At 69.8% G+C, this 43,747-nt stretch carries 34 protein-coding genes (1 of these 34 running past the window's edge); 2 read left to right on the top strand and 32 right to left on the bottom strand.

Annotated features, from left to right (window positions below):
• The 13 genes from D1643_RS00255 to D1643_RS00315 all read right to left on the bottom strand — a co-directional run.
• Window positions 1-1,122, bottom strand: the 5' portion of a protein-coding gene (locus D1643_RS00255; protein ID WP_160707466.1) for a transcription antitermination factor NusB. The gene continues 849 nt to the left of window position 1, outside the view; 1,122 of the gene's 1,971 nt are visible here — the first part of the coding sequence; it begins with the start codon at window positions 1,120-1,122; its stop codon lies off the left edge, out of view.
• Window positions 1,115-2,071 carry a methionyl-tRNA formyltransferase gene (gene fmt, locus D1643_RS00260; RefSeq protein WP_160707468.1) on the bottom strand — a complete coding sequence of 319 codons (957 nt, stop codon included), beginning with the start codon at window positions 2,069-2,071 and terminating at the stop codon, window positions 1,115-1,117. Before fmt ends, D1643_RS00255 begins: the two co-directional genes overlap by 8 nt.
• A gap of 1 nt (window position 2,072) precedes the next feature.
• Window positions 2,073-2,612, bottom strand: coding sequence for a peptide deformylase (def, locus tag D1643_RS00265; RefSeq protein ID WP_160707470.1), 540 nt, complete (start codon window positions 2,610-2,612; stop codon window positions 2,073-2,075).
• 503 nt (window positions 2,613-3,115) lie between these two features.
• Window positions 3,116-4,996 carry a DNA primase gene (gene dnaG / locus D1643_RS00270; RefSeq protein ID WP_160707472.1) on the bottom strand — a complete coding sequence of 627 codons (1,881 nt, stop codon included), beginning with the start codon at window positions 4,994-4,996 and terminating at the stop codon, window positions 3,116-3,118.
• Window positions 4,997-5,445: 449 nt separating this feature from the next.
• Window positions 5,446-6,078, bottom strand: coding sequence for a 4Fe-4S dicluster domain-containing protein (locus D1643_RS00275; RefSeq protein ID WP_160707474.1), 633 nt, complete (start codon window positions 6,076-6,078; stop codon window positions 5,446-5,448).
• Window positions 6,075-8,459 carry a DMSO/selenate family reductase complex A subunit gene (locus tag D1643_RS00280; protein WP_160707476.1) on the bottom strand — a complete coding sequence of 795 codons (2,385 nt, stop codon included), beginning with the start codon at window positions 8,457-8,459 and terminating at the stop codon, window positions 6,075-6,077. Before D1643_RS00280 ends, D1643_RS00275 begins: the two co-directional genes overlap by 4 nt.
• Entirely contained in the window at window positions 8,456-9,352 is an 897-nt protein-coding gene (locus D1643_RS00285) for a MarR family winged helix-turn-helix transcriptional regulator (RefSeq protein ID WP_160707478.1), read from the bottom strand. Before D1643_RS00285 ends, D1643_RS00280 begins: the two co-directional genes overlap by 4 nt.
• A 105-nt stretch (window positions 9,353-9,457) precedes the next feature.
• Entirely contained in the window at window positions 9,458-10,081 is a 624-nt protein-coding gene (locus D1643_RS00290; protein ID WP_236643244.1) for a molecular chaperone, read from the bottom strand.
• Between the two features lie 9 nt (window positions 10,082-10,090).
• Window positions 10,091-11,263 carry an NrfD/PsrC family molybdoenzyme membrane anchor subunit gene (gene nrfD / locus D1643_RS00295; protein WP_160707480.1) on the bottom strand — a complete coding sequence of 391 codons (1,173 nt, stop codon included), beginning with the start codon at window positions 11,261-11,263 and terminating at the stop codon, window positions 10,091-10,093.
• 10 nt (window positions 11,264-11,273) lie between these two features.
• Window positions 11,274-11,891 (bottom strand): 4Fe-4S dicluster domain-containing protein, encoded by a 618-nt coding sequence (locus tag D1643_RS00300; protein WP_160707482.1) that lies wholly within the window; start codon window positions 11,889-11,891, stop codon window positions 11,274-11,276.
• 10 nt (window positions 11,892-11,901) lie between these two features.
• A complete protein-coding gene (locus D1643_RS00305; protein WP_160707484.1) occupies window positions 11,902-14,301 on the bottom strand; it encodes a molybdopterin-dependent oxidoreductase in 2,400 nt (799 codons plus the stop codon).
• A gap of 199 nt (window positions 14,302-14,500) precedes the next feature.
• Entirely contained in the window at window positions 14,501-14,695 is a 195-nt protein-coding gene (locus tag D1643_RS00310) for a preprotein translocase subunit SecE (RefSeq protein WP_160707486.1), read from the bottom strand.
• Entirely contained in the window at window positions 14,685-15,395 is a 711-nt protein-coding gene (locus D1643_RS00315; RefSeq protein ID WP_160707488.1) for a hypothetical protein, read from the bottom strand. Before D1643_RS00315 ends, D1643_RS00310 begins: the two co-directional genes overlap by 11 nt.
• A 119-nt stretch (window positions 15,396-15,514) precedes the next feature.
• On the opposite strand from D1643_RS00315, the gene D1643_RS00320 reads away from it, so the two are divergent.
• Complete coding sequence (locus D1643_RS00320) at window positions 15,515-16,753, top strand: deoxyguanosinetriphosphate triphosphohydrolase family protein (protein ID WP_160707490.1); 1,239 nt, start codon at window positions 15,515-15,517, stop codon at window positions 16,751-16,753.
• Window positions 16,754-16,819: 66 nt separating this feature from the next.
• On the opposite strand, the gene rnhA is transcribed toward D1643_RS00320, so the two are convergent.
• The 12 genes from rnhA to rimP all read right to left on the bottom strand — a co-directional run bounded on the left by rnhA (window position 16,820) and on the right by rimP (window position 30,065).
• Window positions 16,820-17,311, bottom strand: a complete 492-nt coding sequence (gene rnhA, locus D1643_RS00325; RefSeq protein WP_160707492.1) for a ribonuclease HI — start codon at window positions 17,309-17,311, stop codon at window positions 16,820-16,822.
• Window positions 17,312-17,374: 63 nt separating this feature from the next.
• Window positions 17,375-18,835: a helix-turn-helix transcriptional regulator gene (locus D1643_RS00330; RefSeq protein WP_160707494.1), complete on the bottom strand. Its 1,461-nt coding sequence runs from the start codon at window positions 18,833-18,835 to the stop codon at window positions 17,375-17,377.
• Window positions 18,836-19,025: 190 nt separating this feature from the next.
• Window positions 19,026-19,313, bottom strand: coding sequence for a twin-arginine translocase TatA/TatE family subunit (gene tatA / locus D1643_RS00335; RefSeq protein WP_160707496.1), 288 nt, complete (start codon window positions 19,311-19,313; stop codon window positions 19,026-19,028).
• Between the two features lie 274 nt (window positions 19,314-19,587).
• Window positions 19,588-21,708, bottom strand: a complete 2,121-nt coding sequence (locus tag D1643_RS00340) for a sodium-translocating pyrophosphatase (protein ID WP_160707498.1) — start codon at window positions 21,706-21,708, stop codon at window positions 19,588-19,590.
• Between the two features lie 188 nt (window positions 21,709-21,896).
• On the bottom strand, window positions 21,897-22,823 hold the full coding sequence (locus D1643_RS00345) for a riboflavin kinase (RefSeq protein ID WP_370520229.1): 927 nt from the start codon (window positions 22,821-22,823) through the stop codon (window positions 21,897-21,899).
• Window positions 22,807-23,820, bottom strand: a complete 1,014-nt coding sequence (truB, locus tag D1643_RS00350; RefSeq protein ID WP_160707500.1) for a tRNA pseudouridine(55) synthase TruB — start codon at window positions 23,818-23,820, stop codon at window positions 22,807-22,809. Before truB ends, D1643_RS00345 begins: the two co-directional genes overlap by 17 nt.
• A complete protein-coding gene (locus tag D1643_RS00355) occupies window positions 23,817-24,821 on the bottom strand; it encodes a DHH family phosphoesterase (protein ID WP_160707502.1) in 1,005 nt (334 codons plus the stop codon). The genes truB and D1643_RS00355 overlap by 4 nt, the downstream gene beginning before the upstream one ends.
• Before the next feature lie 4 nt (window positions 24,822-24,825).
• Window positions 24,826-25,209, bottom strand: coding sequence for a 30S ribosome-binding factor RbfA (gene rbfA / locus D1643_RS00360; RefSeq protein ID WP_160707504.1), 384 nt, complete (start codon window positions 25,207-25,209; stop codon window positions 24,826-24,828).
• A 99-nt stretch (window positions 25,210-25,308) separates the two neighbouring features.
• Complete coding sequence (gene infB / locus D1643_RS00365; RefSeq protein ID WP_160707506.1) at window positions 25,309-28,041, bottom strand: translation initiation factor IF-2; 2,733 nt, start codon at window positions 28,039-28,041, stop codon at window positions 25,309-25,311.
• A 3-nt stretch (window positions 28,042-28,044) separates the two neighbouring features.
• Window positions 28,045-28,341, bottom strand: a complete 297-nt coding sequence (gene rnpM / locus D1643_RS00370) for an RNase P modulator RnpM (protein ID WP_160707508.1) — start codon at window positions 28,339-28,341, stop codon at window positions 28,045-28,047.
• Between the two features lie 22 nt (window positions 28,342-28,363).
• Complete coding sequence (gene nusA, locus D1643_RS00375) at window positions 28,364-29,578, bottom strand: transcription termination factor NusA (RefSeq protein WP_160707510.1); 1,215 nt, start codon at window positions 29,576-29,578, stop codon at window positions 28,364-28,366.
• A 16-nt stretch (window positions 29,579-29,594) separates the two neighbouring features.
• Window positions 29,595-30,065 (bottom strand): ribosome maturation factor RimP, encoded by a 471-nt coding sequence (rimP, locus tag D1643_RS00380; RefSeq protein ID WP_160707512.1) that lies wholly within the window; start codon window positions 30,063-30,065, stop codon window positions 29,595-29,597.
• A 1,283-nt stretch (window positions 30,066-31,348) separates the two neighbouring features.
• Between rimP and D1643_RS12160 the strand changes: the two genes are divergently transcribed.
• Window positions 31,349-32,398 (top strand): VIT1/CCC1 transporter family protein, encoded by a 1,050-nt coding sequence (locus D1643_RS12160; RefSeq protein ID WP_370520230.1) that lies wholly within the window; start codon window positions 31,349-31,351, stop codon window positions 32,396-32,398.
• A 63-nt stretch (window positions 32,399-32,461) separates the two neighbouring features.
• Here the strand turns inward: D1643_RS12160 and D1643_RS00390 are convergent, their stop codons facing one another.
• The 7 genes from D1643_RS00390 to serC form a co-directional block, all read right to left on the bottom strand.
• Window positions 32,462-34,147, bottom strand: coding sequence for an AMP-binding protein (locus tag D1643_RS00390; RefSeq protein ID WP_160707516.1), 1,686 nt, complete (start codon window positions 34,145-34,147; stop codon window positions 32,462-32,464).
• 9 nt (window positions 34,148-34,156) lie between these two features.
• Window positions 34,157-34,735, bottom strand: a complete 579-nt coding sequence (locus tag D1643_RS00395; protein WP_160707518.1) for a helix-turn-helix domain-containing protein — start codon at window positions 34,733-34,735, stop codon at window positions 34,157-34,159.
• Window positions 34,736-35,086: 351 nt separating this feature from the next.
• Window positions 35,087-36,349, bottom strand: a complete 1,263-nt coding sequence (locus D1643_RS00400; RefSeq protein WP_160707520.1) for a dicarboxylate/amino acid:cation symporter — start codon at window positions 36,347-36,349, stop codon at window positions 35,087-35,089.
• Between the two features lie 82 nt (window positions 36,350-36,431).
• Window positions 36,432-37,952 (bottom strand): 2-isopropylmalate synthase, encoded by a 1,521-nt coding sequence (locus tag D1643_RS00405; protein ID WP_160707522.1) that lies wholly within the window; start codon window positions 37,950-37,952, stop codon window positions 36,432-36,434.
• Between the two features lie 113 nt (window positions 37,953-38,065).
• Window positions 38,066-39,646 carry a phosphoglycerate dehydrogenase gene (serA, locus tag D1643_RS00410; RefSeq protein WP_160707524.1) on the bottom strand — a complete coding sequence of 527 codons (1,581 nt, stop codon included), beginning with the start codon at window positions 39,644-39,646 and terminating at the stop codon, window positions 38,066-38,068.
• A gap of 610 nt (window positions 39,647-40,256) precedes the next feature.
• Window positions 40,257-41,948 (bottom strand): SulP family inorganic anion transporter, encoded by a 1,692-nt coding sequence (locus D1643_RS00415; protein WP_160707526.1) that lies wholly within the window; start codon window positions 41,946-41,948, stop codon window positions 40,257-40,259.
• 537 nt (window positions 41,949-42,485) lie between these two features.
• Window positions 42,486-43,568, bottom strand: a complete 1,083-nt coding sequence (gene serC / locus D1643_RS00420; RefSeq protein WP_160707528.1) for a 3-phosphoserine/phosphohydroxythreonine transaminase — start codon at window positions 43,566-43,568, stop codon at window positions 42,486-42,488.
• Window positions 43,569-43,747 lie beyond the last annotated feature (179 nt).

Raw genomic sequence — 43,747 nt, forward strand, 5'->3', positions numbered from 1 at the left:
GTTGGAGGCCGTCATGAGGTCATGGGCGCCCTGCGGCCCGAGATCCTTGATGAGACGCTCGGCAAGCCAGGCGGGGAATCCATGGAGCCGCGCATAAGCGCGCAGGTCGGTGCGCGGGTCGCCGAAGGGGAAGCTCTCCTTGGCGCGCACGACGCGGCGCAGCACGGCGTTGGCCAGGCCGCCGGCGCGCGGGGCGACGGACTTGACGAGCTCGACGCCCTGGTCGACCGCCGCATGAGGACTCTTCTGGAGGAAGATGATCTCGTAGGCCGAGAGCGCCAGCGCGTCGCGCACCGCAGGGCTCGCGTCGTCAGGCGAGTCCATGCAGCCGTCGATCACGTCGTCAAGCGTGCCGCGGGTGCTCGTCACCCCGAGCACGAGACGCGTGGCGAAGGCGCGCTCCTCGCGGGCGATCTTGGAGGTGTCGATGGTCGAGGCGATGACGTCTTGGGCGAAGGCGTGGCGCTCGCGCAGCTGGTGGATGGCCTCGAGCGCGAGTCCGCGCGCCTCGGTGGCGCGCCCACGCCGCGGCGGGGCCTGGCGGCGGTCGGCATCGCGAGGCCCGCGGCGTTCGCGGTCGCCCCCGGCGCGAGGCCCACGGTCGTCTCGCCGGGGACTGTCGCCCTCGGGGCGGGGAGCACGCTCGTCGGCGGCTTGCGGGCCGCGAGCAGGGGCATCCCGACGCTCGCGGCTGTCAGGCGCATGGCGGTCGCCCTCGGGGCGGGGGCCATGCGCCTGATCACGCCCGCGACCGAAGCCGGGCTTGCCCTGGGGGCGACCTCCGCGATCATCCCCAGGACGGCCCGACCGCTGGCCGTCGAAGCCGCGGGGGCCCTCGGAGCGCGAGCCGCGCCCGCGTTCACCCTGCCCGTCTTGAGAGCCGCGGCCCCGGTCGTCCCGGAACCGGCGGTCTCCCCCGCCTCGCCCTTCGTCGCGCCTCGGGCGGCGATCATCGCGCTGCCCACGGGAGCCCTGCGCCCGCTGGCCGCCACGCGCGTCTTGTCCGCCCTGGGAGCGCGGGCCCCGTCGCTCGCCCTGTTGTCCGCGGCGGTCGTCTCGGCCCTCTCGCGGGGATCGGTCGTCGCGTCGGCGCCCCTCGGGGGCGCGGCGGTCGTCATGCACAGGACCACGTTCCTTTCTCGTCCCGCAGCGCGGGGCAGCCAGCCGCGAACGCGCGGCCGTCCATGGGCTTCTTTCCATCGGGCTTGAGCCCGGTCACCTCGAGCGCGCCGTCAGCGCAGGCGAGCACGAGGCGCTTGGCCGCCACGAGGGCATCCCCCGGCGCGGCCTGCGCGGCAGGCTCCGCAGCGGGACTGCCTGCAGGCAGGGGCGCGCAGGACAGCACCGTCACGGGGCGGCCGGCGATGACGCAGCGGCTGGGATGGGCCTCGCCAGACGCGCGGACGCGCCGGGCGTTCTGCTCAACGGTCGCGTTCGGGTCGAGGTCGAGCTCGCCCTTCGCCACCTTCTCCGCGTAGGTGACGGCCGTCTCGTCCTGGGGCGTCCAGGGCAGTGCGCGGCCTGAGGCCAGCTCGTCGAGCGCCTCGACGAGCGCCTCGCCGCCCGCCTCGGCCAGCTCGGCGGTCAGCGTCGCGGCGTCCTTGCCCGCCACGGGCACGGCGCGGCAGATGCAGTAGGCGCCCGTGTCAAGGCCCTCCTCCATCTCCATGACGCACACGCCCGCCTCCTCGTCGCCGGCGAGGATGGCGCGTTCGATGGGCGCCGCGCCGCGCCAGCGCGGCAGGAGCGAGCCGTGCACGTTGAGGCAGCCGAATGGCGGCACGTCGAGGATCTCCTTGGGGAGGATGGCCCCATAGGCGGCCACGCACACCACGTCGGGCGCAAGCGCGGCCAGCTCGGCTGCAGCCTCCGGCGTGCGCAGGGTGCGCGGCGTGAGCACGGGGATGCCCCGCGCGGCGGCCTCCTCCTTCACCGGCGAGGGCACGAGGGCCTTGCCACGACCGCGCACGGCATCGGGGCGCGTGTAGACGGCCACCACCTCGTGCGCGGCGGCCACGCGCGCAAGCACCCGGGCGGCGAAGTCCGGCGTGCCCATGAAGACGACGCGCACCCTAGCCCACCTCGACGGAGGTGTCGCCCGGGCGCGCGCCGGCAGCACGGGCCTCCTCGTAGGCGGCGAGCGCCTCGATGCGAGTCACCGGGTCGCAGCTCTCGAAGAGCGTGCGGCCCTCCAGGTGGTCGATCTCGTGCTGGAGGCAGCGGCCGAGCAGGCCGTCGCCCTCGATCTCCCACAGCTCGCCGTCCAGGTCGTAGTAGCGCACGCGCGCCCATGGCTGGCGGGAGATGGGCACGGTGACGCCCGGACAGGACAGGCAGCCCTCGCCGCCCGTCTCCGGCTCGCCGCGCAGCTCGACGATCTCCGGGTTCACGAGCACGATGGGCTCCTGCTCGCCCTCGCCGTCCCAGTCGACGTCGATGACCACGAGCCGCTGGGCCACGCCCACCTGGGGCGCCGCGATGCCGCAGCCGTTGTTCTTGTACATGGCATGCGCCATCTGCTTGGCGAGACGCTTGAGCGACTTGTCGCCCACCTCGCAGGGCTCGCAGACCTGCGAGAGAATGGGGTCGGGCGAGGTGACAATCTTAAGCATGGAGCGTGTCTGCCTTTCTGACGTGCGGGGACGCGCCCTCTGGGCGCCGTTTTCGTTGTAGGCCATTGTGCGGCTCGCCCGCCTTGGTGTCCAGCGCGGGCGCGGAAACGCCACATTCCCCCGGCTTGCGGCGTCCCGCGCGGGGCAGGACGGCCCCCGAGGCAAGGCCGCTGCCACTTTTTCGCCGGAAAATGGCACGAATCGGCGGTTTGGTACGGTCGGCTCCTCCTCATACGCGGAATTTGTTAGCCCGAGAAAACCGTGACCTGGGAAAACCCCAGCAAAGCCTTGGCCCGATGGTGGCAAGCGCCCGTTTCGCGCGCGACCAACCGTACCAAACCGCCGATTCGTGCCATCAGGTCGGGAAAACCTGGCAGCGGCGAAGGACGGGGGGCGAAGCCGGCCTCCCTGACGCGCAAAGGGGCCAGCGGGCACTCAAGCTAGCCGCGAGCCGGGATACGGGCGAAGGCGGGAGCTGCGCGTCGGCGTGCGGCAAGGCGGCCCTAGGCCGGCGAGAGGGGCTTGTGGGCCAGGCGCCGCTGGTTGAGGTCGCCCTGCATGCCCACGACGCTCTGGAAGAGCGAGTCGTAGTCCTCGGGCGAGAACTGCGTCGGGTCGACGAGAAGGGCCTTCAGCGACGCGATGGCCTCCTCCGCGTCGCCGAGCGAGAGCTCCTCGGCCAGGTAGGCCGCCACCTCGCCCGCGTCCGCGCCCTCGGGGACGGCTGCGGCGGTGAGCGTGCCTGCGGCCCCCGGCACGGAGGCGGTGGCATTGGTGATGAGCGTGCCGGCCGTGGCGTGCGGGTCGCCCGCCAGGGTGTCGAGCAGCGATTGGGCGATGGCCCCGTGCGCCGCGCGGCGCCACTGGACCTGGGCGAGCGCGTCGGCATGCGTCAGCGCCAGGAGCGGGTGCTGCGCGAGCACCGAGAGGAACTCCCGCTCGAAGCGCAGGCGGCTGCGCTCGGCCTGGGTGAGGCGCCCCCGCGCAGGGGCCGGCTCCGGCAGGGGGGAGGCGCCGGGGACGGAGGCCTCCCCCGCCGGGGCCTCGCCGTCGCGACGAGCCGGCGGCGCCAGCGCGGCCAGGGCCTCGAGCACGTCCTCCTCGCGCGCGCGGCAGCGACCCGCTATCTGCACCGCATAGTCCTTGGCCAGAAGCGACTCCTTGATGGGCGCGAGCACCGAGAGCGCATCAGCCAGGGCGCGGGTGCGCCCCTCGGCCGTGGACAGGTCGTAGCGCGCCAGGCGGCGGTCGATGCCGTACTTGAGCAGCGGCTGGGCCCGCTTGATGAGCTCGCTGAGCGCCGCGGCGCCGCGGGCGGCCACGAACTCGGCCGGATCGAGGTTGTCGGGCAGCGTCACCGCGCAGAGCTCCACCTTCGAGCGGCCCGCCTCCGGCGTCATGGAGTCGTCGATGAACCCGAGCGCGCGGTCGGCGGCGCGCTGGCCCGCCTCGTCGCCGTCGAAGAGGTAGACGATGCGGTGCTGGGCGTGGCGCGAGAGCAGCCGGATATGGCGCAGGGTGAGCGCCGTGCCAAGCGTGGCCACGGCGTTGCCTATGCCGGCCTCGTGCAAGGCGATGACGTCGGTGTAGCCCTCCACCACGATGGCCGTGCCCGTGGAGGCCATGGCCGCCTTGGCGTGGTCGAGCCCGTAGAGCACCTGGGACTTGTGGAAGACGGGCGTCTCCTGGGAGTTGAGGTACTTCGGCTCGCCCTGGCCGATCACGCGCCCGCCGAAGGCGATGCACTCGCCCTGGGCGTCGTTGATGGGAAACATCACGCGGTCGTAGAAGCGGTCGCGCAGGCGCCCCTCGCGGCTGCGCGAGGCCACGTTGGCCTCCACCAGCTCATCGTCGCGGAAGCCGCGCGCCTTGAGGTGGCGCGTGAGGGCGCCCCGGCCGGGCGCGAAGCCGAGGTTCCACTCCTTGGGCACCTTGCCTCCCAGCCCGCGGCCGGCCAGGTACTCGCGGGCCTTGGCGGCCCCGGCGTCGGGGCTGCGCATGAGCTGGGTGTGGTAGAACTCGGCGGTGGCGGCGCAGATGTCCTTGATCCGCGCCTTCTTGGAAGCCGGCGCGGAGGGCCGCCCGCCCGTCTCCTGGATGTCGATGTGGGCGCGCTCGGCCAGCTTGCGCACGGCCTCGGGAAAGGAGAGGTCCTCGGTCTTCATGACGAAGGCGAACACGTCGCCGCCCTCGTTGCAGCCGAAGCAGTGCCACAGCTGCACCGACGGGTCGATCTTGAACGAGGGCGTCTTCTCCTGGTGCAGCGGACAGCAGCACCAGAAGTCGCGGCCCTTCTGCTTGACGGGCACGCGCTCGCCGATGACCGCCACGAGGTCGCTCGCCTCGCGCACGCGCTGGATGTCTTCGTCGCTGATGGAGCCCACGGTGCGCCGTGCCGCCTTCCTCTTGATGACGGGGCTGCCCTCATCACGTCGCCGGCAGCCCACCCGATTGGGCCAGTATAGCGCATGCCCGTCTGACCCCGGGCCTTAGGAGGCGGCGAATACGCGGACATATGGGCGGGAAAAGCCCCGGCGCTCTCACCGGTCAGGCGAGAGCGCCGGGGCCGCGCCTCTGCAGGGGAAATGCGCTAGCGGCTGCGGAAGGGCCGGCGCTTGCGTGCCGCAAGAACCAGCACGGCGAGCGAGCCCGCAGCGGCGCAGGAGGCCACCAGGACAATCGCGTTGTCGCCCGTCTGGGCGAGCGCGATCAGCTGCGGGATGAGGGCATCGTCGGAGCGGTCGTCACCCGATCCGTCCTCAGCGCCTGTGCCGTCGGCTCCGCCCTGCGAGCCATCGCCCCCGGCTACTCCGGCCCGCGTGCCGAGGCCCGCCTACACCTCGCGGGGGTTCATGAGCTCCTCGTCGAGCCCCACGCCGCGCACGGCCTCGCTCGGCTCGATCGCGTAGTTCGGCTGGGTGATGACCGGGTCGGGCATCGCGGCGATGCGCTCGACCACCCGCGGTCCTGCGGACAGATCGTCGTACAGGCCGAAGCCGAGCGCGTGCTGCGGGCAGGCCTCGACGCAGACAGGCGCACGGCCCTGCGCGATGCGCGCAGAGCAGCCGTCGCACTTCTCGACGCGCCCGCTCGCCTCATCGAAGCGCGGCGCATGGTAGGGGCAGGCGACCGCGCAGAGCTGGCATCCGGTGCAGGCCTCGTGGTCGATGGTCACGAACCCCCGCGCGTCCTTCAACACGGCGCCGGCCGTGCAGATGCGCAGGCACACGGGATTCGCGCAGTGGCTGCACGACAGCGAGACGTAGAACGCGGTCACGTCCTGCTCCCAGGCGCCCTCCTCGTTGAGGCGCCACGCGCCCGCCGCGTACTCGTGCACAGTGCGGAACATGATGCCCGGCCCCAGGTCATGGTAGTCCTTGCAGGCGATTACGCACGTACGGCATCCCGTGCACCTCTTCTGGTCGAACGAGAACCCGAACTGGCTTTCCGGCGCATTGATGCTCATCGGCCCTCCCCCTTCCCAGGCGCCGCGTCGTCGCGCGACGCCTGGAGCTTCGCGCGGCGCGCACGCTCGTCATCGCGCAGGAGGCGCAGGCGCACAAGGCACGAGTTGTGCGCGTTTCCGCAGGACCAGGCCGTGGGGATGTCAGAGGTCAGGGTGTTGGCGCACCCGCCCCAGTCGAGCTTGTCGCCTGCCATGTCCGCATCATGCCAGGCCCCCTGCGGCAGGCTCACGACCCCTGGCATGACGCGCGGCGTGACGCGCACGCGGCACACGAGGGCCCCCCGCTCGTTCTCGAGCACGACCTGGTCTTCGGAGGCCACGCCATAGCGCTGCGCGTCGATCGGGTTAATCGACAGGCGCCGCGGCACCGCCTCCTCGATCTCGCGGACGTTGGCGAAGCTCGAGTTGGCGCTCTGGCGGCCATGGTAGCTCACCAGCTGCAGCATCCCGCGCTCGCAGGCGGCCTCGGCGCCCTCGCGCGCGGGCAGGTAGGCGGGAATCGGGCTTAGGGGCGCTGAGATGCCGGCCTGCGCGCGCTCGCGCGCGAGCGCGGCGACGCGCGTCGAGTAGATCTCGATGAGCCCCGAGGGCGTTGGGAGCGGGTTCCTTGCGGGGTCGGCGCGAAAGTCCGCGAAGGCGACCTGCGAGCAGGCGTCGGCGCGGCGCAGCACGCCGCGCGCCCCCAGCTCCTCGTGCGCCCCTGCCTCACCTGCAAGCTCGCCCTGCTCCCAGCGGCGCTCGTCAACCTCGCAAGCCGTGGATCCCTCGGCGCAGAACGCCTCCTCCACGCCTAAGCGCCGAGCCAGCTCGCGCGCCACGTCCCAGGCGCCGCGTCGCTCGAAGGCGGGGTGGTCCCACGACTCGCAGTCGATGACCGCGCAGACGCCGTCGGAGTTGCCCGAGGCCACAAGCGCCGCCTGCTCGGACTGGGCAAGGTCGGGAAGGAGGATGTCGGCATAGCGCGCCGAGTCGGTCATCGCCACGTCGACGCCGAGGATGAACTCGCACAGCCCCTCGTCGGCGAGGATGCGATGCGTGCGGTTGATGTCCGCGTGCTGGTTGGTGAGGGCGTTGCCGCCGTGGTTGATGATGAGCTTGACCGGCGCCCGCAGGCGCTCGGCACCCCGCACCCCGGCGCTCTCCGCCGTCAGGGCCTCGCCCTGCTCGACGGCGCGCGACCAGGTAAACGCCGGTATCGAGACGCCCACGGGGTTGTCGCCCACGGACTCGTCGGGGATGGCGGGGCGCCGCAGCCGCTCGCGCGTGCCGCTGTTGGTGCCCGGCAGGCCGAGGTTGCCCGTGAGCATGGCGAGCAGGCACACGGCCCGCGCCGACTGCTCGCCGTGCTCCGTCCGCTGAGGCCCCCAGCCCTGCGTGACGAACGCGCGGCGGGCGCCCGCCAGCTCGCGCGCGAACGAGACGATGCGCGCCGAGGGGCAGCCGGTGATGCGCGCGGCCCAGGCGGGAGTCTTCTCGACGCCGTCGGGGCCGTCTCCCATGACGTAGGCTCGGTATCCCTCGGATTCAGGCACGCCCGCGGGCATCGTCTCGGCGTCATAGCCGATGCAGCAGGCGTGCACGAACGCCTCATCGACGAGGCCCTCGGTGATGAGGACGTGCGCCACCCCCGCGACGAAGGCCGCGTCCGTGCCGGGGCGCACGGGCAGCCACTCGTCGACGGCCCGGCTCATGAGGTCGGTATGGCAGGGGTCGACGGACACCACCTTGAGGGGCAGTCCCAGCGCCGCGCGCGCCTCGCGCATCTGCTCGAGGCGCCAGGCGCCGCTCGCGCCGCCCATCCGGGTGAGGGAGGGGTTGGCGCCGAACACGACGAGCAAATCGGCGTTGGCCACCTCGTCGAGCGTCGAGCCGCTGTAGTACCCGTCATCACCGTAGAGCGCCTCATGCGCCGCCTGGAGCTGGGCGCAGCTGTAGTCGCCGTATATGCCCAAATGGCCGCCATAGCAGTTCATCAGGCGCTCGAAGGGAGACCCCGACGCCGTCCAGCGAGCCGTGGCGTAGGGAACGAGCACCGCCTCGTTGCCCCAGCGCGCGACCACCCCGCGGATGCGCTCGGCCACCTCGTCGAGCGCCTCGTCCCAGCTTATCGGCTCGAAGCGCCCGAGGCCGCGTGGGCCGACGCGGCGCAGGGGGGCGTTCAGGCGCTCGGGGCTGTCGAGCCAGTAGCGCAGCGCTCGGCCGCGCAGGCAGGGACGCATCTGATCGCCCTCCTCGACCGCGCCGTCGCCTTCCGCCCATTGGATGCGGCCGTCGGCCACCTGCAGGCTCAGCACGCAGCGTGACCCGCAGTTGACCGAGCAGGTCTGGCGCGCCGGCGTCGTCGCAGGCCAATCGCCGGGCGCCCCCGCATGGCGCGTCATGAGGGGGATCCTGAGCAGGCGAGCAGCTCGTCCTCGGCGATGAGGAGGCGCTTGAGCATCTGGAGGACCTGCCGCTCGCCGAGGCGGCTCCCGCAGAGCGACACCAGGCTCGCGTAGATGTCCTCGCTCGCATCCTGCACGCACAGGACGCCCTTCGCCGTCAGCTGGAAGAGCACCCCGCGCGCATCGTGCTCGTCGGGCACGCGTACGAGCAGCCCCTGCTTCTCAAGCCGCACCGAGGCGGTGGAGACATAGGAGCGGCCCGTCCTCAGGAAGGCCACGACGTCTCGCGCGCGCAGCGTCTTGACCCCGAGACGGCGCTTGGGATAGAGCTCGAGGAGGAAGCGGAAGTCGGTGAGCGACAGCCCCGTCGCGTTCTTGGCCGCTGCGGCGGCCACCGCCGATATGATGGAGAACGAGGAGAGGTAGCAGCGCGGATCGAGCCTCTCGCCCACCGCGCAGGCGCCGCCCTCCGGGAGGCAGAAGCCGCCTGGAAGGGACAGCGGCGCGCGCAGGATGACGGCGAGCACGTCGCGCTCCTGGTCGGAAAGCGGCTCAAGGCAGCGCGACACGTAGTCGCCCACAAGGGCGAAGAGCCCCTCGGCGCAGGCGCGCCCGCTCGCGGTGAGGCAAAGCGCCCCGTCGGCACGCGCCTCGACGAGCACGCGCTCTGTGAGCGCCTCGGCGGCCGCGCGCACGTCGTCAGGCTTCATGACGAGCGCGTGGGCCACCTGGCAGACGCCGAGCGGGGAGACGCCGGGAAGCGAGAGCTGGAGCAGGACGCGCACGTGGGGCAGCGGCAGATCCTTGGGCAGCGTCCGCGTCAAGCCGCGGGAGGCCTTCGAGACCACGGCGCACCACAGCGTGACGATGTGAGCTTTCGAGGAATCCAACCGACCTTCCCTTCCGCGGGTCGGCGGCGCCCATCGGGCGCCGCCGTAGCATGCGGCCATTATAAGACAGGAAGGCGGGCAGGCGGGGCGCAACCCCTCGCCGCGTCAGCTGCGCGGGCGCTCCAAGAGCGCCACCAGGGCGAGCGCGACGTCAGCGAGCAGGGCGTAGTAGCCCGCCTGCGCGTCATGCACGCCCGAGCAGAAGCGCCGCGCCCAGGGCGAGAGGACGTCCTCGGCGAACGCGGCGGCGGCGTCGAGCAGGGCCGGGTCGTCGTCTCCGCGGCGGACGAGCTCGCTGCAGTAGAGCAGCTCGATGCCCACGTGGTCGGCGTACTGGTTGTTGTCCCCCGCCACGGAAAGCCCGATCTCCCTCAGGCGCTCCTGCATGCGGAAGGCCGGCTCCCCGAATCCGGACATCACCCCCTCGCCCACATGGAAGGTCTCCCACGGCGCCACCGCCGGCTCGGGCGGACCGACGAAGAGCCGGGCGTACTCCACCGACACCGCGCGCACGCGCTCGTCACGCGGGCGGCCCTCCCCTCCCTGCGCCCACTCGGCGCAGGCGGCGAGGGCGGAGGCGAGCGCCTCGTTCCCGAAGGCGGGGAAGGCCGCCCAGAAGGCCGGGTCGAGTCCCGCATCCGACGTCTGGCCCATCGGCTTGAGGAACGAGTTCCCCACGAAGGCCAGCGCCTCGGCAAGCTCGCGGCCGGATCCTCGCATGCGCTCCATGAAGGCCTCCTAGCGCTTCTCGCCGTCCGGCCGCACGAGCAGGCCGACGAGCACCATGAAGCCGAGGATCACGAGCGAGATGACGCCGATCACCACGAGCACCTCGATCGGCGTAGGGGCGTAGGAGCTCAGCACGGCGAACGAGGCGGTGCCCGTCGCGTCCGCGGCCGCGCTTGAGCCCGAGATGATGCCGGGCGCGCCCATCACGTTGAGCGTGATGAAGGCCGTGAACAGCAGCCAGACGCGCTTGCAGAACACGCCGACGATGATGAGGACGCAGGCCAGGTTCAGCATCACGGGGTTAGAGCGGTTGCGCGCGAACACGAGGATGCAGAAGGGCACCACGAGTCCGCCGATGATCTCGAACCAGAAGAAGGGGGCAGTCGCACCGGCCATGAGCTCGCCCAGGATGACCGTCGCCCCCTCGGCGCCGGGATAGGCCATGGTCAGAAGCTCGCAGAAGATGAAGAACGCATCGACGGCGACGCAGGTGCACAGAAGCCCGGCCAGCGATGCCAGAAGCTCGCGCGAGGTGTCGTAGATGCCGGCCCTCTTGAGGATGCCGAGCACCACGAGGAGCAGCGCGAGGCCCGAGTCCATGGCCGAGGCTACGAAGATCGGGGCGAGGATGGCCGAGTACCATCCCTCCTTGGCCATCTCGAGGCCGAAGATCCAGGCGGTCACCGAGTGGACGAGGATGGCGCAAGGAAGCGCGAAGCGTGACACGATGGAGACGGCGTGCTGGTTCTTCTTCGTCATGAACACGAGGTAGAGCACGTTGATGATGAGGTAGCAGGTGATGACGCAGACGTCCCACAGAAGCGGCGAGGTGGGGTTGGGGCCGGTGAGGATGCGCCATACCCGCTGGATGCCGCCCAGGTCGATGAGGACGAACATGCCCGCCGCGCAGATGCACACCGTGGAGAGGATGATGGCGGGCAGCGCCACCGCCTTGAAGCGCGCGATGTGGAATACCGACGCCGAGGAGGCCACGATCAGGCCGCCGGCGGACAGGCCGACGAAGAACATGAAGTTGGTGATGTAGAGGCCCCAGGAGGTCCCGTTGTTCATCCCCGTCACCGTGAGGCCGAGCGCGAGCTGGTAGACCCAGCACCCCACGCCCACGGCCACCAGGATGGCCAGGACGGCCGTCAGGGCCTTGTTTCTCTTGAGCAGTTCCATGGAAGCCCTCCTAGTCGAAGTAGTGAACGGACGGACGCGTGCCCTGCTCCTCCAGGAGCGTCCACGCCTTGCGGTTCAGGATGGTCTGGGAGATCTCGCTGTCGGGATCGTCGAGGTCGCCGAAGATGCGGGCGTGGGCCGGGCAGCACACGACGCACATGGGCTCCTCGCCCAGATCGGTGCGCTCCTTGCACAGCGTGCACTTCTCCGCGACGCCCTTGTGCCGCTCGGGAACCGCCGCGTCGCCATAGCTCGCGCCGGTGACGCGGACGGGCTCCCGCCAGTTGAAGTTGCGGGCGTTGTAGGGGCAGGCGGCCATGCACATGCGGCAGCCGATGCACTTGTCGTAGTCGATCTCCACGCGGCCCTTATCGTCGCGATAGGTGGCGCCGGTGGGGCACACGCGCTGGCACGCGGCGTTCTGGCAGTGCTGGCAGGCGACGGGCAGGTACGTGCGCGTGACGTTGGGGTAGGTGCCCTCGGCGCCGTCCACCACGTCGCAGTTCTGGGTCAGCACGCGGTTCCACAGCATGCCCTCGGGAACGTTGTTCTGCATCTTGCACGACAGCGCGCAGGTATGGCAGCCGACGCAGCGGTCGAGGTTGATGGCGATGGCGAGTCTGGTCATGTCGTCCTCCTTAGGCCTTCTCGATCTCAACGAGCGTGTCCGAGAACGGGATGACCGGCCCGCACATGAGGTCGTAGCCGCGCTTTATCATCGTGTTGTTCGTGACGCTCTGCAGGTTGCCCTCGACGGTGTAGTCGGCGGTGGCCGCCTCATAGATCCTCACCGAGCCGGGGCGGATGGCGCTGTTGGCCGCGGCATGCACCTTGAAGCTGCCGCGATCGTTGTAGACGCGCACGACATCGCCCGTCGCCAGGCCGCGGCTCTCCATGTCGGCGGGGTTCAGCATGACGAGCGGCTCGTACATGAGCTGGAGCCAGTCGGAGTCGTAGAACTGGTTGTGGATGCGGAAGCGGGTGCGGGTGTTGGTGAGCTGGAGGGGAAACTGCGCGCGCAGCGCCTCGTCGGCGATCTCCTCGCAGGGCTCCCACTGGGGCAGCTCCTGGCCGAAGGGCACCATGGCGTCGTAGTACACCTCCATGCGGCCCGAGACGGTGGGGAACACCTTGTCGGGCACGACCTCGCGGATGACCTCGCGGTCGGGCACGGGCCAGACAGCGCCATTGTCGGCGATGTCCTCGACCGTGAGCGAGGACACCCACTCCTCCTCGGAGGTGGCGAGGATGGCCTCGCAGCGCTCGACGGAGCTTGCCGGGATGCCGCCCTCGATGCCGAGGCGCTGGGCGAGCTCGCGCTGGATCCACAGGTCGGTGCGGGCTTCGAAGAGCGGGTCGATGATCTTCTCCTGGATGACGATCTGGCTGTAGCCGGCCTTCACGTTGCCGAAGGGCTCGTCGTACTCGAAGCGCGAGGTGCACGGGAGAATGTAGTCAGACCACTTCGCGCCCTCGGTGAAGTAGGGATCCATGGTCACGATGAAGTCCAGAGTGTCGGCCCACGCGCAGGTCTCGTTCATGTTGGCCAGGTGCTGGGCCACGATGTCGCCGCAGAAGATGGCGGCGTGGCAGTTGTTCTCCTTGAACGGCATGTCGTAGATGCTCACCTCAGAGGCGGCCGTCTTCCAGTCCTCGGGGAGCTCCCACGCGCCGAGCGGCGCCGCATAGCTGTTGTAGGACTGCCCCACGTACACGCCGATGCCCGCGCCCGGCTTGGCGACGTTGCCCGTGACGGCCGCCAGGACGGCGGCGGCATGGCCGGCGATGTCGGCGTTGGTCATCTTGTCGTTGCCGCCCCACCCGAGCGCGAGCGATGAGGGGCCCTCGGCGTACTCCTCGGCGAGCGCCGCGATGCGCTCGGCCGGGATGCCCGTCACCTCGGCGGCCCATTCCAGGGTGTAGGGGCGCTGCGTGTCCTGCAGCAGGTCCCAGGCCGTCACGGCGCGCCGTCCGTTGACCTCCACCGTGCCCGAGAGCGCCGGGCTCGCGCACTGCGTGTGGGCGGCGGCCGCGCCCGTCGCGGGATCGATCACGAAGAAGGGGTTCTGCTCGCCCGTCTCGGGCTCCTCGGCGTCGGCGGCCTCCTCGTGGTCGCGGATGAGCAGCCCGCTTTCGGCGTCGACGAGGAAGGGAAGGCTCGTGTGCTGCGCCATGAACTCGGCGTCGACGAGGTTTTCGTCGATGATATGCGTCGTCATGCCCAGGAAGAGCGCCGCATCGGTGCCCGGCTCGATGGGAATCCACTCGTCGGACTTGCTCGCCGTGGTGGAGTAGTGCGGGTCGACCGTCACCATGTGGGCGCCGGCCTCCTTCGCGTCGAAGAACGTGAAGCAGTTCGGCAGGCTCGACTCGCAGTAGTTCGAGCCGACGGTCAGCACGAGCTTCGAGCGCTGCCAGTCGCGTGCCTCGGGGGCGCACATGGCGTAGCCCGAGCCGAATCCCATGGCGGGGTCGAGGCCGTTGCCGGTGCCCACGTCGATGCCGTCGAAGCCGCCCGTTTGCGCGCCGAGCATGGGCGCGAGGAAGCCGAAGTCGGCCTCAGCGGTCGCCACCACCATGATGGAGTCGCGCCCGTAGGCCGCCTGCGTCTCCTTGATGTGGGCAGCGATCTCGTCGAGCGCCTGATCCCAGCTGATGGGCTCGAACTGGCCGGAGCCTCGCTCGCCGGCACGCTTGAGCGGGGACTGCACGCGGCCCTTGCCGTAGACGTGCGCCACCTCGGAGATGCCCTTGAGGCAGATCGTGCGGAAGTCGAGGTTGCCGACCCCGTTGGGCTCCACCTTGACCATGCGCCCGTCGCGCACGGTGCAGGCCAGCGAGCACATGCCGCCGCAGTGGCTCTGATGGTAGGTGCGCGCCACGTGCTCGGCGGGTGCGGCGCCGGCCGGCGCCAGCCAGCCGCTCGTCGTCGTCATGCCTGCCACGCCGGCCAGGCCCAGAGACGCAGCCGCGGCGCCGCTCGCCTTCAGGAACCCGCGACGGCTCACCGTGGCCGACGAAGTTGAAGATTCGGTCATCTCTCCTCCTTGCTCTCACCTTCTCGAGGTTTCCGAACTAGGCGAAAGTATAGGAAGCGCGACGGGTAATTTCCAGGAAACAACTTCTCCCTGATAGGCTTCTGATCAGGAGATATTCAATTTTTTCCGAGAACTTCAGTGAACAAAGGCCACCCGTGGGCGAAAGCGGCAGACCTGCCGCCGGAAGCGGTGACCTCCCCTATTTCCTCTTGGGGTAGTCCAGGCGGCGGGCCAGGACGAAGAGCACGGCGGCCGCCGCGAGCAAAAGCGCGATGGTGGCGCCTCGCCCGACGGAGAGGTCCTGGTAGCCGATGGCCAGGACGAGCACGCCGAAGACGCCCATGAGCGCGCAGAGGGCGGCAAGCCAGCGCAGGTAGCGGGGGCTATTCCCCATCGTCACCACGTTCCTTCCTCGTCTCACGCACCACGTCGACGGCGTGGGCGTGCCGGATGCGATCGGCGGGGGGACGCCACGCGGGGTCATCGAGTGCCCGAAAGGCGCGGGCGGCCGCCGAGCGGTCCGACACGCGGATGGCGTTGACGTGGCCGTCCTCGAACTCGCGGGCCCAGGCGCGCTTAGGCGGCATCCAGGCCAGGGCGAGCGCCTCGAGCACGGTGCCCGCCACCAGGGTGAGCCCGTTGATGGCGGCCACGTCCCCCGGCATGACGCCGAGCCCGGCCGCCGTGGCCGCCACCCCGCCTATGAGGTAGCCCGCCAGGGCGTAGCCGAGGGCCCGCCAGGGGCCCGCGTCGGCGTAGGTGAGCCCCAGGCCCACGGCCACGGCGGCGACGAGCTCGAGGGAGGGCAGCAGCACGCCGCCCAGGGGCAAGAGTCCCGCCAGCCCCACGGCCAGGGACAGCGCCAACACGACGAGCAGCGGGGCGCCCAGCCGGGCCAGCCGCGCGGCGAAGCCCAGGGCCGCCGGCTCATCCAGGCAGCGGGTGCGCACGAGGCGCCCGTGGGGAGCGCGCAGCGACCCGCGCGGGGCCGGACGGCCGAGGCCGGCCAGCTCCCCCACTTTGACGAAGGCGAGCCCCAGCGCCGCGGCCACGACGATGAGGCCGGCTATCACCATGTTGACGGTCACGGGCACCTCCCACGCTCCTTCTGAATTTTCCGTAGCTAATCTTAGCGCGCCGCCCGCATGCGCGAGGGGAAGTACGCCGATTGTTACAATAGGGGCAAACCTGCCGAGCGCGAAAGCGAGCCGCCATGAGCCTGTCACCCGAGCACGCGTCCATCCCCTACCGCGCCCTCGACCCCGCCGTCGAGGCGGCCATCCGCGCCGACCGGGCGGCCGGGCGAGCCCACCCCCTGCGCTTCGACGACGCGCGCGTCACGCGGCGCGAGCCCAATCCCCACGACGAGGCCACCCTCACCCGCCCCGCCTTCGCGCGCGACATCGAGAAGATCCTCAACATCCCCGCCTACAACCGCTACGCGGACAAGACGCAGGTGTTCTCGTTCGTCCAGAACGACGACATCTCGCGCCGCGGGCTCCACGTGCAGCTCGTGAGCCGCATCGCGCGGGGCATCGGCAGCCTGCTCGGGCTCAACTGCGAGCTCATCGAGGCCATCGCGCTCGGGCATGACGTGGGTCACACGCCCTTCGGCCACGCCGGCGAGCGCTTCCTCTCGCGCTGCTACCACGCGCGCACGGGGCGCTACTTCAACCACAACGTGCAGTCGGTGCGCGTGCTCGACGCGCTCTACCGCCGCAACGTGTCGCTCCAGACCCTCGACGGCGTGCTCTGTCACAACGGGGAGTTCGCCCAGCAGGAGCTGCGCCTGGGAGACGTGGCGGACTTCGCGCGTCTTGATGAGTTGGTGGAGGCGTGCAACGCCGACGAGCGGGCCATCGGCGAGCTGCGTCCCTCCACGCTGGAGGGCTGCGTCGTGCGCGTGAGCGACATGATCGCCTACCTGGGCAAGGACCGTCAGGACGCGCTTGCCATGGGCGTGCTCGACTCCCTCGACGTCTTCGAGAGCGACTATATCGGCGCGGACAACGCGCGCATCATCAACAACCTCACCGTGGACATCGTCAACAACAGCTACGGCACCGACCGCATCGCGCTGTCGCCGGAGGCCTTCGCCGACCTCAAGCGGGCCAAGCGCCAGAACTACGAGGAGATCTACCTCAAGGAGGGCATGGTCGACGACGCGGAGAACGTGGCGGAGGAGATGTTCGCGGAGCTCTACGACCGGCTGCTCGACGACGTGCGCGCCGGCGACGAGTCCTCGCCGGTGTTTCGCCACCACATCGCGCGCCTGAGCGCGCTCTCGCGCACCCTCGACCCGGCGTCCTACCTGGCCGAGGGCCCCGACCAGGTGGTGGTCGACTACCTGGCGTCCATGACCGACAGCTACTTCATGGCCCTCTACGACCACCTCTTCCCCACCTCGGGCAAGGCCATCATGCCGCGCGGCTACTGCTTCGACCTGGCGTAGCGCCCGGGCGGGGCAGCAGGGCCCGCGGCGCCGTCCAGGCGCAGGGGAACCCGGCGCGACGCCTTCCTAGAGCAGCCCCTCGGGCTCGAACCCCTCGTCTACCTGGTGGCAGGCGGGATCGTCAGCGGCGGTGGTGGCCAGCTGGTCGCAGCGCTCGTTCTCCGGATGGCCGGCATGCCCCTTCACCCACACGAAGCGCACGTCATGGGGCTCCTTGGCCGCCAGGAGGCGCTTCCACAGGTCCGTGTTCTTGACGGGCTCCTTCTTCGCGTTCTTCCAGCCGCGCTTGAGCCAGCCGTCCACCCAGCGCTGGTTGAACGCGTTCACCACGTACTGGGAGTCGGAGTAGAGCGTCACCGCGCAGGGACGCTTGAGCGCCTCGAGCGCCGTGATGGCGCCGAGCAGCTCCATGCGGTTGTTGGTGGTGCGCGAAAAGCCGCCCGACAGCTCCAGCTCGCGAACCTCGCCGCTTGCCAGGCGGCAGCGCAGCACCGCGCCGTAGCCGCCGGGGCCGGGGTTGCCGCGGGCGGCGCCGTCGGTGTAGATGTCCACGTTCATGGGGCCTCCTTCAGGCGGTCGGTTCAGTCGGGCGGGGGGGCGCGGCAACGAGCCGGGCTAAGCCTAGCAGCCGGGCGGCGGCAGCTCGCGCTCGACGCGCTCGCCCAAGTCGATCAGCTCCTGGCGGCTGTGCACGCCGCACTTGGCGTAGATGCGCCGCATGTGGGTGTCCACCGTGTTCTTCGAGATGAACAGCTCGGCGGCCATGCGCTCGCTCGTGCGCCCGCGCAGGGCGAGCGGCAGAAGCTCCGCCTCGCGCTTGGAGAGCCCGGCGTCGGCCGCGATGGCGCGGCACGCCTCCTCGAAGCGGTCGGTGCGCTCCACCGCCACCGAGAGCGCGCGCAGGTCGCGGTCGGTGAACAGGAACAGGTAGGCGTAGAGCACGGCGATGCCCGCCAGCGCCACCACGGCGAAGGACGCCACGCGCCCCAGCGGCAGGGCGCCGAGGGCGACGCCCGTCCCCAGGCCCGCTATCTCGCCGGCGAACAGCGCCGCGAAGCCCCGGGCGAACGAGAGGGCCGCGTCATGGCCCGAGATGCGCCCCATGGCCAGGAACAGCGAGATGAGCACGGCGAACATGCCCAGGTAACCGGCGAGCACCACCGATTCCCCGGGGACGGAGAAGCTCCCGAGCAGGGGCACGAAGAGAAAGCCGCTCATCATGAGGAGCACGGCCAGGCGGTAGGCGCCGTCAAGCGGCCCGGCGTCCGCGCCGCCGGCGGTGGGCAGCACGGCGCGCACGCCCGCGAGCGGGGTGCCGCCGTAGAGCTGGAGCGCGGCCAGGCAGTAGAGCACGAACAGGAACAGGGTGAGGCCAAGGGCCGTCACGTCATCGCCCGCGCGCGACGAGAAGGCCTCCACCGCGCCGGCGGCCACGCCGTAGAGGGCCGTGCCGCCCAGGATGCGCCCGGAGAGCTGCGCCGCCTCCTCGGCGGCACGGAGCGGGGGCTCGTCGGCGGGCGGCTCCTCCACCGCCGGCGCGAGGACGCGCAGGGCGGCGCCGCTGCCGAGCGGCAGGGCGAAGAGCACGAGGTAGAGCCCCTCGATGGGCAGGGCGGCGAAGATGAGGCACACCACGGCGCCGAGGGCCGAGCCGATGAACACCTCAGGGACGGACCGCTCGATGGGAACGGCGCCGAGGGCCCGGCCCCACGCGCCGAGGAGAAGCGCCGTGGGCACGCCCAGGCACAGGCCCTCGAGCCCCACGAGGACCGGCCAGGGGGCCATCCCCGCCCAGCCGAGCGCGGCCAGCGCGACGCCCGCGACGGCGAGCGGCGCCGCCCGAAGCCCGATGAGCGCGTCGCTCGCCCGGGAGAGGGCCCGGCGGCACCGTCCGGCACCCGCTAGCGCGAAGGCCACGATCATGCACACGAGCACGGCCACGAGCCCCGCCCGCCCGGCGACTGCGGGCGCCGGGCCGAGCGGCAGGCCCAGGTAGAGCAGCGCGAAGAGGAAGCCCTGGTTGCACGCGAAGCCCAGGATCGACGCGCGAGCCTGGCGCACGCGTCCCTCAGACGTGGTCACGGGGCACCCCTCCCAGAGAAAGCGCCGCGAGCCTGAAGGGGGCTGCGGCGCGGCGATCAGCTGCACGCTCGGCGGCCGAGAGGCATCCGAGCAGGGCCATTGTACTAAATGAGCGAAGGCGCCGGCCCCTCGCGGGCGGCGCCTTCGGCGAATCTCTATGGAAGCGGGTGCGGCGCCTTCGCGCGCAGGACTAGTCCTCCTCGACGGTGACGACCTTCTTCACCACGCGCTTCTTCTTGGGAGCATCCTCCACCGCGCCCTCGGCGATCTTGGCGGTGGGCTTGGCGGGGGCGTCCTCCACGACCTCCTCGACCACCTCAGCGTCCTCGTCCTTGCCCGCGCCCATGCCGTCGCGCAGGCTCTTGACGGACTTGCCGAGCGCGCTGCCGAGCTTGGGAAGGTTCTTGGGGCCGAAGATGAGCAGGACGACGACGAGGATGATGACGAGCTCGGGAACGCCAAGGCCGAGGATCTTCATAGCGGGTACTCCTTCTTTTCGGTGAATGCGGCGCCGGGGGCTCTGCCGGCCGGTGCCGTGCTTATCGACGCCGCCCACTATGCCCCAGCCTCCTGCGGCGCGCTATCACGCAGAACGGTGATTCTGTCACGCCTGGCCCGCTTTTTCTTGTCACGCAAAGGCGTGACAAGGCACATCTTTCCTGGTCAGAGGCGCATGTGCGTGCAGAGGCGCAAAAAAGGGGCGCTCAGCACCAGCCGAGACGCCCCCTTTGGCGGATAGCCCGTCCCAGAGCCTAGAGCATGGCCTGGATGGCGATGAACAGCGGCGAGAAGGTGAGCGCCACGATGGTCATCAGGTTGATGAGGATGTTCATGGACGGACCGGAGGTGTCCTTGAACGGGTCGCCCACGGTGTCGCCCACGACGGCGGCCTTGTGGGCCTCCGACCCCTTGCCGCCGTGGTGGCCCTGCTCGATGTACTTCTTCGCGTTGTCCCAAGCGCCGCCGGCGTTGGACATGAAGATGGCCATGAGCATGCCGGTAGCCACGGCGCCGGCGAGGAAGCCGCCGAGCATGGCCGGGTTGAAGCAGCCGATGGCCACGGGGACGATGATGGCCAGGACGCCCGGCGTCATCATCTCCTTGAGGGCCGAGGAGGTGGAGATGGCCACGCACTTGTCGTACTCGGGCTCGGCCTCGTACTCCATGATGCCCTTGATCTCGCGGAACTGGCGACGCACCTCCTCCACCATGGCGTGGGCCGCGCGGGACACCGCGCCCATGGTGAGGGCGGCGAACATGAACGGCATCATGGCGCCGATGAAGATGCCGGCCACGATCATCGGATCGGTCAGCGTCAGCTCGAAGTTGGGGATGGAGTGGTGCATCGTGGCCTGGAAGGACACGAACAGCGAGATGGCGGACAGGCCTGCGGACGCGATGGCGAAGCCCTTCGCGATGGCCGCGGTGGTGTTGCCCACCGCGTCGAGCGCGTCGGTGCGGTCGCGCACCTCCTCGGGCAGGCCGGCCATCTCGGCGATGCCGCCGGCGTTGTCGGCCACAGGACCGTAGGCGTCGACGCCGATGGTGATGGCGGTGTTGGAGAGCATGCCGGTGGCGGCCAGGCCGACGCCGAACAGGCCCACGGCGATGCCGCCCTCGAGTGAGGCGTTCGGGAATGCCATGTTGCCGAACGTGAACGCGCCGATGATGGCGAGCGCGACCAGCACGATGGGGGCGATGGTGGAGAGCATGCCGGTGCCGATGCCCTCGATGATGACCGTCGCGGCGCCGGTCTCGGCGGCCTCGGCGATCTTGTGGACAGGCTTGTGGTGGTCAGAGCAGAAGTACTCGGTGATCTTGCCGATGGCAAGGCCCGCCACCAGACCGCAGATGACGGAGCCGAACAGGAAGATGGGCTGCGCCTCGGCGGACTGCGACTGCCAGATGGAGAACAGCACGAAGATCACGATGATCTCGATGGCGGCGGCCAGGTAGGTGCCGCGGTTGAGGGCCTTGTGCAGGTCCGCGCCCTCCTTGGTGCGGACGGCGAACAGGCCGATGATGGAGGTGATGATGCCGCAGGCCGCGATGACCACGGGGGTCACGATGGCCCACACGAAATCGCCGGTGCTGAAGTAGCCGCCAAGCGCGCCGAAGGTGACGGCGAGGATGGTGGGGGCCAGGATGGAGCCGGTGTAGGACTCGAACAGGTCGGCGCCCATGCCGGCCACGTCGCCCACGTTGTCGCCCACGTTGTCGGCGATGGTGGCGGGGTTGCGGGGGTCGTCCTCAGGGATGCCGGCCTCGACCTTGCCCACGAGGTCCGCGCCCACGTCAGCGGCCTTGGTGTAGATGCCGCCGCCCACGCGGGCGAACAGGGCCACGGCAGAGGCGCCGGTGGCGAAGCCCTCGACCATGCCGATGTTCTCGTGCATGAGCACCGGGTCGAGCACGTTCACGCCGAACACGAGGAAGATGAGCCACAGCGACAGGCCCATGAGGGCGAACGACGCCACGCACAGGCCCATGGTGAGGCCCGACTTGAAGCTCACGTTGAGCGCCTTGGCCACGGACTCCTCGGCCGCGTAGGCGGTGCGGGTGTTGGCGCGGGTGGCCACGTGCATGCCGACGTAGCCCGCCGCGGCGGACATGACGCCGCCGGTGACGAAGGCGAGCGCGGTGATGGGGCTGAGCGCGATGGCCATCACGACGGCCACGACCACCATGAAGATGATGAGCAGCTTGTACTCGCTCATGAGGAACGCCTTGGCGCCCTGCTGGATCTTGATGGAGATGTTGTTCATCTTGTCCGGGCCGGGGTTCTGTCGGAGAACCCAGTTGCCCAGATAGGCTGCCACCAGCACGCCGATGAGGGCGCAGATGGGGGCAAGCCAGGCTACTTGTGTAGTCACGGACCTTCCTCCTTGGGTAAGTGCTGTTGCCTCGGGTACGACGATACGGTCTTCGGGCCTGGCATTCTCGGCCGGAAAACCGTAACTACGGCATTTTAGGCGACTTGGAGGAATTGTGAAGGGGGCGCGCCCGCCTTTTCCGGGCTAAAGCGCCCCCAGCCCAGCAGACGGCGCCGGCGACGGCGCGCCTAGAGGTTGTCCCGCACCCACTGGATGTTGGCGGTGATGGTGGCCACGAGCTCGTCGGCGTCGGCGAACACGCGCATGGGACGCAGCCACTCGACGAACTCCACGGTCATGGGCTGGCCGTAGACGTCCTGGTCGAAGTCGAGCAGGTGGGCCTCGACGGTGGCCGTGGAGGCGTCGGCGAAGGTGGCGGCCACGCCCACGTTGACGGCGGCGCGGTAGCGCTGGCCGCCGACCACGGCCCAGCAGGCGTACACCCCGTCGCCCACGGCCCGCAGCCCGTCGGGCACGCGGAGGTTGGCCGTGCGGATGCCAAACGCCCGGCCCTCGCCGCGGCCAGGCTCTACCGTGCCGGCAAGCGCGTAGGGCCGCCCGAGCAGCTCGGCGGCCTCGGCCACGCGGCCCGCGCCCAGAAGCCCCCGGATGCGGGTGGCCGTCACCGGCGCGCCGTCATCGGCCAGAAGCTCGTGGCCCACCGCGCGCATGCCGCGGGGCGCGCCCCAGGCAGCCAGGTCGGCCACGGTGCCCGCTCCCCGCGCGCCGAAGCGGAAGTCGGCGCCCACGTGCAGCTCAGCGGGGACGGCCGGCCCCAGAAACCGGTCGAGGAACGCCTCGGGGACGAGCGCGGCGAACTCAGGCGTGAAGGGCAGGACCACCACGGCGTCAACGGGCAGGGCGGCCAGCGCCTCGATGCGCGCCTCGTTGGCCATGAGCTTGCGCAGCTCATCGGGGCGGAACAGCTCGTCGGGATCCACATCGAAGGTGATGACCGCCGAGACGCCCCCGCGCGAGCGGGCCGCGTCGGCGGCCGCGCCTATGATGAAGCGGTGCCCCTCATGCACGCCGTCGAACACGCCGAAGGCGCACGAGGCGCCCGCCAGGGCCGCACGCGCGGCCGCCCCCGATCCCTTCCTATATATCTGAGCCACGGATCACTCCCGTCGAGAAGACGCACCGCGGCCGGTAGCGGCCGCGTTCCTGCTCATAGGCGTAGACGGCGGCCAGGCGGTTGGCGGACACGAGCGAGACGAGCTCGCCGTCGCGCGGCGGCTCGCAGCTCTCGCGCACCCCCGCCGTGCAGGCGCAGAACTCGGCATCGGCCGCGCACGAGCGCCGCTCGCAGAGCGCGAGCGCATCAGCCGGCAGCGGGTTGCCGTTGGCGAGCAGGGCTGCGGCCGGGCCCTCAGCATAGGCGAAGCGCAGGCCGAGCAGGCGCACGGGGTCGAGCGCGGCGCGCGGGCCCACCTCCTCGAGCGCCTCGAGCGTCACGCACTCGTCGAGCGCAAGCCGGCCGGCCGCCAGGCGGCGCAGGGCGCCCACGTGGGCCGGGCAGTCCACCGCCACGCCGATGTCGCGCGCGAGCGAGCGGACGTAGGTGCCCTTCGACACGTGGAACACGATGTCCCACGAGGGAGGCGCCATGCCGTCGGCCCCGTTTACAGCCAGAAGCTGCGCGTCGTAGACCTCGATGTCGCGCGGCTCCAGGTTGATGATGCGCCCCTTGCGCGCCTCGTCGCACGCCTTGCGCCCGCCCACCTTGATGGCCGAGTACACCGGCGGCAGCTGCTTGTGGCGCCCCACGAGGGAGGCGACGAAGACCGAGGCGAAGAAGGGGTCGAGCAGCTCATCGGGCACCGGTGCGGTGCGCGTGACCTCGCCGTCCGCGTCGTCGGTGTCGGTGGCGGCGCCGAAGACGACGCGCACCTCGTAGCGCTTGTCGTGCCCCGCCAGGTAGGCGTCGAGGCGGGTGGCGGGCCCCACGCACACGGCGAGCACGCCCGAGGCGAGCGGGTCAAGGGTGCCGGCGTGCCCCACGCGCCGCTCGCCGAACACGCGGCGGCAGCGGTTCACCACGTCATGCGAGGTCATGCCCGCGGGCTTGTCCACCCCCACGACGAGCGACAGGCCCGACTCGCCGCGCCTCACAAGACCTCCCCATCGGCGGCGGCCAGCGCCGCCAGGCGCCCGCGCAGCAGCGCGACGGCGTCATCGAGGGGGCCGTCCAAGGTGAAGCCGGCGGCAGCACGGTGCCCGCCGCCTCCCAGCTCGCAGGCAAGCGCGGCCACGTCGGCATCGCCCTTGGCGCGCAGGCTGCCGCGCACCTGGCCGTCCTGCTCGCGCAGCATGCAGGCGATCGCGACGCCCTCGATGGCGCGCAGCACGTCGATGAGCGGCTCAGCGTCAGGCCGGGAGGCGCCGCAGGCGGCGAAGTCGGCCGCCGAGAGCCAGCTCAGGGCCGTGCGGCCATCGGCGGAGAGCTCCAGGTGCGCGATGGCCACGGCCTCCAGCAGCACCGACGCGAGCCGGCGGTTCTGGTACACCTCGCGCGCGATGGCGCCCGGCGCAGCCCCGGCGGCCACCATCTGGGCTGCCGCCTCGAAGGCCGCGGCATCGGCGTTCTGGTACTGGAAGCGCCCCGTATCGGTCATGAGACCGGTGTAGGCGCAGGTGGCGATGGCCTCGTCGTAGTCGACGCCGAGATGGCCTACGAGCCGCCAGACGAGCAGGGCCGTGGCCGCGGCATCCGGGTCGGTGTAGCTCAGGTGGCTCATGGCCTTGGGCACGGCGTGGTGGTCCACGGTGATGGTGAGCGGCGCGGCGCGGCGCACGGCGTCGGCGGCGCCCAGGCGCTCGGGCGTGGGCACGTCCACCGCCACGAAGCACTCCACGTAGTCCCCAAACGACGAGGCGGGCACGAGGCGATCGGCCCCGGGCAAAAAGGCGAGCGTGCCCTCGAGCGGCTCGTCGGTCGCCAGCAGGCAGAAGACGCGCTTGCCGAGCGCGCGCAGGGCGCAGGCGAGCGCGAGCTGAGATCCCACGCAGTCGCCATCGGGGCTCACATGCCCGCAGATGGCCACCGAGGAGCATCCCATGAGGGCCTCGGCGATGCCCTCGAGGGTGGTGTTGGTCTGAGGGGTGACGGTCACGGCGCTAGATCTCCTCGCCCTCGTCCGCCGCCGTCTCGGCCGTCGCGCGACGCGCCTTCTCCTCGGCGAGGTACTTGCCCACGGTCTCCGCGGCATCCACCGACCCGTCGCGGTAGAAGCGCAGCTCAGGCGCCACGCGCCAGGACAGCTTCCTGGCCATGAGCGAGCGGATGCGCCCGCGGGCGCCCTCGAGGGCAGCGGCCGCGTCCGCGTAGCGCTCGGGCTCGCAGGTGTAGTAGACGTTGCAGGCGCTGCGATCGTAGCTCACCTCGCAGCCGGTGACGGTGACCAGGGTAAGACGCGGGTCGGACACCTCGAACAGCAGGATGGACGCGATGACCTCGCGCGCCTGCTCGTTGACCTTGCGGTTGGACGCTCCCTGCTTCATCGGGGCTCTCCTTCCTCTTGCTGACGCCTCAAGTATAGGCGCGAACGCCGCCCCCGAGGGAGCGGCGCCCAATTGACCGTCGAATCGTCACCGAGGCGACTACTCGGTGCGCTCGACCTCCTTGACCTGGTAGCCCTCGATGGTGTCGCCCACCTTGAGGTCCTGGAACTTCTCGATGCCGATGCCGCACTCATAGCCCTGCTTCACGGACTTCACGTCATCCTTGAAGCGGCGCAGCGACGCCATGGAGCCCTCGAAGATGACCGTGCCGTCGCGGACGATGCGCACCTTGTCGTCTCGGTTGATCTCGCCCTCGACGATGTAGCAGCCGGCGATGGTGCCCACTTTCGGCACCTTGAAGGTCTCGCGAACCTCGGCGATGCCGGTGTCCACCTCCACGATGTCGGGCGAGAGCAGGCCCACGCGGGCTGCGTTGATGTCCTCGATGGCCTGGTAGATGACGCGGTACAGGCGGATGTCCACCTTCTCCTTCTCGGCCTGGGCCCGCGACTTGCCGGTGGGACGCACGTTGAAGCCGATGATGATGGCGTCGGAGGCGGCGGCCAGGGTGACGTCGGTCTCGGTGATGCCGCCCACGGCCGAGTGCACGATGTTGATGCGCACCTCGGACTGATCCATCTTGCTGAAGGCGTCGCGCAGGGCCTCGATGGAGCCCTGGACGTCGGCCTTGACGATGAGGTTGAGGTCGGTCTGCTTGCCGGCCTCGATGCGGTTGAACAGATCGTCGAGGCTCATGTGGCTCTTGGTCTCCTGCTCGGCCAGGCGGGCGCGCAGCGCGCGCTCCTCGGCGAGCTTGCGGGCGTCGCGCTCGTCCTCGAACACGCGGAACTCGTCGCCGGCGGTGGGCACGGAGTTGAGGCCGAGGATCTCCACCGGGTCGGCGGGGCGCGCCTCGTCGACGTGGGCGCCGAGCGGGTTCACGAGCGCGCGGACGCGGCCGTAGGACGTGCCGGCCACCACCACATCGCCGGTGCGCAGGGTGCCGCGCTGGACGAGCACCGTGGCCACCGGGCCGCGGCCCTTGTCGAGGTTGGCCTCGATGACGAAGCCGGAGGCGTCGGCGTCGGGGTTGGCCTTGAGCTCGAGCACGTCGGCCTGGAGCAGGATGGTCTCGAGCAGGTCGTCGATGTGGAGCTTCTGCTTGGCCGACACCTCGACGAACATGTTGGTGCCGCCCCACTCCTCGGGGATGACCTGGTACTCGGTGAGCTCCTGACGCACGCGGTCGGGGTTGGCGCCGGGCTTGTCGATCTTGTTGACGGCCACCACGATGGGCACGTTGGCCGCCTTGGCGTGGTTGATGGCCTCCACCGTCTGCGGCATGACGCCGTCGTCGGCGGCCACCACGAGCACGATGACGTCGGTGACCTGGGCGCCGCGGGCGCGCATGGCGGTGAACGCCTCGTGGCCCGGGGTGTCGATGAAGGTGATCTGGCGGCCGTCGATGTTCACGACCGACGCGCCGATGTGCTGGGTGATGCCGCCGGCCTCGGAGGCCACCACGCCGGTATGGCGGATGGCGTCGAGCAGCGAGGTCTTGCCGTGGTCGACGTGACCCATAACGGTGACCACCGGCGGGCGCGGCTTGAGGTCGGCCTCGGAGTCGTTGTACACCACGGCGTACTCCTCCTCCGGCGAGACGACGCGCACCTTGCGGCCCATGTCGTCGGCGATGAGCTCGACCATGTCGTCGGCCATGGACTGGGTGAGGGTGAGCACCTGGCCTAGCAGGAACAGGCGCTTGATGACGTCGTTGGGCTGCACGCCCAGAAGCTCGGCGAACTTGGCCACCGTCGCGCCCTGGGGGATCTCCACCACCGAGTCGTCCAGGACCAGCGACGGGTCGAGGCCGCGCTCGATGGCCTCGATCTCGGCGCGCTCGCGGGCCTCGGCCTCGCGCTTCTCCTTGCGCTTCTTGCGACGGCCCTCGCCCTCCTGGGTGGTGGCGGCGGCCACCGCAGCGCGGGCCTCGGCGAGCACCTTGTCGCGCTGGAGCTTCTCGGCCTGCACGGCCATCTGGGCGTAGCGATCCTCGCCGCCCGCCGCGGCCTGCGCCTCGAGCTCGGGAACGATCTGCACGGCGCCCTTCTTGCCCTTCTTGCCGCGGGCGCCGTCCTTCTTGGCGCCGCGGGCGGTGGGAGCAGCGGCCTTCTGGGCCTCGATGCGCTGCTTCTCAGCCTCGATCTGCGAGAGCAGCGAGTCGAAGGAGGTCTTCTTGGCCCCGAGCACCGGCGCGGGCTTGGGAGCGGTCTTGGCCTTCTCGCCGCCCTTGCGGGAGTGGCTCTCGCGCAGGGCGCGCTCGACGGCCTGCTTCTTGGCCACCTCGGCGGCCGCCTTCTCGGCGCGGGCGCGGGCGCGGGCCTCGGCCTTCTCGCGCTCGACGCGCTCCTTCTCGGACTCGATCTGGCGCTCGAGGCTCTCGAAGGCCGACGTGACGGGGGCCTTCTTGGGCTGCGCGGGCGCCTCGCCCTCCCCGGCGTCATGGGCGCCCTCGGCGCGGCGGGCGCGGGCGGCCTCGCGCTCGGCGAGCTCCTTCTCCACGGCGGCGCGGCGGGCGGCCTCCTCCTCGGCCTTGCGGCGGGCTTCCTCGGCCTGCTCGGCGGCGAGCGCCGCGGCCTCCTCGTCCTCGAGCTGGCCGGCGCGGGCCTTGATCTCGGGCTCGAGGTTCTTGCGGATCTTCTCCACGTAGGCGTCGGCGAGCATGCTCGCGTGGGACTTCGCGGGAATCTTCATCTCATGGAGTCGGTCGAGGAGCTCCTTGCTCGTCATCTCGAACTCCTTGGCCAACTCATGTACGCGCATGCTGCCCATGTATCACTCCTCGTTCTCTGACGGTCGGTCGTCGGTGGCGCGGGACATCTCTCCCGCGAGTCGGTCGTAGTCTTCGTCGGTCAGCTTGGTCCGCAGCGCCCGCTCCAGCTTGCGGCCCTTGCGAGCCGCCTGGTAGCACTCCTCGGAGCAGACGTAGGCGCCGCGGCCGGGGGCGCGGCCCATCGGATCGAAGGCGACCGTGCCGTCCGCGCGACGCACGAACCGGCGCAGGGCCCCCTTCGTCTCCTGTAGGCCGCACGCTATGCAGCGACGGCAGCGCTTTGTCTTCTCTCGGTCCACCGACGTACCTCTCGCATCCTTCTTAGGATTCGTCGAGGTCGGCGTGCACGCCGCAGTAGCGGCTGCCCTCGCGGGCGTGGTTACGGCAGCGCGTGCCGTCCTCCGCCACGTAGGCGCACAGTCCCGTCTCGTCCTCGAGGTCGTCCTCCTCGTCGATGAGGATGTTCTCGGTGACGTGGGGGCCGCCGGCGAAGCTCGCGGACTTGATGTCGATGTGCCAGCCGGTCAGGCGCGCGGCCAGGCGGGCGTTCTGCCCCTCCTTGCCGATGGCGAGCGAGAGCTGGTCGTCGGGCACCACGACGGTGGCGTAGTGGTTGTCCTCGTCGATGAAGACGTGCGACACCTTGGCCGGCGACAGCGCGTTGGCCACATAGGAGGCGGGGTCGTCGTTCCACTGGATGACGTCGACGCGCTCGTTGCGCAGCTCCTCGACCACCATGCGCACGCGGCTGCCCTTCGGGCCGACGCAGGCGCCCACCGGGTCCAGGTTGTCCTCGCGCGAGGCCACGGCCACCTTGGAGCGGGCGCCGGGCTCACGGGCGATGGACTTGATCTCCACCATGCCGTCGTAGATCTCCGGGACCTCGATCTCGAAGAGGCGGCGGATGAGGTCAGGATGGGTGCGGGACACCACGATGGGCGGGCGGGCCTGCTCGCCGCGGGCGCGGGGCGCGTCGGAGGAGGGGTCGCGCACGTCGATGATGAGCACCTTGAGGCGCTGGTTGTGGCGGTAGTGCTCGTTGGAGGGGCGCTCGTTGCGCTCGCCGGGGTTGCGCTTCACGTCGTAGTGGGGCAGCTCGGCCTCCACGCCGTCGCGGATCTTGATGATGGTGAAGTCCGGGGTGCCCTGGAGCACGGTGCCGGTGACCAGGTCGCCCACGCGGCCGGAGAACTCCTCGTAGATGGACTGGCGGCCGGCCTCGCGCACGATGGAGGCGATGACGCCCTTGGCGTTCTGGGCGGCGATGCGGCTCACGTCGGCCGGGGTGACGTCGCGCTCCTCGAACTCGGCGTACTCGCCGGTCTCCTCGTCGGGCTCGCCCACCGGCACCATCTCGTAAACGTAGATCTTGCCCGTCTGGCGGTCGATGGTCACCCGCGCGTCCCACTCCAGGTCGAGGATGTGCTGGTAGCTCTTGGCCAGCGACGCCTCCAGGCGCTCGATGAGGTAGAACTCGTCGATCTTGCGCTCGTGGGCGAGGGCCTGCAGGGCCTCGATCAGTTCTGATGTTGCCACGTCTTCGCTTCCTTTCCTAAGAGCCGAAGTCGATCGTGCCCTTCACGTGGGCACGCTTGATAGCCGAAAGCGGCAGCGCCACGCGGGCGCCGTCCGCATCGAGGAGCACCTCATCGCCCTCGACGCCTGCGAGCACGCCCGTCCAGGAGGCGCGGCCGTCCACCGGGGCGGACAGCTTGATCGCCGCCTCCTCGCCGGCGAACCGCACGAAGTGCTCGGCGGTGCGCAGCGGGCGGTCGATGCCGGGCGAGGACACCTCCAGCGTGTAGGCGCCAGGGAACGGGTCGATCGCGTCCATGATGTCGTTGATCCACGCCTGGGAGCTTGACAGCACGTCAAAGCTCACGCCGTCGGGATGGTCGACGTAGACGCGGATGGTGGGCGCCTTCTTGGCTCCCACGACCTCGATCGTGACGATCTCGACGCCTTCCTGGGCGGCGCGGGGCTCGAGCGCCTCGAGCAGCTTTGCCTCGGTGGCCGTGAGCACGTCGATCCCTCCTCGCTTTCTCGCATTCCTTCCACGCGCATCGGGCCTAACAACAAAAGAAAGCGGGACAGGCCCACTTTCTCCGTAAAAGCGAAAGTTGTTCGGCGCCGAAAAGCGCTCAGCGCCGGTATTTATACCATATTACTCGGCGAATGGCCAGTAGAAGCCGGGCATCTTCCACGAAGCGCCCATGTCGCCCGAGACGCGGCGCCTCCGCAGCGGCCACGACAGGCGGGTACCGAGCGCTGGCGCGCCAAGCGTCGGCGCGCTTGCGTTCGCGGCTCCCGCTGTTCGCCGCACACCGGCCTGGGGGCGCCCGCGGCTCGCCGGCACGGGGGACACCCGCGGCGGGTCGCGAGGCGACACCTCATGCGTGCGCTGAGGGCCGGCGTGGCAGTCCGGGGGCGCCATCCTCGCATGCGTCGCTCCTCAGCGTGCCCGCACCTGCGGCCCCCGCCATTCGTCGCCCCCCTCCCGCACGGCACCCGCCAGGTGTCGACGCGCTCGCACCGGCAGCCCCGCCACTCAATACTCCCCCCGCCGCCGTTCGCCGCGTGTCGGCATGATCCCGCTCGCGGCTCCCGCCGTTCCTTGCGTGTCGGCGCGCTCGCCTCTCGCTACCCCCCCCCTTACACGCCCTCAAACTGCACGGTTTTTGCGACTTTGCGACAAAAAGACGCTCTTTTGAGGGGCTTCTGGCGGTCAGCCATCGTGGCGCGGAAATGATGCCTGTCTGAGAACAATTCTCACCTGCGAGTTCGCCGAGGAAGCCGCGAAGGTCGCGCATTTGTTTCCGCGAGTCTGTCACAAAGTCGAAAAAACCGTGCAGTTTGGGGGGATGCGCGTCCGGCGGCGCGGTCCGGTCTACAGATGGGCGCTCGCCAGGTGACGGGTCGGTACGGGGGCGGACGGCGGCGACCGCGCGGTCCTATGATGGAGCCACCAAGCAGGCGGCGCCCCGGCGCCGGAACAGGGAGGCAGCCATGGTCCACGACAGCGACGCCACGTCCGCGCAGACGAGAAGGCCCCGCGGCGCTGAAGACGCAACGAGCGCGCAAGCCGCTCAGGAAAGCGGCCCCGGAACCGCGGGGCGCACGCAACCCACCGGGCCCGCGGCCGCGGATGATCAGCAGCCGGATGTCCCCCAAGCCGCAGCGGCCAAAGGCGAGGCGCACCCGGCGCCCGCCGTCGGGGCGGGCGTTCCGTCAGGTACCAAAGCGGAACCGCCCGACAGCGGGACGGATGCCGGCGTGAGGCCACCCGCCGCCGGGACGGATGCCGGCGTGAGGCCACCCGGCAGCGGGGCGGGCGCGTCAGCAGCCGGCGGCGGCAAGGCCGGCGCCCCCGGCGAAGGAGCGTCCCCCCACTACCCCGCAACAGCCGCAGACGCGCCCGGCAGCGGAGCGCCCGCGCCGTCGGGCGCCGCCCCAGCAGCGGGCGTGCTCGAGGTCGATCCCGCCTCGCTCAGCCCGCGCGCCGTGGCGGCGGTGGCAGCCTACCAGGAGTCCGTCGCCACCGAGGCAGACGCCTACCGGCGCATGGCCGCGCACGTGAAGGACCCGGGCAACCGCGCGACGCTCGAGCGCATCGCCGACGAGAAGGCGGCTGACGCCGACGCCTGGGCCCGCTACACCGGCCGCCCCGCCGTCCCGCGGGTCGCCCGCGCACGCCGCTACGCCCTGATCGCACGCATCCTCGGATTCACCTTCGCCGTCAAGCTCATGGACAAGCACAAGCACGCCGCCCGCAGCGACGCCCGCGCGCTTGCAGCCCAGGTGCCCGCGATAGCACGCGCCGAGGCGGACGAGGAGCGCCGCGGCCGCGAGCTCATGGGGATGCTCGACGAGAAGCTGCTCTCCTACGTGGGCGCCATGGTGCTGGGGATGAACGACGCGGTGGTGGAGATAACCGGCACCCTCGCCGGCCTCACGCTGGCCATGCAGAACACGCGCCTCATCGCGCTGTCGGGCCTCATCACCGGCATCGCGGCCACACTCTCGATGGCGGCGAGCGAGTACCTGGCCGCCAAGAGCGACGGCCGCCCCGACGCCAAGCGCGCCTGCGCCTACACCGGCAGCGCCTATGCGCTCACCGTGGTACTGCTGCTCCTCCCCTACCTCCTGATGCCGGACAAGCTGTACCTGCTGGCCATGGCCATCATGCTCGCCGTGGTGGTGCTCATCCTGGCGGCGTTCAACTTCTACACGGCCGTGGCGCAAGACCTTCCCTTCAAGAAGCGCTTCGCGCAGATGTGCGCCATATCGCTGGGCGTGGCCGCGCTCTCCTTCTTCCTCGGCCTGTTCTGCAAGATCGTGCTGGGCGTGGAGGCTTAGAAAAACGGGGGCCTCATCGTGAGCCCCCGTTACGGGAAGACGTCTGGTGCGCGCTAAGCACGCCTACGCGCCGGACCTCACCAGCTCCTCGGCCATCTCGCGGAGCTTGAACTTCTGGACCTTCATCGACGGGGTCATGGGGAAGTCGTCGACGAAGAAGACACGCTTGGGAACCTTGTAGCGCGCGATGCGGGGAATGGCCCACGCGCGCACGTCGTCCTCGGTCATCGACTCGAAGCCCGGACGCGTGCGAATGAAGGCGCCCACGATCTCGCCGTACTTCGCGTCGGGGATGCCCACCACCTGGGCGTCGAGCACGCCCGGCATGGTGAGCAGGAAGTTCTCCACCTCAAGCGGGTAGATGTTCTCGCCGCCGCGGATGATCATGTCCTTGATACGGCCGGTCACGCGGTAGTAGCCGTCCTCATCCACGGTGCCCAGGTCGCCCGAGTGCAGGTAGCCGTCGGCGTCGATGGCCTCAGCTGTGGCCTCGGGCATCTTGTAGTAACCCTTCATGACGTTGTAGCCCTTGCAGCACAGCTCGCCCGGCTCGCCGATGCCGCAGAGGTGGCCGTCGACCGGGTCGATGACGCGCACGTCCACAGGCGGGTGCGCGCGGCCTACCGTCTCGCACTTGTGCTCGAGGTCGTCGTCGGCCGAGGTCTGGGTGAATACCGGGCTCGTCTCGGTAAGCCCGTAGCAGATGGTGACGTCGCGCATGTTCATGCGATCCATCACCTCGCGCATGGTCTCGGGCGGGCACGGGCTGCCGGCCATGATGCCGGTGCGCAGGCTCGACAGGTCAAAGGTGTCGAAGTCAGGGTGGTTGAGCTCGGCGATGAACATGGTGGGCACGCCGTAGACGGCGGTCGCGCGCTCCTTGTGGAGCGCCTGAAGCACGAGTCCCGCGTCGAAGTCCTCCACGATGATCATGGTGGAGCGATGCGTGAGGTTGGCCATGACGCCGAGCACGCAGCCGAAGCAGTGGAAGAACGGCACCGGCAGGCACACGCGGTCATCGGAGCCGAGCTTCTGGCCCTCGCCGATGTAGAAGCCGTTGTTCAGGATGTTGCGGTGCGTGAGCATGACGCCCTTGGGAAAGCCTGTGGTGCCGGAGGTGTACTGCATCATCACCACGTCGTTGTTGTCGAACTGGCGCTCGGCCCACTCCAGGTCCGAGTCGGGGCGGTGCTGGCCGAGCAGGATGAGCTCGGGCACGCTGTAGAAGCCGCGGTGCTTCTCGGGCCCCATGTAGATGAGGTTCTCGAGGCAGGGGTACTCCTCAGTGCGCAGGAACCCGCGCTGGCACTCGAGCGACTCGGGCACGAGGTCGCGGATGATCTGGAGGTAGTCCACGTCGCGGTAGGCGTCGATGACGCAGAGCGCCTTCATGTCCGACTGCTTAAGGACGTAGTCGATCTCGTGGCTCTTGTAGATGGGGTTCACCGTGACCATGACGATGCCCACCTTGGCGGTGGCGTACATGAAGGTGAGCCAGTCGGGGATGTTGCGCGCCCACACGCCCAGGTGATCCCCGGGCTTCATCCCGATGGAGAGCAGCCCCTTGGCCAGGGCGTCAGTGCGCTCGTCGAAGTCGCGGTAGGTCCAGCGCAGGTCGCGGTCGGGATACACCACGAACTCGTGGTCGGGGTCTATCGCCACCTGCTCGCGGAAGTAGGCGCCGATGGTGAGCTCGGAGTGCAGCGGGAAGTCCTGGTCGCCCGGCTGGGGAACGCGGTTGTCAGCCATGGGAGCCCCCTAGAACGGCGTGTAGACGCAGGCGAGGAACTTGGCGTTCTGGCCGTCATGGGCGCGCACCTGATGCGGAACGATGGAGTCGTAGTAGATGCTCTCGCCCGGATGCAGCACGAACACCTCGTTGCCGTACTCGATCTCGATGCAGCCCTCCATGCCGTAGAGCCATTCCTCGCCCTCGTGGCTGTCGAGCTTGTGGGTAGTCTCGCCCGACGGGGTGACGGTGATGACGAAGGGGTCCATGTGACGCGACGGGCGGCCGGCCGCCAGGCTGAAGTAGCTCAGGTCGCCGGCGTCGCTGGCGGTCTGGAGCGCCTTGACGCGCTCGACCTCGGCCATCTGCTCGCCGTCGATGTAGGCCGGGCCGAAGGCCTCGTCGTCGTCCATAAGGGTGCCGAGCCGCACGCCGAGGGCGCGGGTGATCTTGATGAGCGGCGCGAGCGAGGCGGGCACCTCGCCGGCCTCGAGCTGCTCGATGGCCTCCACCTCGCACTGGCAGCGGTCGGCCAGGTCCTGGGCCGAAAGGTGATGCGCCGTGCGCAGGGTGGTGATCTTCTTGCCGAGCTTGTTCTCTTCCGCCATGTCTCCTCCTCCGATAAAAGCGTTTCGGGCCATGATACCGGAAATCTGCCGAGACAAGGCGAACTTGGGGGACGGCCCGGTATGGGGGACGCCGCAGGCTGCGCTCGACGCGTCGTCGTCACGAGCCAAGGTCTCGCTCCTCCTTTGGCTTAACCTCGCTGCGCCTGCGCGTCCCCCATACCAGGCCTCAACGTGATGGCACTGCCTCAACGAGGCGGAGAGGAGGGCTGCCGGGTCGACGCAGCGAGGTTAAGCCAAAGGTCCGGCGAGACCTTGGCTCGCCGGACCGACGCGTCGAGCGGAGTCGATCCGGCAGCCCTCCTCCCCGCCGTCCCCCAGCTGGGCATGGGCCTAAGCCGCGGCGGTGCGCTCCTTGCGGGCGGCAGAGCGGCGCTGCATGGCGTCGACGCACTGGGCCACGGCGGCGTCGCCGGTGACGTTGACCACGGTGCGCATCATGTCGAGGACGCGGTCGACGCCGGCCACGAGCGCCACGCCCTCCACCGGCAGCCCCACCGACTGGAGCACCATGGCGAGCATGACCATGCCGCTGCCCGGCACGCCGGCGGTGCCGATGGAGGCGAGCACGCAGGTGGCCACCACGGTGAGCTGCTGGCCGAGCGTAAGCTCCACGCCGAACACCTGCGCGATGAAGATGGCGCATACCCCCTGGTAGATGGCGGTGCCATCCATGTTGATGGTGGCGCCGAGCGGCAGCACGAAGGAGCTGACCTCCTTCGACACGCCCATCTTCTCCGCACACTCCATGTTGAGCGGCAGCGTGCCCACCGACGAGGCGGACGCGAAGGCGAAGCCCATGACGGGCAGCTCGCCCTTAAGGAAGAAGCGGGCCGACTTGCGGGCGAACACCCTGATGAGGCCTGAGTACACAAGGGCGATCTGGCAGGCCATGGCCACATAGGCCACCGCCACCAGCCACGCGAGCGGCAGCAGCACGTCCGGCCCGTTGTTCGCGATGACGGGCGTGATGAGCCCGAACACGCCGAAGGGAGCCACGAGGATGATGCCGCGCATGATCTTGATGCACACCTCAGACATCGCCTCGGAGAACTCCACCACCACGCGCGCCTTCTCCCCCGCCGCGATGATGCCGAACCCGAACACCACCGCTATCACGATAACCTGGAGCATGGTGGCATCAGCCATGGGCTGGACGAAGTTGGAGGGGAAGATGTTGACGAGCGTGTCGATGAGCGAGGGAGCCGCGGTGGGCTCATAGGAGAGATCCGCCGTGTCGAGCGTGAAGCCCGCGCCCACGTTCATCACGTTGGCGAACACGAGGCCCAGGGCCACGGCGCAGGCGGTGGTGGCCAGGTAGAACAGGATGGTGCGTCCGCCGATGGCGCCCACCTTCTTCACGTCCTCGAGAGAGACCACCCCGGCGATGATGGAGAACAGCACGAGGGGCACCACGATCATCTTGATGAGGTTGAGGAAGATGGTGCCGAGGGGCTTGATGTAGGTGTCGGCCACCTCGGGCGCTCCCTGGAGGGCGAGCCCGGCCAGCACGCCCAAGACGAGCGCGATAAAGATCCAGGTGGTGAGCGAGAGGCGCCGATGCCAGGGCGCTGCGGGGCGCGTCGTCTCGGTCATGCGGTTCCTTCCTTTCCCTGCGGGCGGGCGGCGAAAAGGGGCGCCCCGCGGGGCGCCCCTCGAAGACGGTCGGACGGATGGGCTAGCGCTTGCCCGCCAGCAGGCGGTTGAGGGCGTTCAGGTAGGCCTTGGTGGACGACACGATGATGTCGCCGTCCGCGCCGCGGCCGGTGAAGACCTCGCCGTTGGCGGCCTTCACGCGCACGGTCACCTCGCCGAGGGCATCGATGCCGCGGGTGACGGAGCTCACCGAGAACTCGGAGAGGTCGTTGGACACCTTCACGATGCGGTCGACCGCCTTGTACACGGCATCGATGGGGCCGGTGCCGTACTCGCAGACGGTCACCTCGGCGCCCTCGGGGTCGGCCAGAGTGACGGTGGCGGTGGGCTTGAGCGGGAACCCGCAGCTCACCTGCACGCCCTTGAGCACGTAGAGGGCGTCCTCCTCGCGGCCGCGCTCGTTGACCAGGCTCTCAAGATCCTCGTCGTAGACTTCCTTCTTCTTGTCGGCCATGTTGAGGAAGGCCTCGTAGAGCTTGTCGAGCTCCGCGCCCTCGAAGGCGTAGCCGAGCTCCTCCAGGCGATGCTTGAGGGCAGCATGCCCGCTGCGGGCCGTGAGCACGATCTGGCTCGCGCCGGCGCCCACGTCGGCCGGGTCGATGATCTCGTAGGTGTCGCGCTTCTTGAGCACGCCGTCCTGGTGGATGCCGGAGGAGTGCGCGAAGGCGTTGGCGCCCACGATGGCCTTGTTGGCCTGGACGCCCATGCCGGTGATGGAGCTGACCAGACGGCTGGCCTTGGTGAACTCGCGGGTGTTGATGCCGGTGTGGGCGTCGAGCTCCGCCTCGTGCATGCGGATGCCCATCACCACCTCCTCCATGGCGGTGTTGCCCGCGCGCTCGCCGAGGCCGTTGATGGTGCACTCCACCTGGGTGGCGCCGTTGCGCACGCCAGCGAGGGCGAGCGCCGTGGCCATGCCCAGGTCGTTATGGCAGTGGACGGAGACGGTGACGTTCTCGATGCCGCGCACGTTGGCCATGAGGTAGGCGATGCGCGCGCCGAACTCCTCGGGCAGCGAGTAGCCGGTGGTGTCGGGGATGTTGACCACCGTGGCGCCGGCATCCACGACGGCCTGGATGACGCGGACGAGGAAGTCGTAGTCGGACCGGCCGGCGTCCTCGGCGTAGAACTGGACGTCCTCGACATAGCGCTTGGCATACTTGACGGCGGCCACGGCGCGCTCGACGCAGGTGTCCTCGTCGATGCGCAGCTTGTCGGCCAAATGCGACGGGCTCACGCCGATGCCGGTGTGGATGCGCGGGCGCTTGGCGTACTTGAGCGCATCGGCGGCCACGTCGATGTCCTTCTCGATGGCGCGGGTAAGCCCGCACACCACCGCGTCGTCGCCCGCCAGCTCGGCGATGCGGCGCACGCTCTCGAAGTCGCCGGGGCTCGAGATGGGGAAGCCCGCCTCGATGACATCGACGTTCATGCGCAGAAGCTCGCGGGCGATGACGAGCTTCTCCTCGGTGTTCATGGAGGCGCCCGGCGACTGCTCGCCGTCGCGCAGAGTAGTGTCGAAGATGTCGATCTTGCGGGTCATGACGGTTCTCCTTCTCGTTCCTCTCATCCCCTCGGCCCCGGCTTGCCGGGACGCCGGCGGGGAGGCCGGCGCATACAGGGTCACGGTAGCCCTCTTATGTTAAGAGCGGGTTACTACAGGGAGATATACCACAGGTTCTTCAGGTCGATGGCGGCGCGCAGGCTCGCGAGGATCTCCTCGGTCACCTCTCCCTCCACGTTCATGAAGACGAGCGCGCACTGCTCGGCGGGCTTGTCGCCGATCTGCATGGTGGTGATGTTGACGTTCGCCTGGCCGAGGATGGTGCCGATGGCGCCGATGCGGCCCGGCGCGTCCACGTACTCGAACACGAGGCACTGCTTGGCCGGCGCGATGTCGATCTTATAGCCGAGCAGCGAGACGATGCGAGCGGCCTGGTTGGCGCCGTAGAGGGTGACGCCCACCTCCACCCCGTCGGCGGCCACACGCGCGGCCGAGGCGTACTCCCCCGCCTCGGGGACGGCCTCGGTCTCCACGTGGATGCCGTGGCGGTCGGCCACGGCGGCAGCGTTGGCGGCCGAGACGGCGCCGATGCGACGGTAGGCCAGGATGCCGTCGAGCGCACCGGCGAGCAGGATGGCCGGATCGGCATCGGCGATGGAGCCGGCGGCCTCCAGATGCAGCGCCTTGGGCGTGGCGCCGAGGATCTGCCCGATGACGCGGCCGGCCATCTGGCAGGCGGGCACGTAGGGCCCGACGGCGTCCATCACATCGGGCGGCAGCGGCGAGGCGTTGATGGCCGTGGGCACGATGGAGCCCTCCAGGCCTTCCCACACATACTCGGCGATCTGGGATCCAGCGCGTACCTGAGCCTCCTTGGTGACGGCGGCGATATGGGGCGTGAGCAGGGCATTCGGGAACTCGTGCAGGGGGCTCTCGCGGCAGGGCTCCTCCTCGAACACATCGAGGCCCACCGCGGCCACCTTGCCCGCGGCCACGAAGTCGGCCATCGCGGCCACGTCGAAGATGCCGCCGCGGGCGCAGTTGACGAGGATCACGCCGTCTTTCATGGCAGCCAGCTCGGAGGGGCCGAAAAGCCCCATGGTCTCGGCGGTCTTGGGCAGGTGGACGGTGATGAAGTCGGCCAGGGGGAGGATCTCCTCCACCGAGTCGAACAGCTCCACACCCAGCGCGGCGGCCCGCTCGGGGCTGCAGTAGGGGTCGTGCCCCACGAGACGCATGCCGAAGCCGCGGGCGCGCTCGGCCACGAGCCCGCCGATGCGGCCGAGGCCGAAGATGGCGAGCGTCTTCTGGTAGAGCTCGGTGCCGGTGAAGGCGGCGCGCTCCCACGAGCCCGCGTGCATGGACGCGTTGGCCTGGGGCAGGCGGCGGGCGCAGGCCAGGAGCAGCGCCATGGTGTGCTCGGCGGCCGAGACGATGTTGGAGGTGGGGGCGTTGCAGACGATGACGCCGCGCTCAGAGGCAGCCTCCACGTCGATGTTGTCGATGGTCACGCCGGCTCGCCCGATGATCTTGAGGCTGCCGGCCGCGTCCAGGAGCTCAGGCGTCACCTGGGTCTGGGAGCGCACGATGAGCGCGTCGTAGGGGGCGATGGCCGCTGCCAGGGCCTCAGGCGCCAGGTCAAGCCGCACGTCCACCTCATAGCCCTTGCGCCGCAGGATGTCCAGACCCTCGTCGGCGATCTTCTCCGTGACCAGAACCCTCTTGCGCGTCATGGCGTGCGCTCCCCTTCCTCACTACGCTGGCAAAGGCGGGCGACCGCGCAGGGCGGCCGTCCTCACTCGGGGAAATGATAGCGCACGCAGGCGCAAGCCGCGAGCAGACGCCCAGGTCGCGGCCTGCCCCGTCGGCGACGGGCGCGCGAAGGGGGGGGGCAGAGCCGGCGGGGGCCGGGGGCAGGCGATGGGCGGTGGGCGCGCGAAAGGGCGATGGGCGATGGGCGCCGGCGCGGGCCGCCCTGGGGCGATCGGCGGCGCACGGCGGGGCCGACAGGGCGACGCGCAGCGGGATCCTGACGGCCGATGGGGAGTTTCTGGCCAATTTCGCTACGGTTTACGCTGCCGAAGAAGGCTGCACCCGTCCTCACTCACCTCTTCGAACCTATTTTCCCAGGTCAGAAGTTACTCAGAGAAAACAATGTCGCCCAGACGCCGAAGCCGATGCGTAAACCGTGGCGAAATTGGCCACAAATCCGAAAATTCCGTACCTGGCCGCCCGTCGCCCGTCTGTCAACGGCGAATCAGACGACCCGATCGCCCCGCCGGCGCCCCTCCCCGGATAACGCGGCGCCCTCTTCGGCGCCGCCCTCCTGCCACCGCGCGCCGCCTAGCGCGCTAGCGGCTTTCCGGAGCGCTCCTCCTCGTCGAGCAGCTGGCGGGCGAAGGCGATGGCGTCATCGATGTTGCCGCGGAAGTGATCCTCCCCCACCAGGTCCACGAAGCCGGCGCGGCGCATGGTCTTCATCGGCTGCTCGTTGGCGTGGGAGATAATGAGGCTCACCCCGTTCTTGCTGCAGTAAGCGTGGAGGTTCTCGAGCGCGTTCATGCCCGACGCATCGAGCGAGGGCACGCCCCGCATGCGGATGATCAGGTACTTGGTGAACTCCTTCACCGAGATGTCGCCGATGCGCTCGGTCATGCCGAAGAACAGAGGGCCGTTGATCTCGTACACGCGCACGCTCTTGGGCAGCTCGCGCAGGTGGGTGACCTCCGAGTTCTCGTCGCAGTAGTAGCGCCAGCCCTTGACCTCGGTCTCCTCGCTCACCATCTTGAGCACAAGCACCACGGTGATGAGCATGCCCACGCCAATGGCCATCACCAGGTCGAAGATGACGGTGAGCGCGAAGGTGATGAGCATCGTGGCCACGGCGCCGCGCGAGGCGGTCTTGCACACATGCGCGAAGTTACGCCAGCCCGACATGTTGTAGGCGACGTGAACCAGGATGGCCGCGATGGTGGGCATGGGAATGTAGGCGGCGTACGGCATGAGGAAGGCCAGCACCGCGAGCAGCACCACCGCATGGGTCATGGCCGCGATGGGCGTACGGCCGCCGTTCTTCACGTTGGCCGCGGTGCGGGCGATGGCGCCCGTCGCAGGAATGCCGCCGAACAGCACCGAGGCGATGTTGCCGGCGCCCTGCGCCACGAGCTCCATGTTGCAGCGGTGGTGCGAGCTGATCATCGAGTCGGCCACCACGCACGAGAGCAGCGACTCGATGGCAGCGAGAATGGCGATGGTGACGCCGTTGGCCAGCTGGTCGCGGAACAGCTCGAGGCTCAGCTGCGGCAGGTGGAACTCAGGCACGCCTCCGCTCACCACATAGAGGTCGCCGATGGTGCTCACATCCAGGCCGAGCCCGCTCACGAGCGCCACGCCCACGGCAAGCGCGACAAGCGAGCCGGGAATCCGACGGCTGACGCGCGGCCAGCCGAACAGGATGCCCAGGCACACCAGGCCCACGACGAGGGCCTGGAGATTCACCGTTCCCAGGCTCATCGCCGCCGCCTCAAGCTTGTCGACCGTCTCGACAGTCGGCATGCCTGCGGGGTAGGTGAGCCCGAAGAAATCGCGCAGCTGGCCGATGACGAGCGTCACCGCGATGCCCGCCGTGAAGCCGGTGGTGATGGTGTAGGGGACGTAGCGGATGATGACGCCCAGCTTGAGGAAGCCCATGAGCATGAGCAGCACGCCGGCTATGAGCGTGGCCGCCACCAGCCCCTCCATGCCGTCAGACGCCACGATGCCGGCGACGATGGCGGCGAAGGCAGCCGTGGGGCCGGCCACCTGCACGCGGCTGCCCCCGAGCAGCGCGATGACGAATCCGGCGACGATGGCGGTGTAGAGCCCCTGCTCGGGCCCCACCCCCGACGCGATGCCCAGCGCGATGGACAGCGGCAGCGCCACCACGGCCACCATGATGCCCGAGAGGATGTCCCGGGGCACCTGGCGCCGCATCTCCTCCTTGGGCGTGTGCTTGATGATGCTGAACAGAATCGGCTTGATCTTATCGCGCTGCATGGGGTTCCTCGGGGTCGTCGCTGGCGGCGCAACGCCTCCGCCGATGCGCATCGCGGCATCGGAGAAGAGGCGCCTTTGCTCTGGGTGGTGTTCCTGCGCGCGGCAGGGCTCGCCATTTTACGCCGCCCCCGCGCGCACGCCCCCGTCAGACTCCCCAGCGGTCGCCGAGCGCTTTTCGCTGGCGCACTCGGACGCGGAGAGCGGCCTGCCGCGCCTCCAGAGAAGTTTCTGGCCAATTTCTGCATGGTTTACGCAACCGGCAGCCCCTGTCGGCAGCCCACCGTCTCCCCTAGGCAGCATTTCCCCAGGTCAGAAGTTTCTAGAGGAGAACAACCTTGCGAATAGGGAGGGCATGCCCGCGGAAACCATAGCGAAAATGGCCAGAAAATCCCCTTTGGGCGCATCCGGCGCGCCAGACGACGGGCGGGCGCGCCGGGAGGAGGCAGGGTGAGCGCCAGAGGAGGGCCGCAGGAAAGCAGGAGGGGCGGCCCGCCTTCCGACGTCCGCCCCTCCCGGGTTGATCGCTGGAGCCTCGGCCTACGCGTGGGCCTTCTCGAACTCGGCCATGTAGGCGACGAGCGCCTCCACGCCGGCCTTCGGCATGGCGTTGTAGATGCTCGCGCGCATGCCGCCGACGGAGCGGTGTCCCTTGATGGACTCGATGCCGTGGGACTTGGCCTCGGCCACGAACAGCGCATCGAGCTCGTCGGAGCCGGTGACGAACGGCACGTTCATGATCGAGCGGTCCTCCGTGCGAGCCGTCGCCTTGAACAGCGCGGACTGGTCGAGGTAGTCGTAGAGGATGGCCGCTTTCTCCTCGTTTCGGGCCTTCATGGCCGTCAGGCCGCCCTGGGCCTTGAGCCACTTGAACACGAGGCCGCAGACGTAGATGCCGTAGGCCGGCGGCGTGTTAGAGAGCGACTTGGCCTTCACCTGGGTGGTGTAGCGCATGATGGAGGGAGTGAAGGGCAGCACGTCCTCGCGCACGAGGTCGTCGCGGACGATGACGATGGTCACGCCGGCCGGGCCGATGTTCTTCTGGACGCCGCCGTAGACGATGCCGAACTTCGACACGTCCATCGGCTCGGAGAGGAACATGGAGCTCACGTCGGTCACGAGCGGGATGTCGCCGGTGTCGGGGAGCTTGGGGTAGCGAGTGCCGTAGATGGTCTCGTTCTGGCAGATGTAGACGTAGTCGGCGTCCGGCGAGAACTGGATGGCGTCCACGTCGGGCACGTAGGAGAAGTTCTCGTCCTCCGACGAGGCCACGCAGCGGGCGTCGCCGTAGAGCTTAGCCTCCTTGAAGGCCTTCTTGGACCAGGAGCCGGACACGATGTAGTCGGCCACCTTGTTCTGCATGAGGTTCATGGGAATGGCCGCGAACTGCTGGGTGGCGCCGCCCTGGAGGAAGAGCACCTGGTAGTTCTCGGGAATCTGCAGAAGCTCGCGCAGGTCGGCCTCGGCCGTCTCGATGATCTGCGCGAAGGGCTTGGAGCGGTGGCTCATCTCCATGACGGACATGCCGGTGCCGTCGTAGTCGAGCATCTCAGCCGCGGCCTGGCGCAGCACGTCCTCGGGCAGCACCGCCGGTCCTGCCGAAAAGTTGTAAACCCTACCCATGTTCGCTCCTTCGTCTCCGGTGCGGCCGGGACGCGGCCCAGGCCTCCTCAGCGCGTCAGCGCCGCTCCATCGTAGCACCACCGAGGCGGCGCCAAGGCCCGCGCGGCCCCAGGCGTCGCCCAGCGGCGCGGACGGAGGCCCACCGCCCGCGCAGGCGGGGCCGGCGGGCGAGCGCTGCG

It is taken from the genome of Enterorhabdus sp. P55 (assembly GCF_009911695.1).
GTDB lineage: Bacteria > Actinomycetota > Coriobacteriia > Coriobacteriales > Eggerthellaceae > Enterorhabdus.

Coding starts and splice junctions, on each gene's coding strand:
- serA (WP_160707524.1), bottom strand. CDS start 39,646: ATGACGCGCAAGAGGGTTCTGGTCACGGAGAAGATCGCCGACGAGGGT.
- D1643_RS00400 (WP_160707520.1), bottom strand. CDS start 36,349: ATGACCGAGACGACGCGCCCCGCAGCGCCCTGGCATCGGCGCCTCTCG.
- tatA (WP_160707496.1), bottom strand. CDS start 19,313: ATGAAGATCCTCGGCCTTGGCGTTCCCGAGCTCGTCATCATCCTCGTC.
- nrfD (WP_160707480.1), bottom strand. CDS start 11,263: ATGGAACTGCTCAAGAGAAACAAGGCCCTGACGGCCGTCCTGGCCATC.
- D1643_RS00320 (WP_160707490.1), top strand. CDS start 15,515: ATGAGCCTGTCACCCGAGCACGCGTCCATCCCCTACCGCGCCCTCGAC.
- D1643_RS00395 (WP_160707518.1), bottom strand. CDS start 34,735: ATGGCGGAAGAGAACAAGCTCGGCAAGAAGATCACCACCCTGCGCACG.
- D1643_RS00280 (WP_160707476.1), bottom strand. CDS start 8,459: ATGACGCGCCATGCGGGGGCGCCCGGCGATTGGCCTGCGACGACGCCG.
- serC (WP_160707528.1), bottom strand. CDS start 43,568: ATGGGTAGGGTTTACAACTTTTCGGCAGGACCGGCGGTGCTGCCCGAG.
- infB (WP_160707506.1), bottom strand. CDS start 28,041: ATGGGCAGCATGCGCGTACATGAGTTGGCCAAGGAGTTCGAGATGACG.
- D1643_RS00310 (WP_160707486.1), bottom strand. CDS start 14,695: ATGGGGAATAGCCCCCGCTACCTGCGCTGGCTTGCCGCCCTCTGCGCG.
- def (WP_160707470.1), bottom strand. CDS start 2,612: ATGCTTAAGATTGTCACCTCGCCCGACCCCATTCTCTCGCAGGTCTGC.
- D1643_RS00415 (WP_160707526.1), bottom strand. CDS start 41,948: ATGCAGCGCGATAAGATCAAGCCGATTCTGTTCAGCATCATCAAGCAC.
- D1643_RS00275 (WP_160707474.1), bottom strand. CDS start 6,078: ATGAGCATCAATGCGCCGGAAAGCCAGTTCGGGTTCTCGTTCGACCAG.
- D1643_RS00290 (WP_236643244.1), bottom strand. CDS start 10,081: ATGGAGCGCATGCGAGGATCCGGCCGCGAGCTTGCCGAGGCGCTGGCC.
- rnhA (WP_160707492.1), bottom strand. CDS start 17,311: ATGAACGTGGACATCTACACCGACGGCGCCGCCCGCGGCAACCCCGGC.
- rbfA (WP_160707504.1), bottom strand. CDS start 25,209: ATGAAGCAGGGAGCGTCCAACCGCAAGGTCAACGAGCAGGCGCGCGAG.
- D1643_RS00305 (WP_160707484.1), bottom strand. CDS start 14,301: ATGACCGAATCTTCAACTTCGTCGGCCACGGTGAGCCGTCGCGGGTTC.
- D1643_RS00405 (WP_160707522.1), bottom strand. CDS start 37,952: ATGACCCGCAAGATCGACATCTTCGACACTACTCTGCGCGACGGCGAG.
- D1643_RS00390 (WP_160707516.1), bottom strand. CDS start 34,147: ATGGCTGACAACCGCGTTCCCCAGCCGGGCGACCAGGACTTCCCGCTG.
- D1643_RS00300 (WP_160707482.1), bottom strand. CDS start 11,891: ATGACCAGACTCGCCATCGCCATCAACCTCGACCGCTGCGTCGGCTGC.